Consider the following 57,671-nt stretch of genomic DNA (forward strand, 5'->3'; position numbering starts at 1 on the left):
GGAAGATGTTGAAGCATTTATTACTGCAAATCGAGGGAAAGCGCAATCGACAACGCCAGAGGCTAAAACAGAAACGCAATCCAGTATAAATACACCAGCTGTAGCTTCCGGCGCGCGTGAAGAACGTCGTGTTCCAATGACTAGGTTGCGAGCTAAGATTGCAGAACGCTTAGTTCAAGCACAACATAACGCTGCGATGTTAACAACTTTTAATGAAGTTAATTTAAAAGCTGTGATGGATCTGCGCAATCAATATAAGGATTCTTTTGAGAAAAAGCATGGAGTTCGTTTAGGTTTCATGTCTTTCTTTACTAAAGCTGTAGTTGAAGCACTAAAGCGTTTTCCAGCTGTTAATGCCTCTATTGACGGTCATGATATTGTTTATCATGGCTATTATGATATTGGTGTTGCCGTATCTACAGAGAGAGGATTAGTTGTTCCTGTTATTAGAAACGCTGATCAATTATCCATGGCAGAAATTGAAAAAGAGATAATTGATACAGCAACCCGCGCTCGTCAAGGTAAATTAGGTATGGAAGAAATGCAGGGTGGTACTTTCACTATTACTAATGGCGGGGTATTTGGTTCTTTATTAGCAACACCTATTATTAATCCACCTCAAACAGGTATCTTGGGTATGCATAAGATTGAAGATAGGCCTATTGTTGAAAAAGGTGAAATTGTTATTCGGCCAATGATGTATATCGCTTTATCTTATGATCATCGTCTAATCGATGGTAGAGAGTCTGTGCAGTTCTTGGTGAATGTAAAAGAATTACTAGAAGATCCTGCTCGTTTACTGCTAAACGTTTAATTCTATTTATAAAGGTATACCTTAACTAGGTTAATCTTAGGTATACCTTTATCCATCCTACAGTACCTATGTCCGTATCTATAAATCCATGGTAAAATTCTGCCACTTTTAATTTAAAGACGATAGAAACAGTAGGGTTAGTAATAATGAATTTACATGAATATCAAGCTAAGCAATTATTCGCCAGTTATGGCTTACCTACACCTAAAGGACATGTTGCTTATAATGTTGAAGATGCAATCCAAGCCGCGTCATTACTTTCTACACCAAAATGGGTAGCCAAAGCGCAGGTTCATGCTGGTGGTCGTGGTAAGGCTGGGGGTGTAAAATTAGTCTCTACTAAGGATGAATTAGCAGCCTATGTTAAATCATTACTAGGTACTCGCTTAGTTACTTATCAAACCGATGCTAAAGGTCAGCCTGTTAATGCTGTTTTAATTGAAGAAACCTGTGATATAGGTCAAGAACTCTATTTAAGTGCGGTAGTAGATAGAGCTAGTCAACGGGTTGTTATTATGGCATCGACTGAAGGCGGAGTTGAAATTGAAAAAGTCGCCCATGAAACCCCTGAAAAAATTTTTAAAATTATCGTTGATCCGCTCGTTGGTGTTATGCCCTATCAATGTCGTGATCTAGGTTTTAAACTTGGCTTGGATAATGATCAAATTAAGCAGTTCACTCAATTAATGCTAGGCCTGGGTAAGATGTTTGTAGAGTGTGATTTAAGCTTACTTGAAATTAATCCATTGGTAATAACTAAAACAGGCCAGCTTATTTGTTTAGATGGCAAAATCAATGTTGATAGTAACGCTTTATATCGACAACCTAAATTAAAAAATATGCGTGATCCATCACAAGAAGATGAACGTGAAAACAGAGCAACCGATTGGGAGCTAAATTATATTCCTCTTGATGGTGAAATTGGTTGTATGGTCAATGGCGCAGGCTTAGCTATGGCTACTATGGATGTTATTAAATTACATGGTGGTGAGCCAGCAAATTTTTTAGACGTAGGTGGTGGCGCTACCAAAGAGCGAGTTACCGAAGCATTTAAAATTATTTTATCTGATGAAAAAGTAAAAGGCATATTAGTTAATATTTTTGGTGGGATCGTTCGTTGCGATTTAATTGCTGACGGTATACTTGCTGCTGTTAAAGAAGTCGATGTTAAAATTCCAGTAGTTGTACGTCTTGAAGGGAATAATGCAGCACTTGGAGCAGATATCCTAAATAAGAGCGACTTAAACGTCATTGCTGCTAATAGTTTAACTGACGCAGCGAAGAAAATTGTAGCGGCAGTTGCAAATTAATAATTAATTAAGTGTATGAAATACGGGTTTAGAACCTATTAAATAATTTTGAGGCAAGCAATGAGTGTATTAGTAAATAAAGATACAAAAGTAATTTGTCAGGGTTTTACGGGTAAACAAGGAACCTTTCACTCTGAACAAGCAATCGAATATGGTACAAAGATGGTAGGTGGCGTGACGCCAGGCAAAGGTGGCCAGCAACATCTTGGTTTACCGGTTTTTAATACAGTTTGCGAAGCAGTAGAAGCAACTGGCGCCGATGCATCAGTTATCTATGTGCCTGCTGCTTTCTGCAAAGATTCTATTTTAGAAGCAGCTGACGCTGGTATTAAGTTAATTGTGTGTATTACAGAAGGCGTTCCTGTTTTAGATATGTTACAAGTAAAAGTTTATTTAGAAAATAATACAGACTCTCGCTTAATAGGTCCAAATTGCCCTGGTATCATAACCCCAGGTGAATGTAAAATAGGAATTATGCCAGGCTCTATTCACTTACCAGGTAAAGTAGGTATTGTGTCTCGTTCTGGCACATTAACTTATGAAGCAGTTAAACAAACAACTGATAAGGGTTTTGGTCAAAGTACATGTATTGGTATTGGCGGTGACCCCATTCCAGGTACGAGTTTCATTGATGCTTTAGCGTTATTCGAGCAAGATCCTCAAACAGAAGCAATTATTATGGTAGGTGAAATTGGTGGCTCTGCTGAAGAAGAGGCTGCAGAGTTCATTAAATCAAATGTAACAAAACCGGTTGTTTCTTATATTGCTGGTGTAACAGCCCCCCCAGGTAAGCGTATGGGTCATGCGGGCGCTATTATTTCTGGCGGTAAGGGGACTGCTGCTGAAAAATTTGCGGCCCTTGAGGCAGCAGGCGTTGTTACAGTGCGTTCACCTGCAGATTTAGGTGATGCAATTGGTAAAGCAGCTGGCTGGAAGTAGCCGTTCAGGCCTTATTTGCGGAACCGCATTATTGCCAATGTCATTCCCGCGCAGGCGGGAATCCATGTGGAATTTAGCTCAGTGCTAATTAATGAATGGATCCCCGCCTGCGCGGGCATGAGAGGATAATTCGGTTGTAATTAGCTCTGCAATTTATTCAAGCAACAATGCCGCGCGGAGCCGCCGTAATTGATGCATCTTGCGAGAAAATCCGGTGGGTTCACTAAAATTTAGTATATCCCTGAACAATTATTCTAATCTTTTTTCAATTGCTTTTTACGTAATAACTCATCAAATAATTTTTTTTGTTCGCCAGATAATTCACTTCGACGTAATTGCATCATTTCATCAATAGGGCCTTGAACGCAATCTGCAGTTAATCTATCAAGAATTAATGTACCATCAAGATGATCAATCTCGTGCTGTAAAACCCGCGCATAAAAACCTTCTTCAATAGTCTCATGCTGAATTCCATTTTCATCAAAGTAAGTTAATTTAATCTTTTTATAGCGTGGCACTTTTCCAGATTTACTAGTAACAGAATAACACGCTTCAAAGTCAGCAAACTTTTCATTTTCAATAGGTATATAAGTGGGATTAAATAAGACGTGGAGAGGATAGGGCTTTACTTCATTACGTAATAATGCAGCATTAGAAGGAATATAGATTGCAATGATACGCTTTGATTGATTAATCTGGGGAGCAGCCAAACCTACACCTTCTAGAGCAAGCAATTTCTCTTTCATGGTATTAACCAGTTCTAAAACATCTACCGTTAGTGGAAATTGTACAGGCTCAGCAGGGTTGGTTAACATTTTTTTATTAGCCACTTGTTCAATGGTAATAATATCGCTGGGAAAAGCAGACGTTGCCATAAATAATCCTAATAATATTAAAAAAACAGAGAAATGTATTTTAATGCGCTTATTTTTCTTCATAAACAGAGTAATTATCTATTAAGAAACTATGTTGCCAAAACCGAGACGGGAATACCTTCTGTAAATTTTATATCATTAGGTGATTCTTGCTCGTCCAAATTAAATTTAAAGGGTAAGTTATAGCGCTGTTGTTCACGTGCTGATTCGGTAAAAAAGCCATAACGAGGCATATGTTTAGGTTTATCAGACGCAGCATCATTAATTTGTTCAAAGCACTTTTGAGAGGTTGGTTTATAAAGATGTAACGCTTGAAGTAGAGAAAGAAAGCAATTAACAAGCCAGTTAAAACTAATACGTTCGAATCGTCTGTAAGTTAGCATAGACGCTCGAAAGACGCCAGTATCAACGTGTTTTTGGATTTTTATAAAGCGCTCTTCGACGCTTTCATCTGGGCGCGTTTTTTGGGCAAGATCATGCAGAATATTAATTTGTTCTTTTTTAATAGTTATGGTTCTTTTATCTTCAAAAATAGACAATCCTTGATTATAAGCCTCGTTTGATTTTCTTAAATAAAGTTGAAAATCAGTAATAGCTGTTAATACATAATCTAGCTTTGCATATTTATCTAAATTCTCTTTCTTAAATTCTTGGGCCCGTTCAAGTAACTTAACCTTAATGGCAAGTTTAATATCTGTCTCGTTATAAACTTGTTTAATAAGCTCCGCTTGAAACTCTTTATTTGATAAGTATTTTTTTAATGCGTTGTTATATTCGCCATTTAAATTAATTAGATCCGTTTGTTGATTAATAACAATTGCCACTCTTTTTTTAATTTCTCTTTGAATATAATCTTGTTTAACTTTTTCATTTAGCTTATCTTGGACAACCGCTAATTTTTCTATATATTCTTCTTTTTTCTTAGCTGTTTCCTCAGTAATCTTATAAGTAGAGTAAACACCTTTATAATAATTGAAAACGGATTTCATTATAGGCAATTGTTTAATTAATATTTGCCAGAGGCCGCCAGTGTTTAGTTGTAGAATTTCAGTATCAGTGAGTGATGGTGAAAGATTATAGTTAAGTTGTTTTTGAGCCGTTAAATTTTTTGTTATTGCTTTATAAGAGTCAATGATTTGTTGCTTTAATTGAATAATTTGTTGGGTTTTATCTTCAGTATTTTGATTAGAAAGAGGTTTATTAAGTCTATTACCTTGTTCACTCAAGCCATGTAATGGCGTCTTATCATTTAAATTATTATAGGTATTAATTAATTTAATTAACTTAGCAAGGCGGCTCATATCTATACAGTCTTTTAGATTATCTAAAAGAAGCTCACTATCTTTTAAAGTATTAGAATTGATTTGCTCTTTAAGGAAGGTTTTAATAGCGAGACTACCTTCTAAAATTTTATCTCTTGTAATATTAATTATAAATGGATGAGTAGGCGGAATAGGACCAGTTGTAAAATTATTGTATGTATTTATAGACTGAGCTAAGTCACTTAAAATCTTAAAATTTTTATTAAAATCATTCTCAGTAATTTTGCTTTGTGCTTCAGCACCTACTTTTTTACAGGCTTCTTTACGTTTAATGAAAGGTGTTACATCTGTTATTAGATCAAAATAGTTGTCTGACGTAAAGCCTAAAGGCTCAACAAGACCTCTATAAAATTCATCTAAAATTTCTTGCATAGGGCCTGATAGTAAGCCTGGTTTTAAGCCTAATCTATCTTCCCACCTATCTGCTTCAATAAGGATATCAGTGAAGTACACTGTATTTATTTCTCTAATATTATCCACTACTGATTGATGCGTCGTAGTAGTAAATTCAGCTAGCTTTTGCTTTAGCTCTTTAAACAAGCCATACATGGTAGGCGTTTCTAACAAAAGTTTAAAATGAGAGTTAGATTTAGCAATAATACGCTCAATTTTAAGCGTAATTTCTTTCGTATGTTCTTGCGTTTCCTTTAATTCTTCAGGAGAAATATTTTGCTGTTTAGAAAGTGCTTTTATATGTGACGGTATTAGCATGAATGCTTGTAATGTATACCAAATAGAATTTTGCTTTACTTGACCTTTAACGTTAGTAACGGATTCTGGGTCAACCGTATAAGGTTCACTTTGAGTAAGAAATACCTGCTGTATTTTACTTGCTTTTTCTATAATATCTTCGGCTAGTAAGCGTAAGTAAGGATCTTCATAAAGGCTTTTAGCTGCTTTATAAATTTCGTCAATATGATTGTAAGCTTCAACTATGTGTTTAACATAAATACTTTGATAACTTTTATCATTTAATTCTTCAAGTTGTAAACAAATCTGCTCTAAATGGTATAAGCTGTTATAGATTTGTTTAATACTTAATACTTGTTTGCTTTGAGCCCATAAACCATCTTGCATTTCTACCTCTGGAAAAGGAACGCCAGAGGCTGCTGCTTTAAGCTCGACACGTAATGGGTCTGTAAATAATTCAGTTAAGTTAAAAATTGCCTGCCTAAATTCAGACACTGCCTTAGAGTAATTAGTATGTTTAATTAAATAGTGGGCTCTGTTACCATAGGTGTAATTAGGTTGCAGTACTTTTTTCTTTGTTTCTTCTTTAAGTTTCTTACTAGAAAGCTCTTGATATACTTCAATACGTTTTGTACAAAATGTCATAGCATCATTTAGCGTGCTATTAAATAAAGGAGTAAGGTAATGAAAATTCCTTTTATCAACGCCTATTATAACTTCAGCTGGCTGGCCTATGCTACTAGTTAAATTTGCGGTAATTAATTTGTCCAGATGGCGTATATTAAATCTTTTATCCGTTAAAAAGATTCTTAAAAAATAAGGTTGAAATTCTGCATACCAACGGCTAAGTTCCTTTTTGTTTTCTTTTTCAATTAAGCTCTTACCATCATTTAAGGTATTTAAAAATAGGTTAAATTTTTCTTTAGCAGCAATGATTTTTGATTTTTCTGTTTGATAATATTCTAGTAAATTTAATGTTTGCTCAGCTGTAAGGGCCTCAGGCTCTGTAATAACTGTCGCGCAGCCTTCTTCCTGTAAGCCACATTCAATTCCTACTGTAGATTCTAAATTAATTGCTGTTATTTCATTAAAATTTAATAATTCTAATACAGATGTTCTTTTTTTAGTGGCGTTTGCGCTAAGCACCGTTTGTGGAGATTGCTGGCCTGCGTTATTAGCTTCTACAGGAGATACACTTAACTGAGACGCGGGTTCTGATGAGAATACAACAGGTTTTGCGGAGTTAATGTCCTTATCTGATAATTCAATAGGATAAAGGACTAGGTCAGCATGGTCTTGAATACTATTTATTAATTGTTTATTAAATTCAATATGAAACTTATAAGTAGCAACATCACTATTTACTGAATTACAAAGATTAGTTTTTAAGCTGATAATTTTTTCTAAATGATCAGTAGTATGGCCTCGCAACTGAAAATATAAATTACGGGCTTGATCGTAACGACCTCCTGAATTGGTTTGTAGGCCACGTAAAATTTCATTATGGAAGTCTACATCCACTTTTTCAAAATAAGACTGAATATAAACATAATGACTGCTTAATTCTTTTTTAATCTTTTCAGGTAAATCAATTATTCGCCTATATCCTTTATGAGTTTCTAGAATATTGAAAAAGGCATTAAACGCATTTTGAATTTCTTGAGCTTTAAATAATTGTTTCTCCGCAGAATTAATTCTTTGTTGGATTTTATCAATACGAAAATTAATAAATTTCTGATCTTCTAAAGTTAATAATTCTTTACCTTTAACCGCAAAATCAACTGGCTTAGATGCATACTGAATTATTTTTTGATAAAAAGGTATAACTACCTGCATAAGCGGTGTTGATAATGTACCTGGTGTAAGCAACGCTTCATCTTCAACTTTATCAACTATCGCAAACAGTTCAACTAATAGATCATATTTTAAAGTACTTAAATTATCCCGGATAACATCTTGAGTGGCTTCACTCATATGACCCATTTGCTCAAGTGTCGATAAAGCAAGTGTGGTGACATGCTGAATGATATGTAAATAACTAATTCCTCTAAAGGTAAAAAGAAATGTACTACTTTGAATATCATTAATAGCTTGTAGCAACTTTATCGCATTGTCTTCTAATTCATTAATTTTTTGCTTATCTAAAGTTGGTTCTAAATCTGTAATTTGATTAGTATATTTATGAATATATTCAGTAAGCTGCTGAATATATCTAGGAAGTACGGCACTAAATTGCGCTAAAAAATTATAATCTATATTGCCTGTAGAGGGCTGCATTTGATCGATTGCAATACCAGCAATATTACCAGCAGTATAGCTAATAGGGTAAGTTTCTACGATTTCAGCAATTTTTGTTGAGGCTTTATCACCATAAGCTGTGGCATATTTTTGCACTTGGGCCAGTAGCTTTAATATAAGTGCTATTTCTTGGCTAAATACTTGCTGAGTCTGTAAATCAAGATGAGTTAAAAGGTAGCACGCCATATAGCCATGCTCTATAGTATGGTAATAGAGTGTACCAGTATCCGATAATCGGTTTTTACCATCACGAAGGTTAACACTTTCCAAATCCCGAAAAGCTAATTCGGCATGATAAAGTGCATTAATAACTTCTTTAAGTTGTACAACTTGCCTTGGCTGGGAAGCAAAATCGGTAAAAGGAATGGGTGGATCACTTTCTTTATCCTGATGACCAGAGTGTTTAGTAATTAAAGATAATTGTGCAAGTGATAAAGAATGAATAATTTCTTTATTAGTCTGGTTAATTTTTACAGAATCTAATTCAAAATTGGCTTTTAATGCTTCATAATCTTTCAGCGCGATAGGTATTGCTTGGATTGATGGGGAAAGTGTGCGGTTAAAATAGTAAAGTCTGTTATCAGCAGTGAGAATATAAGCTTTATGGGTGTACTGATCAAAATCGGTAACTTGAGGAGCTATGGGCATAAAAAATAAACGACAATTAGCAATATGCTCATGGCGAGAATATTTACTAACTATATCCAGCTGTTCCTGTGATAAAGCATTTGTAACTATTTTAACTGGTTGCTCTGCGTCTACAGATTTAATAGCTAATGTATCTTTTAATGCATTATAATTTTCATTTGAAATAGGAATTTCAATAAGAGAGTCTTGCTGTGCTCTATTAAAATAATAGAGTTTATTATCGTTAGTAAGAATATAAGCTACGTTAATTTGAGGGTTAATGCCTTCCTTTGTAGGAGTAGAAGGCATGAGCATTAAGCGACAACCAGCTATATCACTAAAAAAATTTTGGGCTTGACTAGCAAAGTGCTCACTTTCTAAAAAATCTATAATTTTTTCGCGTATAGTACGAAGAATAATAGAAATTTGGTGTTTTTTAAAAGATTCAATTATCTGTATATAGTACTCTAGCATTAGATAACCTAAATTATATTGTTATTGGTATAAATCCCTAATCTAAAGTCTCCGTTAACGTATAACTGTTAAGTTAAATCCTATCATCTAGTTAGAATGTACTCTTTATAAGAATCCCTCTATGCATTTAATTTAATAACCTTATTGGCACATAATTTACGCTAATTTAATAAAATATTTTCATTTATTAGAAAGCATATAAAAGAAACAATCTGATAATGCGGGACAGTTTAATCGATTCTTAGCATGGGTACAAGACAAATTTTGCACAAACATGGAGTTAGTTAGCTCTCTTTGTATATTTTTAGGTTGAATAAATAGAAAAAAATCGCTTTGCAGCCATTGGTTATCGTTAAGTTTTACCTTTATACTACAAATAAGGTTTTTCCAATTTGTACAAAAAAATGAATAATTGGCCCACTATAGCAGATATTCGACGAGAATATGGCAACTTAAGTTTAGATGAAAATACCATTGCACAAAATCCTTTTGATTTATTTGTGCTTTGGTTTAATGAAATTCTTACAGTTGAGAAAAGCGATCCGAATGCAATGGTTTTATCTACAGTAGATGAAAAAGGACATCCTGATTCGCGAGTTGTTCTGTTGAAAGGGTTTGAAGATGAAACATTTATTTTTTACACCAACTATGAAAGTAATAAAGCTCGTCAATTAGAGCAAATGCCCTATGCGGCACTTAATTTTTATTGGCCACAGATGGCGCGACAAGTTAGGATACGAGGTAGGGTAAAGAAAACCACAGCGCAACAATCAGATTCTTACTTTGCTACCCGCCCTTTAGAGAGCAAATTAAGTGCTGTGGTTTCACCGCAAAGTCAGCAACTTAAGAGTAGACAAGAATTAGAAGAAGATTATAAACATTTAGAATTAGAGCATAAATATAAACCAATTATAGAGCGACCCGATTATTGGGGAGGCTATCATTTAATCCCTGACCAAATAGAATTTTGGCAAGGGCGTGATAAAAGGTTGCATGATCGTCTAAAATATTATAAAAAAAATGATAAATGGATTTATCAGCGTTTAGCACCTTAATGTATTGGATTTAGCATAATTGTCAAAAAATTGTAAAGTTATGTGTCGTAGAAATTTCTAAAATGCAATAGGCGTAAAATAGAACCTAGAAGTAAGTAGTAAATAATTAAGCTTTAGCTTTATAAACACTAACTACTTAGAGAATTGAACGCTTGAGAGGATATTGACATGGAAAATTTAAATTCTTTGCTACCATATATAAAGTTGCGTTTTAATATTGACCACCCAGATTTAGAAGAGTGTTATGCTTACGGATATGAGTGTGCTAAAGCTGAAATCCCTGAAGAAGAGAATCCATATTCAATAGATACGGCTGAATATGAGCAATGGCAAGAAGGGTGGTGGGCTGGATTTTATGGAGAGGAGCCGCTCTTTAGTTTTGGTGAGAACGAAATTAAAGAAGAAAGTCAAGAACCTATTTCAGTAGGAAGTGCTGCTAATGATCAAACTTATCATCCTTTATATACCGGATTTATAACCAGTATCCTTAGATTAAGCGGTGCTTTAGCAGCAACAGCTGTAGTGGGCTATCAAGTTATTGATTTAGTTGCTTAATCTTATTAATCATTTTATTGCTGCGCTTTTTGCGCAGCAATCTTAGTTTTTTATTTATGTTTAATCTGGATCCCGTACAAATGCTTCGCATTTCACGAGATAACGTTCGTTTAGCGATACAAAAGAGCCTTTGTCTCTTTCATGTCGAACTCACGTTACTTAAATATCTTTAAAACCATACTCCTCATTCTTGCAATCTCAGCCGGATTAAATTCCTTATAAATATTGCTTCCAATATTTAAACAAACAGTTACTTGCTCGCCTATTCCTTTTAATAAATCGACCCCGGAGAGCTTAAGGATATTAATTGCATGACTTATATCTTTTGCCCATGCGTCAAAATGATGCATTTCAGTAAAAACAGGTAAAAAATAATGATTATTTTCTTCAAGATAGAGTACTTCTGGCTTATCCGGCTCTGAGTTCTTATCAATAGGTATAATGAAGTTAGCTTTGATAAATTCAAGATAAGCTTTATTGGCTTCATTTGGGCTGCCAGACAGCGCTAACGCTTGCTTAATTGCTTTTTCTAAATGATTCATTGATAACAGACTTATTAATTATAAAATTGGCATTTTAACGACTAAAAGTGCAATTAAAAATGATTATTTATTAATAAACCTTAAAGTGTGAACTAAAGCCCAACGATTATATCTTTATGCTTGTATGGTTGAATAGGTTGAAATATACCTTGCTCACAGTATAATGTAGTATTAATATTGCAGTTTTTTTGAGCAGTATGCTATTTTAAAAAGTATTTTGATGTTGGCAATAGGCATATTTTAGTTAAGTTACCGCAAAGCGTTTTGCTCTACATAAAGGATGATGTCTTCTTATGCCTAGCCAGAAATACCTTTATAAATTTAATATATTAGAGCATTCTAATATGATAACTTGATAATTATTAATATAGTGAAATTATGAATAGGATAGAAGTGTCTCTAGTTACAAAAACAAACCGTATAGGCCAATTAGGCTTTGCTTGGATTGTTTGGGGCTTAGCAGCCGCCTTTTATTTTTCTGATTATCTTGCCCGCGTAGCGCCAGGTGTAATGCATCGGAGTTTACAAATTGATTTTGGTATCAATGAAGTTGGTTTCGGTATTTTAACGGCGTCCTTTTATGTTCCCTATATTATTATGCAAATTCCCGTAGGACTGACGGTAGACAGATTAAGTATCCGCGGCATACTAACTGTTATGTCATTAATTACGGCTCTAGGATGTGGCGTCTTTGGTTTAGCAGATGGTCTATTAATGGCCTCTGTTGGTCGGATGTTAATTGGTTTTAGTGCCGCATTTGCTTTCATTAGTGCATTACGTCTAGCAACGTCCTGGTTTCCTCCAGCTATGTTAGGTTTGCTTGCAGGATTAACACAGGCATTAGGAATGTTGGGAGCCGCCGCAGGTGAAGCGCCAGTATCTTTTTTAGTTGCCAATGTAGGTTGGCGGCATAGTATGCTAATTATTGCATTTTTGTTTATTGCTCTAGCTGGATTATTGTATCAATTTGTACAAGATAAACCTGGGACAAAAAGAAGAGAAATAAAACAAGAGCAACGTTTAAGTATTTTAGATAGCTTACGTATTATTTTATCTCATCGTCAGACTTGGTTAAATGCATTTTATGCAGGGTTTCTGTTTGGACCTACTGCTGTTATTGGTGAATCTATAGGTCCTGCTTACCTTCAATTTGGCCGCGGTTTAGAGGCACATTCAGCGGCTTTTGCAACCGGATTAATTTTTATTGGTTGGGGTATTAGTGGCCCTATTTCTGGTTGGTTATCAGATAGAATTGGCCGCCGTAAGCCATTAATGATTATTTCGGCTTTATTTGGTGTAGTTTTAACAACTTTATTTGTTTTTTATCCTCATCTTAATACACCGATGGCTTATATTTTATTCTTTGCTTTTGGATTAACAAATACTGGCGTGGCTATCGCTTACGCAGTGTCTACAGAATTACATGATCGCAAGGTAGTTGGTACTTCAATTGCTTTTACGAATATGATTTCTATTTTTGTTGGCGCTTTAATGCAACCTTTAGTCGGGTGGTTAGTAGATTTAGTCTCTGGCGCTAGAGGTTATAATGTAGAGAAATTACTTCTTTCTGATTTTCAGGCAGGGTTGCAAATTCTACCTTTATGCTCACTGATTGCCTTAATTTTAGCGTTTACTGTAAAAGAAACCTATTGTAAGCCAGTTTATAAAGCACAATAAAATAATCCTTTAGTTAATGTGTTTAACTAGGGAAGCCGTAGCTTATACTTTCTAATAAAGAGTAAGCTTGGCTTCTATAGCAACATAACTTGTTTTTAACCTAACATAGTCAGTTAGTATAACTTTTATCTATAATTATTAATTAATATTATTATAATTTATAAAACTTATGTCTATCTCTATTAAGAAAATCACTTCGCCAACTGAGTTAAAAGAATGCTTAGCTATTCGTAGAAAAGTATTTGTTGAAGGCCAGAAAGTGCCTCTGAATGAAGAGCTTGATGGAAAAGATAATGAAAGTGCCCACTACCTTTTAACTATAAACCGGATTCCAGCTGGTGTTGCGAGGGTTCGCTATTTAAATAATACTGCTAAAATTGAGCGAGTTGCAGTCTTACCAGATTATCAAGGCCAAGGTTTAGGTAAACAACTTATGCAAGTTATTATTGCGGATCTCCAACAAGATAAAAAGATTACTAGCGCAAAATTAGGTGCCCAAAGCCATGCTATTTCATTTTATGAAAAGCTTGGTTTTAAAGTATATGGTAATGAATATATGGATGCAGGTATACCGCATAAAGATATGATGCTTAATTTAAATTCAAAATAAATCTAAGTAATATTCTCAACTGGCGCTGGTTTACTAAATTTATATTGTAAGTATAAAAGAATAAAACCAAACACAGGAATGAAAATATCTGACCAAAAAATTACTCCAGCATTTCCAGGCGCAAAATTATGAGTAGTAATCATATCATATATATGTACACTTGCTGCTCCCCATAAAAATAGAGCTGGGGCAATAATGGTGGCGGCTCGAAATCCTAAATGAGACCAGAAACTTAGCACACCTATAACGCCGAATCCTAAACTTGCAAAACCTACTTCATTTTGAAACGGGCTATTCTCCCATCCAATAAATCGTGCTACCATCTCACCAAAGAATACATGCATAACAAAATTATATAGGAAGCTAAAGCCAATATTAAAAAGTAAAAAATGAGAAAAAATTATTCTGATGACTCGAGCTTTATTGAGATGTTTTCGTTTCATGATTAATGAAATTAGAGCAGAAATTAAACTTAAAATAAAAAGAGTTAAGGTAAAATTAGTTAATAAGAAGGTAATTAATTCTCGCATATTATCCCTTTCCTGTGCTTTAAAATTAATATAATCTAATATAGAAATATAACAAAATTTAGATAATATATTGAAATTTCTTAATTTTAACCAGGTTACTATCCCTTAAATAAAATCGCTAGTTGATAGTAGAATTTAATAGACATAAGCTTATTCAATTAAATTATCTATAGAAATTAAATTGTTCTATTTATTTTGGTAGTTTAACAATAAGTTTTATTAGAACTTATAAAATATTCTTATTTTATAGCTTGCCTAAATTATAATAATCTTGGTAAGTTTAATAATTACAATCGTTTAATTAAGCAAGTTATAAAAATAATTAGTAGATTTTAAGGTAATAACAGCTCGTACTTTAATTGGCATGATATTTCTTGTTACACTCATTTAGATAAACTGCTAAAAGTAAGAATTCAATCCGGAGATAATAATGAGAAAATTAGTAGTATTAGTGGTTGTTCTAGCGATATTAGTCCTTGGTGGCTATTATGCTATGGGCGCTGTTACTGAGAGAACGATAAAGCGTAATATTGCAACCGTTAATAGGACTAATGGCGTCAATGCTCAAATTGTAAAATATCATCGAGGGTGGTTTACTTCAAATGCTCTTTTAAATTGGCAGATTACGGTTCCTGAGCGGCAAGTGAAAGATGCTAATGGCCAAGTTCAAACAATTCCTGCACAAAACCTTACCCTCAATATGCCCTTAAAGATTTATCATGGGCCTATTATTTTTGCTAATAAAACAGTGAAATTTGGTATGGGTTACGGTAGTACGGATATTTTATTACCTGTTGAATATCAGCAGCAGTTTAACAACTACTTTATGAATGGCTCCACTCAGCCCAAATTAAATTTAAGCTTGTTTGTGACTTATCTAAATAATAGTCAAATTGAAATGGCTGTTCCTAGCTTTAAATTAATTACTCGTCAAGATCAAACAGAATTTGATTGGATGGGGATGAATGGTACGGTTCATGTTACTTCTAATGCAGATAAAATTAATGGTGATTTTAACGTCAATGGCATGCAGGTTAAAAAAGGTGATAAAGCTGCTGTTTTAAGTGAAGTTACTAGTGAATATAATCTACATAATACTGAGGTAGGTATTTATTTAGGCACAGCTAGTGTGACTTTTCCTTCTTTTGTTATTAATGACAAAGGGCAACGCTTATTTGAACTAAATGACTTAGATATGCATTCGAGCAGTGATATTGAAGATGGACTATTTAGTTCACACTTTAAATCATCTATTGATAAGATTGTTGCTAATGGTAAGAAATTTGGCCCTGGTAATTTAGAAATGGCTATTCGAAACCTTGATGCTAACGCATTGGGACGAATTAATCAGCAGGCTAAACATATTCAGCAAAGTTCTACAGATTTAGAAAAGCAGCAAGCGGTCTTCGCTATATTACCTGAGATACCCAAGCTATTAAGCCGCGGAGCAGAATTTGAAATTTCAGAGTTAAATTTTGTTATGCCTGAAGGTACTATAGAAGGAAATGCACAAATTTCTCTACCACAAGGTGAACATAATAATCCGCTAGAGCTAATGCAGAGAGTTCAAGGTAAAGGTAGATTAAAAGTGCCAGCTGAAATAGTTAGAAGAGTTTTGACTGAAGCAAATCGTCAAAAACTATCAGCTCAGCAGAATGCGGCAACACAACAGCAAAATGTAAATTCTCAAACTACAAATGTTACAACAGAACAGCAGCCAACAGACAATAATACACAAATACAGACAACAACTACTACAAATCAATCTGTTCAGCAAACTACTGCAACTGCCCAGACTGCACCGCAGGTTGATATAGTTCAACAATCAGCTGCCATGACTAATAATCAAATAGCTTCATTAATTCAATCAGGCGTATTGGTTGTGAATGGAAATTATTATGTTATAGAAGTAGCTTTACAGCAGGGACAGCTACAGGTAAATGGTAAACCATTTAATTCTGCAATGCTTAAATTTTAAATTATAACACCAGCCTTATTGAAATTGGCCAAACTGACTAGTTATTTGAATTGATTGATTTTAAACAAATATATGCCTTTTACTTGTCAGGAATTATCCAATTCGATAAGATGCTGCATTTTAAGGAGGAGTTAATAAGAATGACAACAATCAGTAATGAAGTCGGAGATAATACTGCATCATCATCGTTAGCAGCTAGTGTAACTCAGTCTGTGCAGAAATATTTCGCCGAGCTGAAGGGAACTGATCCTGTTGATCTTTATCAGTTTGTTTTAGAAGAGATTGAAACCCCATTATTTCGCGCTGTTATGGAGCATTGTAAATACAATCAATCTCGTGCAGCTGTTATGCTTGGCATAAGTCGTGGTACTTTAAGAACAAAACTACGACGTTATTTTGATGATAAATATGTTGGAACGCGTGATTAATCTTTTCGCTCAGTTCGCATTGCAGGAGTGTTGTTAGTTAATAATCAACTTCGCTCCTTGCCCAATTTATTTTATATCGTTAGATTCAATCCTTATAATCTTTATTCTTATGTAACGTTCGTTCAACATAAAAGAGACGAAGGCTCTTTTGTCGTTAAATGGACGTTATCCCTTTATTCAAGAATCATATCAAAATACTTATATTGTTAAAGCATATATCCATATAATAGGTAGTATTTATGAGTTTGAGAAAAGAAACCTTTTACATAAAAAAACCAAAGTCTTTATGCTATCGAAACAATGAACTTTGTTAAATGAGTATTTATGTATTACCTAAAGCAAGAGTAGGTTAATTTACCCGCTAATAAGCGAGTAAATTAAAGAGATTTGGCACTAAAGAGAAATTATTCAGCAAACATAGAACTTACAGATTCCTCAACATTCACTCGCTTAATTGCCTGAGCTAACATTTCTGCTAAGCTAACCACACGAATTTTGCGACATTGTTTTGCTTGATCTGAAAGAGGAATTGTATCTGTAACAACAACTTCATCAAGTTCGGAATGAATAATATTGTTCAAGGCTGGTCCGGAAAGAACAGGATGCGTAATATAAGCTCGGACACTCATGGCACCATGACGTTTAAGCTGCTGCGCAGCAGAGCATAAAGTTCCTGCTGTATCCACAATATCATCGATAATAAGGCAATTTCTACCTGCTGGCTCACCAATAATATGCATAACTTCAGATTTGTTAGGGCCAGTGCGCCTTTTATCAATAATGGATAGCTCAGCGTCATTTAAACGTTTGGCCATCGCTCGGGCTCGTACAACGCCTCCTACGTCAGGTGAAACTACCATTAGTTGAGATAAATTTTGCTGCTTAACATCTTCAAGTAAGATAGGAGTAGAGTAAACGTTATCAACAGGCATATAAAAAAAGCCTTGTATTTGATCTGCGTGTAAGTCAACTGTCAAAACTCTACATATGCCAACAGAAGCCATCATATCAGCAACAACTTTCGCAGTAATTGGTACACGTGCTGAACGAACTCTTCTATCCTGTCTAGCATAACCAAAATAGGGAACTACTGCTGTTATTCTTCCAGCTGATGAACGCCTTAAAGCGTCTGACATCGTTAATAATTCCATTAAATTATCATTAGCGGGAGCACAGGTTGATTGCACGACAAAAACATCTTTGCCGCGAACATTTTCTAATATTTCAACCATAGTCTCGCCATCACTAAATTTGCCAACTAAAGCTTGGCCGAGAGGCACTTGTAAATGGTTTGCTATTTTGAAAGCAAGATCCGGATTAGCATTACCAGTAAAGATCATCATTGTAGACATGTGTGAAGCCTTTGATTCAGTTAATCAGTCACTTAAACACATAGCAGAAGACAGCCAAAAAGATATAATTATTATTTGAGCGATTGAGCAACGCATCCTTTCCAGATATCTTCTGCCGTCTGTTTACTTGAACCGACATGTTGCGCCTTCAATTGTATTTTTTCTTTGTTGAAGTTAATAAACCTAAACTCTTACAAGTAGGACTTCAACAAGAAGTGGCTGGGGTGCTAGGATTCGAACCTAGGTATGCAGGGATCAAAACCCTGTGCCTTACCGCTTGGCTACACCCCAAAAAGCTGTAGATTCCATATCTTCCATGAATATATTACACCAAACGCTGCAATACGGGGGGTATTTTGCAGATAAATTAGTTTAATGTCAACGCTAAGTTTTGAAAATAACTTAATAATTAACGTGAGTTCGATATAAAAGAGCCAAAGGCTCTTTTATATCGCTAAACGAACGTTATCCCGTAAAATGCGTAGCATTTATACGGGATCCAGATTAAACATAAATAAATTCGACATAAAATATATTTGTTATATTTTATATCGAATTTACGTGAATTAGACTGTTTGATGTAAATGGATAAAATTCATAAAAATTTAAGCAGTAAACTCTATTGATATTTATGGGTTAGAAAATGCTAAAAATCTACTCTTAGCCTACCTTAGTTTACCCATGGTAGGCTAAGAATTTATATTATTAATAAACTACTAAATGCTCCAACGATTAATAACTAATTTAATAAAGACACCATTGCCTTGTAAACGGATATGAGACGGTAATACTGCTTTACCAACACTTTGGTAACCTAAGTATTGAATTGTATAACTTCCTTGACGAAGTAGTATTAAACGATTCCCCGCGTCTCGTTTAGCTGATTGGACGGCGCCAGGAGCAGGCAAGCCACGGACCCAATAATATAAATTATTTACAGGTAAGCGAATGCCCGTTTGTTGTAATAACAGTTGCTCAGCATTTGAAGAAGTTGCTCTTTTTGATCCATCTTGTAAAACTATTGTACCGCCACGTTTAGCAATCATGATAGTACCACTACCTAGCGGGCCAAAAAGACGAATCTGATAGCTGCCAGCGCCCCGTTGATACCAATTAATAGAAGCTGTTGCAGACTTTCTTGCACTTCGAACGGCTAGTGCGCCAGATAGATTCCATGAAGAAGGTACCCCTCTTGCAGCTTGAGTAATCTGTTTTCCCGTTATTTGCGTTTTGTCTGCTTTAGGATTGGCATCAACTAATTTATTGGATAAATTTTTACCATTAAGATTATTTTTAGTTTGCGCAAGATTAGCGTTTGTATCTTGTGAATCTAATTCAAGTTGAGATTGTTGCCTAGCATTTTTAATAATTGTCCTTTCTTGTTGAGGCGCGGGCATATTATATTGAGGTGGTATGGATTCAAAATTTGTAGGTGGCCTGGTAGAAACGCACGCTGTTAAGAAAGATAATGTAAGAAGGCTGGCATATTTAAGTGATTTCATAGTTATTCCTTTATTCTTTATTAATCCATCAATCATCACATTTAGCTAATATTTTTTAATAAACTTATTTGATATTAATAGACTAAATATTTTTACTTTGCACTAATTTAATTAGAAGTAATTTTTGCTTCTTGCCTAATTTTAATAAAAAAAATGTAAAACTAGTAAGCTTAAGGTTATGTTTGTAAATTGTTATTTATCAAAAAATTTTAATATCAGATGATGCACTTGCTGGATTGATTATTTTAGGATAGCCGCCATTGGTGGTAAGCAAAATAATCACGGCTAATCTTTGCTAATATTGAGCTTAAAAAATAACATCCATTGCTAGAAAGATAAATTTATAAATTAAATTTAGGAAAATGAATTTAGGTAATTCTTCTATAATTTATATTACTGTTAATGTTAGATAAGTGCTTCATAAGAAGGAATTTAATATGTATAAACTAGACGCTGCGCGCTTTGGATCGGCAAGTTTATTTACGACCCTGATCATTCTTACTAACATTATTCCTCCTTTAGCCATTGACGAATACACGCCTTCAATGCCTTTTATGGTAAGTGATTTAAATACCTCTGTAGCGCAAGTACAATTATCAATAATTTATTACTTATTGGCCTTTTCAATTTCTCAATTAGTCTGCGGCGTATTATCGGATTATTTTGGAAGAAGAATTGTTCTTTTACTCTCTATGCCTCTATTTTTTTTAGGCAGTTTATTTTGTATCTTTACTCATAATATAGGGCTACTCATATTAGGCAGGATTCTGCAAGGATTAGGCGTGGGAGGTATCGCCTTAACGGGTCCTGCTTTAATGGCTGATTGCTTTGACGGACCAGAGTTAACAAAAGTAAGCAGTTATTATAGTTTAATTTATTCCTTTATTCCTATTACAGCCCCTGTTCTAGGGGGGCTCATTCAAGATTACTTTAATTGGCGAGCTAATTTTTTATTCATGTTTATACTATCCATTTTTATTTATTTTATTTTCTACTTTAAGTTACCTGAGACAAATCCTAGAGTCCCTTCAAAAAAATTAGATTTAGGAAATGTTTTAAAAAGTTACCTAATTATATTAACACATCGCAGCTATATGGTTTCCGTTATTGGCTTGATTTTAACCTGGTCACTCTTTGTGGTCTTTAGCATAATGGCACCTTTTATTATTGAGATAAGCCTAGGTTACTCTGCATCTGTATATGGTGCTTTTGCGATTCTAGTTGGTTTAGGTTTCTTTGTTGGTAATAGTATTAATAGCTTACTTATAAAGAAATATTCAGAAAATTTCCTTTTACGCGTTAGCTTATTATCTATGTTAATCTTTTCAATTATTTTATTGAGCTTACAATTACAAAATTATATCAATATTTATACCATTATGATTCCGGTCTTTTTTATTATGACTGCCGCAGGTATTAGCTTTCCTCATCTTTATGCAAGTGCAGTAGGGGCCTTGCCTGAATATGCTGGAAAAGCAGGCTCGCTAATAGGCTCTTTAATTCTAATAGGAGCCGTTATTATTAATACTATAATTACTGATTTACGAGCCCACTCTTCTATTGATATGGCAGCTGTGTACTTAATCTTAAGTGCAATAAATTTATTGCTTTGTTTTATACCTCATACAAAGAAATAACTATTTAAGCTAGGGAATCAATGAAAGATTGCTTTCCAGAGCAATGATTATCTTTTATAAAGCATGTTTAGCCTAGCGTTTCAGAATAGGTCATAAAGAGTTAAGTTCGTACGTTAAGTTATATTTAATCTAATCTTAAGGTGGTATTTTGTAGCCTCCATATAGGCTTTAGCTTTTTAAAGCGGCTTGAACACAAGCATTCTTTAAAACTATGTAATTGCTCTTTTTGATAGGCATAACAATATTAATGAGAATAGTCTTTTTCAAAACAATACGTTAGACTGATATTATTTATATTTAAAACTTAATTCATGAAACAGCGTGCTATCTATCCGGGAACTTTTGATCCTATCACTAATGGACATATTGATATTATAAAAAGAGCGGCCCAAATTTTTCCAGAAATTATAGTTGGTGTTGCAAGTAATGATACTAAAAATCCTTTTTTTCCTATAGAGACTCGTATTAATTTGACTAAGCAAGCTCTACAAGAAATTCCTGGTGTTAAAGTAATTGGCTTTGATACGCTATTAATTGATTTTGTAAAGGAACAACAGGGAAATATTATTTTGCGCGGATTAAGGGCTGTGAATGATTTTGAGTATGAATTTCAGCTTGCTGGTATGAATCGAAAGTTAAATGCAGATATTGAAACTGTATTTTTAACGCCTTCCGAAGATTTAATGTTTATTTCATCAACATTAGTAAGGGAGATAGCGAGATTAAAAGGAGATGTATCTCAATTTGTACCATCAAATGTTGTAAAAGCTTTCAAGGAAAAATTAAGCAAGGGACATGAATAAACAACAATTTTTGCTATGTTTTGCTATAGGGATTAGTAGTATTCATTTGGGGCAAGCAGGTGATTTAATTTTTGAAAAACCACCAGGTTATGCTGTAGCAAGTGCCCATCCGTTAGCTACCAATGCAGGTTTAAAAATTCTTTCTGCAGGGGGGAATGCATTTGATGCTGCAGTTGCTGTAAGTGCCGCATTAGCAGTAGTTGAACCTTATCATTCCGGCTTAGGTGGCGGTGGTTTTTGGCTACTGTATGATGCTAAAACTAAAAAGAATATTATGATTGATGGCCGTGAAGTAGCTCCCTTAGCGGCACATGAAAATATGTTTCTTGATAAAAAGGGTGAAATTATACCCAGATTATCGCTTGATGGTGGCTTAGCTGCTGCTATTCCTGGAGAGCCTGCGGCGCTCGCCTACATTGCAAAGCATTATGGTCGCCTACCTTTATCGCAAACTTTAGCGCCGGCCATACGTTTTGCAGAGCAAGGGTTTGCAGTAGATGCACAATTAAATCATTTTTCTCAAATGGCTGATAGAATGCAGGTTATGCTACGCTTTCCAGCAACAGCATCCATATTTTTACATAATAACCAGCCTTATAAAATTGGTGAAATTATTAAGCAGCCAGATTTAGCTAGAACATTAAAAATATTAGCTGAAAAAGGACATGACGGCTTTTACTGTGGAGATATTGCGGAAAAGTTGGTTGCTGGTGTACGTGCTGCTGGTGGTATTTGGACCTTAGATGATCTTGCTAATTACAAGATTAAAATAAGAGAACCGCTCCAAAGCGCTTATCATAATATGCTTATCATTACAGCGCCTCCACCTTCAGCCGGCGGTGTAATATTACTTACAATATTAAATATTCTTGAGGGCTTGCCATTACACTCATTTAATAAAGTCCAATTTGTTCATTATTTAATAGAAACCATGCGGCTTGCTTATTGGCAAAGTAATCAAACAATTGCTGATCCGGAATTTACTCAAATTGATTTAGATAAATTATTATCATCTAAAAATGCTAAACAATTACGATCTTTAATTCCTGTAGATAAGGCGTTACCTAGTTCAAAACTTGGTTTAAATCAAAATGTAAATGAAAATCATACTAATACAACCCATATTAGCATCATTGATACCGAAGGAAACCGTGTTTCAGCGACCTTAACCATAAATTATATTTTTGGCTCAAGTGTGACTGCTGCAGGCACAGGTGTTTTATTAAACGATGAAATGGATGACTTTTCAGCTAAAGAAGGAATTAGAAATCAGTTTGGGTTAGTCGGTCATCCAGTAAATAGTATTGCGCCAGGAAAACGGCCGATGTCTAATATGTCACCTACATTTTTAGAGATGCCTGGACGTACAGCTATTCTAGGAACGCCAGGCGGTAGCCGAATACCAACGATGGTTTTACTCAGCACACTATCATTTTTTAATTATAAAGGTGCTATTAGTATGGTTTCTGGTATGCGTTTTCATCACCAATATCTACCAGACTGGTTGCAATTTGAACCTGAAACTTTTTCACCTGCTCTTCAAACCCAACTTAAAGCAATGGGTTATCAGCTAATGGCTTTAAAACAATATTATGGTGATATGCAAGCAATAAGCTGGGATAAACAGATGAATATACTTACTGCTGCCTCTGACCCCCGTGGAATAGGTTTAGCAGTTGCTATTAATAAAGATCAGGGTGGTTATGGATTAACCTATTAAGATGTAGGATGTTAATTAGACATTTATGAAGAACCTTCTACTAATTCCTTAATTGCTTGATGAACAGTATTTATTAATTCATCTTTATTTTCTAAAGTATATTGTGCAGTATCAATAGGTTTGCCAATATGAATTTCAGCCTTTTGATTTAAGTTAAAGCGCATGGTCTTTGGCGGCAAAATATTATAGGCTCCTCGAATACCGATAGGAATAATCGTTGCTTTTGCCTCAATTGCTGTAATAAATGCACCTTTTTTAAAAGAAGCTAATTCACCTGTTTTAGAGCGAGTGCCTTCTGGCGCAATCCACATAATAATGCCACTTTCCATTAATTGACGTGCAAATGCCAAATCTCGAACTGCTTGATGTCTATTTTTTCGATCAATAAATGGGAATTCGGCTGCTGCCATGCCTTTACCCATAATAGGGATCTTAGAAAGTTCTCTTTTAGCTAACATACGAATTGAGTGGTTAGGGAAAGCCTTAAAACTAATTGGGATATCATAAAGGCTAGTATGATTGCACATAATTATAGTAGCCTTTCCTGGCTGGGGCTCCACATGGTATGGATTAAATACTTCAAGTTTGACGCCAATTAAATTAAGTAATTTAGTTGACCATTTCATAATAGTACTATCGACCCAAGGTCGATTAATGTTACCGAGAAGTTGTCTATAGACGGCATGACCACAAATTTTTGCCGTATATAGAGCAGAGAGTAAAGCGATCCATTGAGTACGAAATTTACTTATTCTCATATATGTTACTTATTGTTTTATTTAACCTAAGTTATTAACCACAATTACTTTCATCAGAGTAATAAGCCAGGTTATTTATTAATTTCTAAATTTTATACCTTTATAAATTAATTTTTATAAGGGTGGCACAACCAGGTCAGCCGACCTTTCAGTAGCTGATAATACTGCATGTGTCATAACTTGCAAAATCAATTCTGTTTCAATGGCTGACATTTAGGGCAATAAGTTGACGTACGGCCGGCTATTTTTAAACTTTCAAGGATGGTCTTACATTCAAAACAGGTTTGCCCTTTACGACCATATACCTTTAATTGGTTAATGAAATATCCGGGATTACCTAGAGAGTAAAAATCACGCAACGTAGTACCGCCACAATCAATGGCTTCTTGTAATACTCGTTTAGCATAGTCAACTAATTTAGTTAATTGTTCGATTGTTAAGTTACCTGCAGACTCAAATGGATGAATACCCGCTAAAAAGAGGCTCTCTGTGGCATAAATATTGCCAATGCCAACTACAATTTGATTGTCCATTAAAAATGATTTAATACTTTGTTTCTTTCCTTGGCAACGTTTAAATAGATAATTTGCATTAAAATTATCTGTTAAGGGCTCAGGACCTAAATGATTTAACAGCTTATGGTTAGCTGGGTCGCTGGTTAAATAGAGCCAAAGACCAAAACGTCGTGGATCCTGATAGCGTATGATTAATCCATTTTGGAGGGTAAGCTCAATATGATCATGTTTTTCAAGTGGCATTGATTCATTAACTAAGCGCAAATGACCTGACATGCCTAAATGGATAAGTATGTAACCTTTGGAAAGTTTAAGGATTAAATATTTAGCCCGCCTATCTACTGCTTCAATCTTTTGACCTGGACAAACGTCAGATAATGCAACTGATACAGGTAGGCGTAACTGGGAGTTTCTAATTATAACTCGTGTAATAATTTGATTAGTTAAATAAGGACTAATAGCTAAACGAGTTGTCTCAACTTCAGGTAATTCAGGCATTATTTATGATCATTATGTTCTATAATACGGCCCTCCGACTTGGGAATGGTCTTCTTAGGAAAAATAAAATTTTTAACTACTGAAACAAGCCAAAGGATACCACCAATCAGAATTCCCCACATTAAAACATAAGAAAACATGATAAGTAACCCTATTAACACGGCGATAACCATACCAATAATAAGGAAGGGAATAATTGTTTGAAACAGGTAATTTAATCTTTTATTCATAAAATTTCCAATAATAAGTCTCATTCTGTGTTACTATTATAATAGTAATCATTTGAAATTAACGCTTACTGTACAAAATTCTAACTATAAAGTTTAACAGTAGTTGCTTCTATTTGTATCTAACAGCATAATACTGAAACTATTTGGCATCACATCTTTGCGAGGAGCAGTTTATGATGTTTGGATTATTAAATCTTTCTTTTTGGGGCTATGTTATAGCCACACTGATTTTAACACAAATTACAATCGCTGGAGTTACCCTTTATCTTCATCGTTGTCAAACACATAGAGCAATAACGTTGCATCCTATTGTGAGTCATTTCTTTCGTTTTTGGCTATGGTTAACGACAGGTATGATTACAGCAGAATGGGTAGCCATTCACCGTAAACATCATGCGACTACTGATGTTGAAGGTGATCCGCATAGTCCTAAGGTCTTAGGTATCAAAAAAGTCTTTTGGGAAGGCGCAGAGCTTTATAGAAACGCAGCGAAAGATAAGGCTATGATTGAGAAATATTCTCATGGTACGCCAAATGACTGGATTGAGCGTAATCTATATAGCCGTTTTTCATCCAAAGGTATTTTGCTAATGTTTATCATTAACTTATTACTTTTTGGTTTTCCTGGCATTACTATTTGGGCTCTCCAGATGCTTTGGATTCCTGTTCATGCTGCAGGAGTGGTTAACGGCATAGGTCATCATTGGGGGTATCGAAATTTCGAATGTCCTGATGCGGCAACCAATATTTTCCCATGGGGATTTTGGATAGGTGGAGAGGAGCTACATAATAATCATCATACTTTTGCCTCATCTGCTAAATTCTCAGTAAAATGGTGGGAGTTTGATATCGGCTGGATGTATATTCGCTGCTTATCCTGGTTAGGATTGGCTAAAGTTAAAAAATTACCGCCAAAGCTAGCGACTGACGAAGGAAAGCTTCATGTCGATTTAGACACCGTTAGAGCTGTGATCAGTAATCGCTTTCAAATTATGTCTTTTTATTATAAACGTGTAGTTTTACCGACACTAAAAATTGAAAAGCGTTTAGCTAAAGATGATAAAGCGAAGAAAAAATTATTCCAACGAGCTGGCCGATTATTGCGCTTGCAAGATAGTTTATTATCCCCACACGCTAAGACTAAACTGCAAACTTTATTAGCGCAGCGAGAGCGTTTGCAAATTGTTTATTTTTATCGCCAATCCCTACAAAATATCTGGCTAAAAACAGCGACTTCACAAAAGGAACTAGTAGAAGCGTTACAACAATGGTGCAAACAAGCTGAAGAATCAGGTTTAGAAGTTCTACATCAATTTGCTCAGCAAATCAAAAATTTTGTACCGAAACAAATTAAAATTTAATAGGTTATAGTATATTCAAGGGCATTAATTGTGTAATTACTGCCCTTGAATAATTCGTATTAGCAATTGCTCTCTATTTAATTTAGGTATCAATTTGCATTAATTCAAATATAAAGAAGTAATTTTTATGCGGAGTTTATGCTAACTGCTTTCTAAATTAGCATTAGGCAAAAAATAGCTCTAAATAAGATGATTTTACAGCTTAACCTATTAACTCTATTTTATATTTTTGTTTAGTTAGAAGCTGCAAAATTTTATAGATCACCTCAAATGTTACAAGGAATAGTGAGTCTTTTTACATAAATTTATTAAATAAATGCTCAAGAGCAATCTAGTTAATTCAAAATACTAGGCAAATTGCTTAAAGCCATAATTGCTTTTTAGTATGGTTAAAATGATTGAGTTTTCTAATAAGTATTTAATAGGAAACAAGAAATTTTAAGTAAATTTGGCCTTTATTTTGCATCTAATACTTATTTAAAGTATAGGAATATAAGATGATTTGCTTTGTATTCGGGCATAAAGTAAAAACTAATTACTTTATAAGTAACCACTAACTTGCAAGAGGTCTTTTTCTATGGATCGGAAAATAGCTGTCGTTACTGGGGGTACAGGCGGTATTGGCTCAGCAATTTGTCAGCGATTGGCAAAAGATTACCAAGTTATTGCCTGTTATTTTAAAAATGGTAAGCATGAAGAAGCAAAGCAGTGGCAAAAAGCTCAGCAGGAAGCAGGGTTTAATATTGATATTGTGTATGCTGATATCTGTAAATTCTCAGATTGCGAAAAATTAACGGCACTTATTATAGAGCGTTATGGACGTATTGATACGTTAGTCAATAATGCTGGTATTACGGCAGATAGCAGCCTTAAAAGAATGACGCCTGAACAATGGCAACTTGTAGTAGATTCCAATTTAACAAGTGTTTTTAATATGACCCGTAATATCATTCCCCACATGATTGATAAAAATTATGGACGTATTATAAATATTTCTTCGATTAATGGCCGTAAGGGGCAATTTGGGCAATGTAATTATGCAGCTACAAAAGCTGCTCTTTTTGGTTTTAGTAAAAGTTTAGCTTTAGAAGTAGCAAGTAAAGGTATTACAGTTAATACTATTTCACCTGGCTATATAGAAACAAACATGCTTACTAGCATGAAAGAAGATATTCTAAACAATATTATTGCTAATATTCCTGTAGGCCGACTAGGAAAGCCAAGTGAAATTGCAGAAGCTGTTGCTTTTTTTGCGTCCCCTGAATCCAGTTTTATTACTGGTGCAAATTTAGATATAAATGGCGGTCAATATATGTAAAATAAATCAGTTACGTTAAATATGTATAAGGTTAAAAAAATGCAAAATGAACAAGTAATACTAATTACTGGAGGTACAGGCGATATTGGTACAGCCATTGCAAAGCAATTAGCTCCAAACTTTGGCCATGTGGTAGCGCTCGATGTAGTGGCAGATAACAAAGGTGATGTCTGGCAACAGGAATTAAATAAGCAAGGCTATAAACATTTGCATTTTCGACATATGGACGTAACTGATTTTAATGAGTGCGAAAGAGTTATTAAAGGACTGATTGCTGAATTTGGTCAAGTCGATGTACTTATTAATAATGCAGGTATTACGCGTGATGCAGTTTTCCATAAAATGACTAAACAGCAATGGGATGAAGTGTTACGCGTTAACTTAGATGGTATGTTTAATGTTACTCGGCAAGTGGTGGAAGCCATGCGGGCTCGAAAAAGTGGCCGCATTGTTAATATATCTTCAGTCAATGCCCAGAAAGGTCAATTTTCCCAAGCTAATTATTCGGCTTCGAAGGCTGGTATTTATGGGTTTACAAAAAGCTTAGCGCAGGAATTAATGGCCTGTAATATTACTGTCAATAGCATTTCGCCTGGGTATGTAAATACACGTTTGATGAAAGGTATTAGACCAGATATTTTAGAGGCAATTATTGATTTAATCCCCGCTAAGCGTTTAGCAGAGCCTGAAGAGGTAGCTTGGGCAGTGGAGTTTTTAATTCATGAGAAAAGCCGCTATATTACTGGCGCAAATTTAAGTATCAATGGTGGTTTACATATGTATTAAAGTTAAATAAGAATTAATTGGGGACAAATGGTGAGATTAATAAAAAAATATAAAAACCGTCGCCTTTATGATACTGAGAGAAGCCAATACATTACCGTTGAAGAATTACAGGGTTATGTTGTTCAAGGTATCGCCTTTCGAGTAGAAGATAGCAGCACTAATAAAGATATAACGAGTGCTACTTTATTACAGATCCTCGTAGAAATGGAAAATACGACCAGTCAATTTCTATCTGCAGATATGTTAAGGCATTTAATTGTATTAGCTAGTCATCCAATGAGCCAAGCATATAAAAATATTTTAGAACAGCTATTTGCCTCATTTGACTCGTCGATCAAAAAAAGTCCTTATTTACAGGACTATCAGCAAACAGCGCAGCTTTGGCAGCAGCAGGTTGGTGAGATGTTTAATCAATGGCAATCTTTATTTAAGGTTAAGTAGATTGCTAAATAATGATAAAAAATTAATTAATACTGAATAATGAAAGTGGCCTTCTTGGCAATTTTATTAGTATTTATTCAATCATAAAAATATTGCTTCAATTAATTGACAATAGATGTTAGAGGGGCTAATCTAATATTGTGCAGTGCAACATAAAGGAGGTTTAATTATGAACCAAGCATATTTAGAACGCTGGACAGATCTAGCTAGAAAAGCGCAAGAACCTTTGCAAGCTATCGCCGAATTAAATGCAAAAACATTACAAAATTTTAAGTATTTAAAGCCCGAAGAGCTCGCAAAAATTAAAAAACCGGAAGAATTTGTAGAAAAGCAAATTAATCTTGCTGTTGAAAATGGCCATAAAGCTTTAGATTATATGCAAAAGTCTTTTGAAATTTTTGAAAAAGCCATGCTATCTGTTGTTGAGGAAGCAAAAAAGGCTGACGGTAAAAGATAATAATTAATTTTATTCTGCTATCGCAAACTTACTATTTGCGATAGCTTGAATAAAATATAGATCAATAAGTGCTTCTTAAGAAAGTGATTATATTTAAAATTAATTATTATTTACTTTAGTAGCCTAGCTAAGATCTTCTATATTGTTATTACTACATGCCATAGGATTTGCATTAGAAATGAGCTTGATTACTTTTTCTAAGCCAAGTTTACGTAGAAGTGCAATATTATTAAGCGGTATTTCTTCGGTATCTCCATAAAAAGCAATAGCTTGCTCTATGCTTTCTTCCCTTAAAATATGCACCATTGGATAAGGTGAGCGATTAGTATAGTTAGTGACGTCTTGGCTTTCAGCGTCAGCAAAATAATAGTTAGGGTGGAAGGTGGCTAACTGATAAATACCTGCATATTGCTTTTTTATAAGTTTTTTTTCAGCAAGCGCGGTAAAATCTAAATAAGTTAAAAAATCTTTAAATAAAACTGGAAAGATAACAATAGTCGTTTCAATAGTTTTATTACTTTCTAAATTAATCATTTCATTGCGTAAATCAGCTAATGCAAGTTGTTCAGTTAGAGCGAGGCTGACGCTAAAGCGAATAGTATTATGATCAATAACATACTTAGCAAAAGGACAAAGTTTTAGAGGGATGATAAAGGAGGTAATCCAGTTCTTAGTTTGTTGGATAATTAAATCTGCCTGAACCATATTATTAGTTAAACCTTTAATCGACAAATACAAATAAAATATCTTTATAGACGGCAGTCTATACTAAAAATAGCGAACTATTAAGAAGGAATCATTATGAATAAGCTAATAGTAAGCGTATTTAGTGTTTTATTAAGCTCATTGATGATATCAGCTTATAGTGCTAGCCAGATATTACCAACTAATCAAAATGAGTCTGATGCTATTAATCAACGGTTTTTGCCTTCTCCTTTTCCAGTCTATGTCATACCTAATGCAGGCGTGATAAATCATCCATATCCAGGGGCGACAAAAGTTTTAATTCCTACTGATAATAGTTATACTGGCATGCCTGGGTGTTATATAGCTTGTTACTCACATAATCCGGGTGTCTATGCGGTTTCACCTTCTATTTCAGTTATGGGCCAAATTCGTGTTCAAGGCAGTTATACCAACCGCATCTGTCAACCACAAGGTTACCAGAATCAAGATATTAGTGCTGAGCAAATCTTTAAGGACTTATGCAGTAATAAAATTGCTGCCTGCCGCTCAGCATCATGTTGGGCAGGAGGCGATACTGGTGGTTGGTTTGGTATTCAAAAGTAATAGATCATCCCTGTGCACCGAAAGGCTGGATTTGGCATATTTTCAACGAAAATAATCCTTCAAAGCCTATTTCCAAACTGTGCTCAAATCCAACCTTTCACCAAAATTCAGGTTAACCACCTGATCTATTAAATTCAATAGCCTTTTTTCAACTAACCTTATCTCCTTATTGCTAGTTTAGAAAGAAGTCTAATCAATAATCTTTATACTACTCTGTCGTTTCCTTTTCTTTTTCAACCTCGGGACGTGAAGTCGTTTGAAAGACATACTTACCTGGCGCAGCCATTAAAGGCTTATGGGGAAGCTCAGAAAATTTAGGAGCAGGTTTTAGAGGACCAGATTTTTTCTTTAGCCATTTAAACCAAGTAGGCCACCATGAGCCTGTATATTTAGTTGCCTTATTAAACCATTCATCGGCAGTTAGATCAGTGGCAGGATTTACATAATAATCATATTTGTTAGCGCAAGGCGGATTGATAATACCTGCAATATGGCCAGAACCGCCTAAAAGAAATTGTTTTTCACCTTTCATGGCTTGAAAACCAACATAAGTTGTATGCCAAGGCGCAATATGATCTTTTTTGGTGGAGATGAAAAAAGTTGGTATATCAATTTTGTTAACATCCAAAGGGGTATGATTTAATTTAATTTTCCCCGGTTTAATTAAATTATTATGTAAATACATCCAGCGTAAATATTGAGAATGCATTTTTGCAGGCATATTAGTGGCATCAGCGTTCCAGTAAAGAATATCAAAAGGAACAGGATTTTGACCTTGTAGGTAATTTTTTATAAAAAAGGACCATACTAAATCGTTTGCTCGCAGTGAATTAAAGGTACTTGCCATAAAGCGTCCATCTAAATATCCTTTTAATTTCATTTGCTCTTCTAAGTATCTGATTTGATGCTCATCAATAAAAACAGAGATATCACCTGGATCACTAAAATCAATCATGGATGCTAGAAAGGTAGCACTTCTAATCGATTTTTTATTATGTGCTTTAAAATAGGCAAGGAGGCAGGCCAGTAGCGTTCCTCCTATACAAAAACCTAAGGTATTGACCTTTTTTAATTGTAATTGTTCTTTAATCACTTCAATAGCAGTCATTGGCCCTTCGCTTAAGTAGCTATACAAGCCTTTCTTTGCATAAGTAGCGTCAGGATTAACCCAAGAGATAACAAAGACGGTGATACCCTGTTTAACAAGCCAGCCAATAAATGAATTATGCTCACTTAAATCAAGTATATAGTATTTATTTATCCAAGGCGGGATCATCATTAAGGGAATAGTATACGTTTTCTCAGTACCTGGGGTGTACTGGATTAATTCCATCATTTCATTGCGAAAAATTACTTTTCCAGGCGTAGTTGCTAGGTTTTTACCAATTTTAAATGCATCCATATCAGTCATTTTAATAATTAAACGAGCTGATCCAGATTCCATATCGGTTAATAAATTTTGTAATCCACGTAGTAAATTTTTTCCATGACTTTGAATCGTTTCTGCCATTAATTGTGGATTAGTATGAATAAAGTTAGCTGGTGATAAAGCATCTAAATATTGCCGGCTAAAGAATTGCACTCGTTTAGCCAAATGCTTGTCGCCATAATCGAGCCTTTCAAGTAAGGCATTAAAATGTTCACTGGCTAATAAATATTGTTGGCTTAATAAATTAAAAAAAGGGTTATTAACCCATTCATCACCACTGAACCGTTTATCTTCAATTGGCATGGATTTCCCTTCCAACCAACAAGAAAATTGATCTTGAGCAAGGCTCATAGCATCTTGCCAATAAGCAATTTGATATTGCCAAATTTTTTCTGGATTTTTAAAGAATGTTGCTATGAGTGCTTGAAAATCTTTTGTTAAATCTATAAAACGATTAATCCATAGCGGAAGCTGTGGTGGTTGGTTACGAAAACTTTCTAACATATGAAGGCTTTTTTCAGCAACTGATTGCATCAGTTGACTTAATTCAGTATCGGCGGTCATCCTATCTCCTAAGCAATACGAATACTTTTTATTCTCACGTGATTTAAGGTAAATTGGCAAGTAACTTCATTTAAGAATGGACAAAAGAATTGCGTAAGGCAACAATTAATAAAATTACAGGTTATTTAATCTTAATTGTAGTCGTTACTTTCCTATCTAGCGGCTTTTATTTTTGGGAGCAGTATTTATTAACCCATTTTTTAGGTGGCTTTCAAGAGCCAAATATGCCTATTATGCACTCTTCGCCAGGATTTCATTTCTTTTTTAAAGCTTGGCCTATTTGGATTTTTCCTCTCATTATTAATAGTTTAATTATAATTTTACTTGGAAGAAAATATTATCAAGTTTTTCAAAAACGCATCTCGAAATTAAAGCAAGAAAATTTAAGATTACAAAATGAAATTAAAGAATTAAAGTTTAAGTTAATTAAATTGAATGATAAGGTAAATAAATCCATATGCAAAGTCGATCAGGAAAAACACAAAGCGCTGCAAATTGCTTATGATAATTTGGCATATGATTATAAACAAAGCACTGATTTTATAGAAAAATTGTTAGATAAGATAAATCAACATGATTTAAAATAGTAAGTATAAATAAGACTAGATAGTGCAGTATTTTATCTTCTCCTCTTAAAAGCCTTAAGGTACAATTTTATAACCTTTTTCTATCTTATTACTGATGCATCTAAAACAATTAAAATTAGCTGGATTTAAGTCATTTGTTGATCCAATATCTATTCCTTTCCCTAGCCATTTAGTAGCTGTTGTTGGCCCAAATGGTTGTGGTAAGTCAAATATTATCGATGCAGTTAGATGGGTATTAGGAGAGAGCTCAGCTAAAACCTTACGAGGCGAATCTTTAACAGATGTTATTTTTAATGGTTCAACTAATCGTAAAGCGGTAGGACAAGCATCGGTTGAATTAATTTTTGATAATTCGTTAGGTAGGCTTGGCGGCCAATATGGTAATTATCAAGAAATTGCTATTAAAAGATTAGTAACTCGTGCAGGTGAGTCTTTTTATTTTTTAAATGGAACTCGCTGTAGACGACGTGATATTACCGATCTTTTTTTAGGTACAGGCGCAAGCGCTCGTGGATATTCCATTATTGGTCAAGGAACCGTGTCAAGGTTAGTTGAAGCGCAGCCTGAAGAATTACGTGCTCATTTAGAAGAAGCAGCTGGCATTTCTAAATATAAAGAGCGACGACGTGAAACTGTTGTGCGTATAAATCATACTCGGGAAAATTTAGCTAGAGTAAGCGATATCCGAGATGAACTTGCTAAACAATTACAACGGCTTGAACGCCAAGCAAAAGCGGCTGCACATTATCAAGAATTAAAGGATTTAGAACGAACTTACAAAGCAGAAATAGTAGCGCTTAAATGGCAGGACTTAAGTGCTCAAGCATCAAACTTAGAAAACCAAATTAATCAGTTTACTTTAGACTATGAGCAATATCAGGCGAGTATTACACAAACATATAACGAAAATACTTCTTTAAAAATAAAAACAGAGCAAGCGCAGGATGTAATTGAAACACAACAAGCTCACTTTTATCAATTAACAACTGAGATTGCTCGTTTAGAAGAACAATTGCAACAGCAGAAACAAGAGCATCAGCGCTTACTGATTAGTAGGCAAACTATTTATACAGAACAGCAGGAGTTAACTAATCAATTAAACCATGAACAAGAATTATTAAAGGATTATCAAAATAGGATTAATCAAATTGAGTTTAATTTAAAGACTGCGAAACAGCAATTAATGCAAAAGCAGCAACTATATCAAGTTGCACAACAAGAGCAATTTGAGTGGCAAGCAAAAACTAAAGAAATACAAAGCAATTTAGCTCGTATTGAACAAGAGTTACAAGTTCAACAAGTGCATTATCAACATATAATTCAGGAACAGCAAAATGTGCAAATCTATTTTGATAAAAACACAGACTTGTTGTATTCACTTACTCAAGAGTTAAATGCGATTAATCTAACGCGAGAACAAACCAATTTAATACACTTAGAAAATAAAAAGACAGAGCAAGAAACTAATTATCAAAAGCTATCTAATCACTTAGGTGAGATACGTCAGCAATTAATACAAACAGAGACAGAGCTATATCATGCTCAAGATCAAATGCATCAGTTAACAGCAAAGCATGCATCAGTTGTTGCTATTTTAGCTACTATTAAAAAGCAAAGCTATAGTTCAATAACAGATCATCCACGCCTTTTTGAAAATCTAGTAGTTGATAAAGAGTGGCAATATGCTTTCGAACTAGTTTTAAAAGACTATTTACAAGCAACCATTGTCACCTCACTGCAGCCTATTTTAGCTAAATTAAATGAGCTAACAGATAACGCGCAAAGCTTTACTGCACCGTATTTTACTTCGCAGAAATCAACAACTTACCCATGCTTGGCTGATAAAATAAGCGGCCCTGTCCCTTATTTTTTACCTAATTTACATAAAATCTTTGCAGCTTCAAGCATTATAGACGCTTGTAATTGGTGGCCTCAAATTGATGAGGATGAATCAATCATAACAAAAGAGGGCTGCTGGCTTGCAAAAGGATGGATTCGCATTAATGGAAAAACTACCACAGATACCTTTAGCGTATTAGCTAAGCAAGAGGAGTTAAGTTATTTAAATAGGGAGCTTAAACAAGCTCAAATGAATTTAGAACGATTAAAACAAAAGCGTGACGAGCTTCATTTATTTTTAGAAGAGCAGCAGGAGAAAGTATTTGCCTCTAAAGAAGAATTAAATATTATTTTTGATGAAATTAGATCAGAAAAAGCAAAAATTGACTCTCTTCAATTAAAGCTTGAGCAGCTTGATACTAAGAGGAAAGAGCTATTAAAAGATAATGAACAACTAGAACAACGATTATTAGATTTAGCTGACCAACGATTTACTATAGAGCAAGCAATTGCAGCTGCTCTTCCTGTAAAGCAGCAATTTTTAGCTGAGCAGGAACAATTTAATAGAGACAAGCAAAACTTTGATGACACCTTCTTAGCTAAAGAAAAAAACCTAAACGAAGCACGTAATTTGATGCATCAATTAGAGATAGAAAATGAGCGTAATCAATTAACTTATCAACAGATAATTGCTAATGTTGCTGTTAAACAAGACAAGTTAATCTTATTAAAGGAACGTTTAAAGGAAGATGATAACCAGCTTGCTACACTTCTAGAATCCAATTTTTCTTGCGAAAAAAAGTTAGAAATGAAGCTAGGAGAGCATAAAAGGGTAGAACAATCCTTACAAATCATACGTGAAGAGCTTAATGATGATAAAGCAAAATTTATGGCTCAAGAAGCTAAAATTAAAGCAGATGAAAAGCAAATTAAAATTTTACAAGAAAAAATTCAACAACTGCAGTTACAACTACAGACATTTCGAGTACAAATCGGTAACCTATTAGATGTATTAAAAGAACAAGGGTTTCAAGTGCAAGCCCTTATTCAGGCAATAGCACCCGAAATAACTATTAAAGTGCGTGAACAGCATATCGAAGAAGTTATTGAAAAAATAAATCGCCTAGGTGCTATTAACCTTGCAGCTATTGAAGAATATACCAATGAGATGCAAAGAAAACAGTATTTAGATGAGCAGTATAATGATTTAACTAATGCCTTAGCGATGCTTGAGGCTGCAATTGAAAAGTTAGATAAAGAAACAAAATGGCGCTTTCAACAAACATTTAATGAAGTTAACGCTACGTTCCAATCTCTATTTCCACGTCTTTTCGGTGGAGGACAAGCGGCCTTGGAGTTAACTAGCGATAATTTATTAGAAGCAGGCGTCTTAATTACGGCGCAGCCACCAGGAAAGCGCAATAATACAATTTATCTGTTATCTGGAGGGGAGAAAGCAATGGTAGCAGTGGCGCTAATATTTGCTATTTTTCAATTAAATCCTTCTCCTTTTTGTATGTTAGATGAAGTAGATGCGCCTTTAGATGATGTAAATATTGAACGATTTTGTAATTTAGTAAGGGAAATGTCTCAGGTAGTGCAATTTTTATTTATAACTCATAACAAGATAGCGATGGAATTAGCTGATCATTTAATTGGTGTAACTATGCGTGAGCCAGGCGTCTCTCGAATCGTTTCTGTTGATGTTGAGCAGGCTTTAGCAATAACTGAGATTTAATAAATTTTTAATCTTAATACGCTAAAAAGTATTAGTAATATACCTTTAGTTCCAAGAGGTATAAATGTAGCGGACAGTGAATAGGAGTCAATATGCAGGCAAACTTAAGTCTAGTACTCAATGTAATATTACTTATTGGCGTGGTCATTGCAATAGGACGTTTAATGAAGACCAAACGTCAAGCCAATCGCTTATCAAGCTATCAACCTCCTTTAGGTAAAGTAGAAAATAAGTCGTTTGACGATATTATTTCTGTACGCAAAGTTAATTCTAACTTATTAAATGAAGAAGATTTAGCTGATGTACAAATTAGTGCTAGTGAAAATGATGATAAAAAACCTATGCTAAGAGGTGAAGTTATAAATAAGAAATCAGCTTATGACACTAATAACGAAGCAGGTCCCTCAGTTATGATGTTTTTATTGGCTAAAGAAAATCGGCAACTTGCAGGGTATGAATTATTACAAACTGTGTTAGCCGCTGGTTTGAGGTTTGGCGAAGGTCACTTGTTTCATAGACATCAATATTCAAACGGTCAAGGCCCAATTTTATGCAGCCTTGCCGCTGCAACACCAACAGGTGTTTTCGATTTGCAAAATATTGGGGGATTTTCGGTAAGAGGTTTGTGCTTATTCATGCATTCTTCAGGTAATCCTACTATTGATAAGGAACGCTTTACGATTATGTTGGATACAGCTAAGCAGTTAAGTGATGAATTAGATACACTTTTACTTGATGAAAAAAAGCGGCCTTTAACTGCAGAAAGTTTAAAACATTATTATCAGTTGCTACATATTGCGGATATATCAGATATAAAAGAATTTAAGGAAAAAGAAATTGTCTAAATTGATATTACTTTTAATTAAGAGGAAAATAATTTAAAGCACTAGCCGCTTTTCCTTAATAATTTATATTGCATTTTACTAGCATTGGTGTGTAAGGTTAATAAACACTACACTTATTTTAATACCTTCCTTAATAATACTATGAATATTACAACTTTAATCCAGCAATTAGGATGTCAGTATAGTCAGCCTCTTTTTGTAACAGGTATCTCTATTGATAGTCGAAAAATTTTACCGGGTCATTTCTTTATTGCGTTGCAGGGTGAACAATTTGATGGTCATGAGTTTATTGCTGAGGCGCAAGCTAAAGGTGCTTCTGCAGTTTTATGTGAGAGGCAAGTTAATGGCATTAGTATTCCTCAATTTGTTGTTAAAAATACCCTACAAGCAATGACCGCCATGGCTAAATTGCATCGTAAATCAATAACCTGTCCCATTATTGCTTTAACAGGTAGTAATGGTAAGACTTCTGTAAAAGAGATGATAGCTAGTATTTTACCTAAGCCTGCTCATGCAACACCAGGTAATTTGAATAATCATATTGGTGTACCTTTAAGTGTTTTACAGCTAAAACCCGAACATCGCTATGCTGTTTTTGAATTAGGGGCTAATCATATAGGCGAAATTGCTCATACAGTGCAAATAGTACAACCACAAGTGACTTTAATTAATAATATTGCGCCAGCTCATATCGAAGGTTTTGGCTCAATTGAGGGTGTTGCTCGAGCTAAGGGTGAAATTTATGCTGGCCTTGCAGATAAGGGCACGGCTATAGTGAATGACGACGATGATTATGCCCACTTTTGGGATAATTTATTAGCTGATAAACAAACTATTCGTTTTTCATTAACAAAACAAACAGATGTTTATGCGAAAAATTTTTCGCTAAATGAAGCAGGTTTTGCTTCATTTACGCTAGTCACTAAGTTAGCTGAGCGTGATATCACACTACAGGTTCCGGGTGAGCATATGGCACGCAATGCACTAGCTGCCGCTTCTTGCTGTCTTGCTGTAGGTATTTCTGTAGAAGAAATAACGCAGGGACTGCAAAACTTTAAAGGTGTATCCGGACGGTTAACTTATTTACAAGGTAAAAATGAATCCTTAGTTATTGATGATACTTATAATGCAAATTTACGTTCTGTATTAACTGCTGTTGATGTATTAGCAAAGCGTCAAGGCCGTCGTATTTTAGTGCTAGGTGATTTAGGTGAATTAGGTACATGGACCCAGCAGCATCATGAAGAAATTGGTTATGCTGCACGGCGTAAAGGAATAGATTTATTATTAACATGCGGTAAACATAGTGTTTTTTCTAGTAAAGCATTTGGGAGTAGTGCTCGCCATTATGCTTCGCAAGAAGAGTTAACAAAAGATTTATTGTCTTGGCTTGATAAAGATACAACTGTGCTAGTGAAAGGATCTCGCTCTGCCAGTATGGAAAAAATAGTGCATGAACTAGTGGGTTAATACTTTAGGCATGTGTTATGCTTGCCCATTTTTGTACGATCAATAGCTGATCAACTTAAATATTTTAATTTTCGCAAGAGGAAAAGATATGCTTTATTGGTTAACGCAGTTAATACAAGGACAGTATCATGCGTTTCGAGTTTTTCAATACCTAACATTTCGGTCCATTTTAGCTGCTTTAACTGCACTCTTAGTTGGTCTTTTTTGTGGTCCTTTTATGATTAAGTGGCTTAGAAATTTACAGCTTGGTCAGGTCGTGCGTGAGGATGGCCCGCAGACTCATTTAACAAAAGCAGGTACTCCAACTATGGGCGGCGTACTTATCCTTGTTGCAATCTCAGTAAGCTGCTTACTTTGGGGTGACTTAGAGGAGCCTTCATTATGGTTAGTATTACTAACGACTCTTGGATTTGGTATTGTCGGTTGGGTTGACGATTATCGCAAAGTCGTACGTAAAAATAGCAAAGGTTTACCAGGGCGTTGGAAGTATTTATGGCAATCCGTTATTGCAATAATTGCTATTGTGATTCTTTATTTTAGCTCTAGTATGCCCTTGCAGACTCAGCTTAGTATTCCTTTTTTTAAAAACTGGTTAGTTGATCTCGGATTATTTTTTCCGGTTTTAGCTTATTTCGTCATTGTAGGTAGTAGTAATGCAGTTAATCTAACAGATGGTTTGGATGGTTTAGCAATTGTACCTATAGTAATGGTGGCAGGAGCTTTAGGTATATTTGCCTATGCAAGTAGTAATAACGTTTATGCACATTATTTAGGAATTCCTTATTTAGCTAATATTGGTGAACTTACTATTTTCTGTTCAGCAATTGTTGGTGCTGGTTTAGGTTTTCTTTGGTATAACACGTACCCAGCCCAAGTTTTTATGGGAGATGTTGGCTCCCTTGCCTTAGGTTCTGCTTTAGGCATCATTGCTGTTATGGTTAGGCAAGAATTAGTGTTGTTAATCATGGGTGGTTTATTTGTGATTGAAACATTATCTGTAATCTTGCAAGTCGGCTACTTTAAATATACGGGTGGAAAAAGATTATTTCGAATGGCTCCTCTTCATCATCATTTTGAACTTAAAGGCTGGACGGAGCCTAAGGTTATAGTACGCTTTTGGATTATGACAGTCGTTTTTGTCTTATGTGGTTTAGCAACTTTAAAATTACGTTAGGTGAACAATGACACAATCCATTTATCTAGTTGTAGGCCTAGGTAAAACAGGCCATTCTATTGCGAACTATTTACAACGCCGCAATTTACCTTTTATCTTCTATGACACCCGGAAAGAAGTAAATAATCTGCCTGAGTTTACACAACAATTTCCTGGTGTTGAGATTTTTCTTAGTGATTTACCTCCAAGTATTTATCCTCAAATAAAAGAGATTATTGCAAGCCCAGGTGTGGCGCTTGATATTCCAGTTTTTACAGAAGCTCGAAATAGGGGTATTCCTATTATTGGTGATATAGAATGTTTTGCTCGGGAAGTTAATGCGCCTGTTATCGCTATAACGGGCACTAATGGTAAATCCACTGTAACAACACTAGTAGGTGAAATAACTAAAGCAGCCGGATTAAACGTTGCTGTAGCTGGCAATATAGGATTACCAGTACTTGATCTGCTTGATGATAAGCAGCAATATGATTTATGGGTACTTGAGTTATCTAGTTTTCAATTAGATTTAACATATTCACTAGCACCCCTCGCTGCAACAATATTAAATATTTCTCCAGATCATTTAGATAGGCATTTTAGTCTTGAAGCCTATCGCCAAGCAAAGCAACGAATATATCTAAAGGCTCAATTTTTAATTTACAATCGAGATGATGAACAAACCTATCCAGCTTCTGATATAAAAAATATTAACACTAATTTAGTTAATTTTGGCCTAGACAAGGCTACGACAGGAAATTGGGGTATAATTTATAAAGATAATACTTATTTTTTAGCTAATGGTAATTTACCATTTCTGGCTGTCGATTTATTGCGCTTAGAAGGTAAACATAATTGGCAAAATGCTTTGGCTGCCTGCGCTTTATCTTTTGCCGCTGGGATAAATATGGAAGTAATGTCTTCTGTTTTAAAAACCTTTTCAGGCCTTTCTCACCGCTGCCAAAAGGTAAGGACATTAAATGGCGTTGATTGGGTAAATGATTCAAAAGGTACTAATATTGGAGCAACTATTTCCGCCATTTTAGGAATTGGTGGTGCTATACAGGGGAAAATAGTTTTAATTGCAGGAGGCTTAGGTAAGGGTGCTGATTTTAGTGAATTAAAAATACCTGTAATGAAATTTGTTCGTGCAGTGGTTCTTATAGGTAAAGATGCCGCTAAAATCGAGCAAGCGCTTGAAGGTGTTGTTCCTTCATTTCATGCTAAAAGCCTAGAACAAGCCATCAGTATTGCTTCTAAACAGGCTCAATCTGGGGACGTAGTCTTATTATCTCCTGCTTGTGCCAGCCAAGATATGTTTCGTGATTTTAATCATCGTGGTGAAGTATTTACGAGTTTAGTAGAGGAATTATGATTATGCAGCCACGTCATTACACTCAGCGAGGTAAGCCAACGCATAAGCCATTATCTCTTTACGACAAGTGGTTAATGAGCGCGGTACTTGGATTAATTATTATTGGCCTTATGATGGTTGCCTCAAGTTCTGTTATGGTTTCAACTAAATACTATCATAACCCTTTTCATTTCCTCATTCGCCAGTTTGTATTTCTTTTTGCAGGCTTTTTTATTGCTTTGGTTATTATGCGCATAGATAGTAGCGTTTGGGAAAGAAGTAGTATGCCGTTACTCTTTATCTGCTTGATGATGTTAGTTGCTGTTTTAATTCCGGGTATTGGTCATACAGTAAATGGAAGTCGTAGATGGTTATCATTGGGTCCTATTGGTATTCAAGTTTCTGAACTCACTAAACTAATCATGATTTTTTATGTGGCGGGTTATTTAGTTAGACAGCAGAAAACCGTGGAAAAATCTATTTTTGGTTTTATTAAACCGATGATCATTTTAAGTTTAATTGCTTTTTTGCTTTTACTCGAACCGGACTTTGGTGCGACAGTAGTCATTGCTGGAACTGTTATGGCTATGTTATTTTTAGCAGGCGTAAAATTGCGTTATTATTTAGGTTTGCTTATAGTTGTAGTTTGTTGCTTAGCTATGTTGGCTGTTTCGTCTCCTTATCGGGTTGCTCGTTTAACAGCTTTTCTTGATCCATGGGCAGATCAATTTAATAGCGGATATCAATTAACTCAATCTTTAATCGCTTTCGGACGAGGTGGCTGGTTTGGTGTAGGATTGGGCGATAGCGTACAAAAATTATTTTATTTACCTGAGGCTCATACTGATTTTCTATTTGCTGTGCTGGCTGAAGAGTTAGGTCTCTTTGGAGCTCTTTTGGTCTTAGTTCTCTATAGTATATTGGTATTTAGAGGTTTATCAATTGGTTATACCGCCTATAGTCAGGAGAGATTCTTTGCTGCTTTCACGGCTTACGGTTTGACTTTTTGGCTAGGTTTACAAGCAGCTATTAATATGGGCGTAAATTCAGGGTTGCTACCAACAAAGGGATTAACACTGCCAATGTTAAGTTATGGAGGCGCTAGTGTGGTAGTTAATTGTATGGTCATTGCTTTATTATTACGTATTGATCATGAGAATCGTTGGCAATCACTAGGATTGCGATCGCCGACTTCATAAAAGGGGAATGTTGTGGAAAGCTTAGGACATTTTTTCTCGCCAAGGATGAGGCGTGTAAAGCAAATTCATTTTGTTGGTATTGGTGGTGCAGGCATGTGTGGTATCGCCGAAGTTTTACATAATGATGGGTATCAAATTACAGGCTCTGATCTGAATGAAAATCGTACTGTTCAACATTTACAAGCATTAGGTATTAAAATCTTTATTGGCCACCAAGCTCAAAATGTTGAGAATGCTGATGTTATTGTGCGATCAACAGCTATTGAGGCTGATAATCCAGAAATCTGTGCTGCTTATGAGCAACATATTCCAGTTATTCCACGTGCAGCTATGCTCGCTGAGTTAATGCGCTTTCGTTATGGAATTGCTATTGCAGGAACTCATGGTAAGACAACAACAACAAGTTTAGTGAGTAGTTTATTGTGTGAAGGAGGTTATGATCCTAGCTTCATTATTGGTGGTAAATTAAATAGCTGTGGTACGAATGCCAAATTAGGAAAATCAGCTTATTTAGTCGCTGAAGCAGATGAAAGCGATGCTTCGTTTCTGCAATTAAAACCTATGATGGCAGTAGTAACCAATATTGATGCTGATCATATGGGGACATATAATAATAATTTTGATAACTTACGAAATACTTTTATTGAATTTTTGCATCATTTACCTTTTTATGGTTTGGCAGTGGTTTGCCTTGAAGATGAAGAAGTAAGAAATATACTGCCAGCAATTGAGCGGCCTACCTTAACTTATGGCTTTTGTGAAGAGGCCGATTATCGAGCTTTAAACTGGACACAAAACGGTCTTTTAAGTGAGTTTACTGTGCAAAGGCCAAAATCCTTTCAACCTTTAGCAATTAAATTTCAATGGCCTGGGCGCCATAATGTTTTAAATGCGCTAGCAGCAATTGCTATAGCAACAGAGCTAGGAGTTGATGATAATGCTATTGTGCAAGGCTTGCTAAAATTTCAAGGTGTTGGTCGTCGCTTTCAAATACTAGGAGAGAGACAATTTGAAAAAGGCAAAGCCATTATTGTAGATGATTATGGTCATCATCCAAAAGAGATTCTTTCTACTCTTGAAACCTTTCGTCAGGTTTGGCCTAACAAACGCTTAATACATGTTTTTCAACCTCATCGTTATACACGCACTCAGGCTTTATTTGAGCAGTTTATCAATGCTTTAAGCTTTGCAGATCAATTATTATTATTAGATATTTATTCAGCTGGTGAAACATCGATTCCGGAAATTACAAGTCAGGCTTTACTGCAGCAAATACATTTAACTCGTCCAAATGCTAAGCTTGTTAACGAAGGGAATCTTAGGCAGACATTAGACGAATTAATTACAGCAGATGATGTCATTTTGATGCAAGGAGCAGGAAGTGTAGGGCAGTTAGCTATCAATTTAATGCAAACTTCACGAGAAACAGCATGAACAATATTAATCTAGTTTCTGAAGATAAAGTGGATTATCAAGGTAAATTGCTATTTAATGAATCATTAGCTTCGTATACAACTTGGCGTGTAGGTGGTATAGCAAAGCAATTATATAAACCTATTAACATAAATGATTTAGCTTTATTTTTACAGCAGTTGCCCGCAGATGAGCCTATTGTTTGGCTAGGTTTAGGTAGTAATTCCTTAATTAGAGATAGTGGTTTTGCTGGTACCGTTATACTAACTCAAGGCTGTTTAAAAGAAATACAAATAGTTGATGATAATTTAATTCGTGTTGAAGCAGGCGTTTCTTGTGCGACGATGGCAAGGTTTTGTGCACGCAATAATTTTTCCGGCGGTGAATTTTGGGCTGGTATCCCAGGAACTATGGGTGGTGCTTTGCGCATGAATGCTGGTTGTTTTGGTAGTGAAACATGGGAATCAGTTGTAGAAGTAGAAACTATAAATCGCCAGGGCATAAAGCGTAAACGTAAACCAGAAGAATTTTCTGTTTCTTATCGACATGTTAATGGTTTAGATGAGGAAGAGTGGTTTACCGCTGCGACTTGTAAATTAGTACCCGGAGAAAAAGAACGTTCTCTCCAGCTTATTAAAGAATTGTTAACACATCGAGCAAATACTCAACCGACAAATGAATATAATTGTGGCTCAGTATTTAGAAATCCGCCAGGCAATTATGCAGCAAAACTTATTGAATCTTGTGGTCTTAAAGGCAGAAAACTCGGTGGCGCAACGGTGTCAATAAAGCATGCAAATTTTATTATTAATCAAGAGGGGCAAGCAACAGCGCAGGATATTGAATCTTTAATTAACTTAATTCGTGATACTGTTAATCAACAAACCTCAATTGAACTTATCCGAGAAGTACATATCATTGGAGACCATTAATGTCGAAACTTCTTAATCTAGCTCTTTTATATGGCGGTAAATCAGGTGAGCATGAAATCTCTTTAATTTCTGCCGCATCGGTACTGGCTGAGCTTGATAGCAGTAAATATAATATTATCCCTATAGGAATGGATAAAGAAGGACGTTTTTACTTAAATAATTATCAAGATTTATTAGCATTTAAAGAAAGCCTGCCTGTTATAACGCCTCACTCTAAACCAATTCCAAATTTCCTTATGGATGGTCGCCCAGCGATTGATGTTGATGTCGTTTTCCCAGTTGTGCATGGGCCTTTATACGAAGATGGATGTTTGCAAGGTTTATTGGAACTTGCTGGTATTGCCTATGTTGGTTGCGATGTATTAACTTCAGCAATTGGCATGGATAAAGATATGACGAGACGGATTTTAAGTACCTACCCTAATATCCATTATGCTCGCTATCAAGTATTGTCTTGGTATACTAACGATGCTGAGAGGCAAAGTTTTTGTGAAAAAGTGAGCAATGAATTAGGATGGCCTTTATTTGTTAAGCCCTGCTCACTTGGGTCAAGCGTAGGTACTCATAAAGTAAATAACTTAGATCAACTAACTTCAGCAGTTGCAGATGCATTACGCTATGATGAAGAAATTATTGTTGAAGAATATATTAAGGGGCGTGAAATTGAGCTTGCTGTGCTCGAAAATGAAAAACCTAATAGCGTACCTAAAGTTAGTATTGCTGGTGAAATTAAAGTTTATCATCCAGATGGTTTTTATTCTTACACAGCTAAATATTTAGAGAGTCATCAAACAGAATTAGCGGTGCCTGCAAATTTAAATGCAGAAATTTTAAGTCAATTACAGACAATAGCAGCAGATATTTTTACCTACTTAAAATGTAAGGGAATGGCTCGTATTGATTTTTTTGTTGATGAAGAAACAGGTAAAATTTATTTTAATGAAGTAAATACATTACCTGGTTTTACGTCAATTAGTATGTATCCTAAATTATGGCAAGCAAGTGGTTTAACTTATCCTGCCTTATTAGATCAACTAATTAATTTAGCAATGATACATCAGAATTGTCGAAAAAATTTAATAACTAATTATCAATAAGCCGTTGAATTTTATTACTTTTCGATAAGTAATAATCCTTAAAAATAATAATAGGCAAGGTAAAAAATGGGTGCATATAAGGGGCAATTACGTTATGTAAGTTTACTAACTTTTTTGATTCTTTGTGCCCTTTGTCTTATGGCTCGCTTAATTTATTTATTTCTTGCTGACCCACAACGTTTTCCAATTAACACTGTTAAAATTGCAGCTGCTTATAATCATATTTCTCATAAACAACTCGAGTCTACTTTAGAAAAATTTAGTGACGCTAGCTTTTTTTCATTGCCTGTTGGCCCCTTACATACAGCCTTATCGTCGCTGGCTTGGGTTAAGAGTGTTCAGATAGAGAGGGTATGGCCAGACACTTTAAAAATTAAATTAATTGAAAAAAAACCTATTGCAGTTTGGAACAATATGATGATGACTGCAGAAGGTGAAATTTTTGATGGTGGAAGCGAAATAATAGGCACTTCGTTGCCACAATTAAAAGGACCTAAGAATCAGCATCAACAAGTCTTACAAGTTTATAAAAAAATGAGTAAGATATTAAATAATTATGAATTAAATGCAACAGTATTAGAGTGGCGTAATAATGGTGCTTGGGAGCTTACGCTCTCTAATGGGATTCAGTTGCGATTGGGTAAACGCGATCTTGAAACAAGAATAAACCGATTCTGTAAGGCATATCCTGCCGTTTTTGCAGGCGTTTTATCAGATAAGCCAGAACAAATGGCGAGCGTTGATTTACGTTATCCGCGTGGTATGGCGGTGCAATGGAGAAAATGACGGAAAGATAATGGCTAAAAAATCAGAAAGAAATATCATCACCGGTTTAGATATCGGTACCTCCAAAGTTGTTGCTTTAATAGGTGAAGTAACACAAGATGGTGTTATTGAAATTATCGGTATAGGTCGTCATCCCTCCCGTGGGTTAAAACGAGGCGTCGTTGTCGATATTGAAGCAACAGTTAACTCAATTCAACGGGCTGTACAAGAAGCCGAGCTTATGGCAGGTTGTGAAGTACGTACGGTTTATGCTGGTATCGCCGGTAGTCACATACGCAGCTTAAATTCGCATGGAATTGTTGCTATACGTGATCATGAAGTTTCTTTAGCTGATGTTGAGCGCGTTATTGAAGCAGCGAAGGCAGTTGTGATTCCAGCTGACCAGAAAATATTACATATCCTTCCCCAAGAATTTATTATTGATAATCAAGGCAGTATACGTGAGCCTGCTGGTATGGCAGGTGTACGTCTGGAAGCGCGAGTTCACATTGTGACTGGTGCAGTAAGTGCTGCGCAAAATATTGCTAAATGTGTAAGACGCTGCGGCTTAGATGTAAATGATATTATTCTTGAGCAGTTAGCTTCAAGTCATGCCGTATTGACAGAAGATGAAAAAGAGCTTGGTGTGTGCTTGATTGATATTGGTGGCGGTACGACCGATATTGCTGTGTTTGCAGGAGGCGCAATTCAACATACTGCCGTAATTCCTATTGCAGGTGATCAGGTAACAAATGATATTGCTATGGCCTTGCGTACACCAACCAAAGCAGCGGAAGCCATTAAAGTAAAACATGCTTGCGCTATGCCCGAATTAGCAAGTGATAATGAAATGATTGAGGTTATGAGTGTAAATGAGCGTCCAGGACGTAAAATATCTGCTAAATCGCTTGCTGAAGTTGTTTCTGCCCGTTATGAAGAATTATTTTACCTTGTCAGAAATGAATTAATTCGTAGTGGTTTTGAAGATAGAATTGCTGCAGGTATGGTCATGACTGGTGGTGGTGCCAGTGTACAAGGTGGCATGGAGCTGGCTGAAATGTGCTTTGCAATGCCTGTTCGTCATGGTTGTGCACATCATATAGCTGGTTTGGCTGAAGCGACCACAAATCCTGCTTTATCAACAGGGGTGGGGTTACTATTACATGGTTATAAGCAGCAATATGAAGGTGGCTATAATACGCCTATTTTAAATGATACAAGTAAAAGTGTATGGTCGCGAATGCGTGATTGGTTTCAAGGTAATTTTTAACTTAATTCTTGTAACTACAGTACAAATTAAAGAATTAAGTTTAACAAATAGATAGAATTTAGAGGAGAGGCAGTAATGTTTGAATTGACGCAATGCCAGGAAAACAGTGCCATTATAAAAGTAGTAGGCGTAGGCGGTGGCGGTGGGAACGCACTTGAACACATGGTCAGCGAAAATATTGATGGCGTAGAGTTTATCTGCGCAAATACAGATGCACAAGCCTTAAAAAATTCAAGTGCTAAAATTCATATTCAATTAGGTGAAGAATTAACTAAAGGATTGGGCGCCGGCGCTAACCCTAAAATTGGCCGTGAAGCAGCCGAAGAAGATAAAGAGAGAATTCGAGAGGTGCTTGAAGGCGCAGATATGGTATTTATTACAGCTGGTATGGGAGGCGGTACTGGTACAGGAGCGGCGCCTGTGTTCGCTGAAGTTGCTAAAGAGCTTGATATCTTGACTGTAGCTGTAGTTACTAAACCATTTTCGTTTGAAGGAAAACAACGCGCTCTTGCTGCAGAAGATGGCATTCGACGCTTAGCAGAGCATGTTGATTCTCTAATTACTATACCTAATAATAAATTATTAAGTGTTTTAGGTAAAAACATTACCCTCTTAAATGCTTTTAAAGCCGCTAATAATGTGTTACTTGGTGCTGTTAAAGGGATAGCTGATTTAATTACACGCCCTGGTTTAATCAATGTCGATTTCGCTGACGTACGCACCGTCATGTCTGAAATGGGAATGGCTATGATGGGAACTGGTAGTGCGACTGGCGAGCAACGTGCTCGGCAAGCGGCCGAAGCAGCCATTGCATCTCCCTTATTAGAAGACGTTAATTTTTCTGGTGCTAAAGGTATATTAGTTAATATTACCGCTGGATTGAATATGTCTATAGGTGAATTTGAAGAAGTAGGTGACGTTGTTAAAGAATTTATTTCTGATGACGCTACAGTTGTAGTAGGGACTGTTATTGATCCTGATATGACAGATGAAATGCGTGTTACAGTGATTGTGACAGGGTTAGGTGGTAATGAGCGAGGAAGGGCGCAAGTAGGCAATTCTAAGGCAAGGATGAATGAATCAACGAGAATGGATGGTTCATTAGATTATCATCAATTAGATAGGCCTGCAGTGATGCGTAAACAAGCGTCAATTACATCAACACCTGCCAAAAAAGCGACTGAGGCTACTGTGCAAGATGTTGATTATTTAGATATTCCGGCTTTTTTACGTCGGCAAGAGGAAAGGATTGATTAAAGTTGCGGTATGAGCCGCGCTTTAAAATTAAGAAATTAGACTAGTTAAAAAATTTTTGCTATTCTGGAACTGTCTGTTGCCTAAAATAGGTTATCAATAAGGTGATCGCCGAATGATGAAACAAAGAACTCCTAAGAAAATGGTTCAACTGACAGGCATTGGTTTACATTCAGGTGATACTGCCGAGCTTAAAATAAGACCTGCTCCTATTAATTCCGGTATTGTTTTTAGACGTGTTGATTTAGATCCAGTTGTTGAAATTCCAGCCTGTTATAAAAATGTTAGTGATACTATGTTATGTACATCACTACATTACAATAATGCAAGAGTGGCTACTGTTGAACACTTACTTTCAGCTTTAGCTGGCCTAGGTATTGACAATGCTTATATTGATGTCAATGGCCCTGAAATTCCTATTATGGATGGAAGTTCAGCTCCTTTTGTATTTTTACTTCAAGCAGCTGGTATTCGTGAACAAAGTGCTGCAAAACGCTTTATCCGCATTCTAAAACCTATTAAGGTTGAAGACAAAGGTAAATTCGTACAATTTATTCCCTATAATGGTTATAAAATTTCATTTACCATTGATTTTAATCATCCTGTATTTACAGATAAACCCCAAATAGCCAATTTTGATTTTTCAACAACTTCTTACGTGAAAGAAGTATGTCGCGCTAGAACCTTTGGATTTTTATCTGATTATGAAAAATTACGCGAAGGTAATTTAGCAAAGGGTGGAAGTTTAGATAATGCGATTGTCGTTGATAAATACCGTATTTTAAATGAAGACGGTTTACGTTTCGAAAGTGAGTTTGTTGCTCATAAAGTGTTAGATGCAATTGGGGATTTATATCTTTTAGGCTGTGGCTTAATTGGTGCTTTTGAAGGCTATAAGTCAGGTCATGAATTAAATAATCGCTTATTACGTGAATTAATGGTTCGTGAAGATGCCTGGGAATATACTTATTTTGATGCAGAAACCTATCAGCCATCTTTTGGATTTAATGGGATTGCTCTTGAGGCATAAGTTAGAAACAGTAAGCTAATCAAACTCACTGTTTAACCACTAAAATAAATTAGACCTCTCGGCGGCTAACCTTGTCTCCTTGCCATCAGTTTGGAAAGGGGGCTTTTATCAAATTAATAGTAGTAAATCTCAATCACCTGTTAAGAGTATTCTACAGCTAGATTATAATTTCTATTCTGCTAAATGTAGTAATGCTTGTTTTAAGGGTTTATAAGTACATAAATCGCCTACTTCTCGAATAATATTACGGGCTTGAAGTGACAGTTGCTGTTCCTTTGCTAGCCGCTTAGTTTCCTTTGTATTATCAACAGAGATAAGTTGAATTTTAATATTCATAAGTTGATAGAGGCCTGCTTCCTTTCTTAATTTATCACGCAAAGTAGGTAAATAATAACGAAGTTCAGTTGCCCAAGTTGCATTAGTAAGGTTAATAAGCAAAGAGCCTTTATTAAAACTACCTATTTGGCAAAATTCCTGTAAATGACTTGGTAAAAGAGGCTTTAATAAAGAGTTAAGTTTATCTAACTGAATAACTTGCTGACAAATATCAGCTAATTGCTTGTTTAGACAACGGTTAATAGGGCGCATAAGTACCTTTTAATTACATGAAAGCAAATAATCGTTAACGTAATTGAATTATATATTTAATATAATATTTCTAAGCAAATTTTAATTAATAGATTTCTTTGAAAACTGCCCTTGACGGCCAATCTCATCTGAAAAAAGCCTTCAAAACCTGTACCCATGTAGATGGGGATGCTTATGTACTTACTGTACATGCGCTTTTTCGACTGACTTTGTCTCCTCAGTAGCAGTTTCCGTAGAAGTCTAATTTTAGATTTTACAAATTAAATGAAAGTCTTGATATTTAGTAGTAAATTTAAAATATCTAAATTATCATACCTTAATTGACGTGCGTTCGATATAAAAGAGATAAAGTCTCTTGTATGTTACTAAAGGAATCAGGATTTAAGAAAATCGCCAAAGTCGGGGCTAAAAATGTTTTTAATGAAGGAGGTTAGATAGTAATCTAACGGACTGAATTAAACTATTTTAAACTAAAGAGATTAAGGTTGCTCCTGAGTCCTGGGAATTTTATTCCGTAAAATGCATAATAGCGACTACTGCATGGATTAAGATAAAACAAGAGAGATTAATAATGGCGGAGATGGCGGATAAGAACGTCGTATACATAGCAAAACTTCATTGGCTTCTATTTTTTTGGCCCTTTGTATTAACTGGGTTTGGGTTATTTTTAGGCATACAAGTAGAACAACTTAAAGAAGTAGCTTTAGTACTCGTAATTATTGGTGTAATTTGGCTATTTATTACTTGGGTTCATTACCACTTTTCTTCCTTAACTATTAAAAAGAAACAAGTTATCTTGCGTACTGGTCTTATAGTTAGGCAAACAATAGATATTCCTTTAACTAAAATTGAAAGTATTGATATTCGTCAAACGTTATTAGGTAGTATTTTTCGCTATGGTGCCCTTACTATTATAGGTACAGGTGGCACAAAACATTTTATTAATTTTTTACAGAGGCCATTAACTTGCCGCCGCTATATTGAGCAATTAATGAATGATTAGTGAACATTGGTCATATAATTTTCTAAAGCAAAATATTTCTTCTATTTCCTCTTTACAGGGTGGAATGCAACATTATCTTGATTTAATTGAGCTAGTTGATTCAAGTAAATGGGTGTGTAAAAAATTTGCCAATCAAACCTGGTTAGGCGAGATTACTTATCAACAAATATGGATATCAGAAAACATAGCTAATTTAGTGGCGGATGAATTGAGTTTAACTTATAAAGCATTATGCCCTGAAAATAATTCTCCTATTTTAAAACTTAAAGAAGGCTATGGCATTATTCGTCCATTTTGTGTAGGAAAAACAAGTGCGACTGTAACAGTTAGCCAAGCGCAGCTTTTGGGTCAAGTATTAGCTCATATTCATTCACTAAATATCAGTAATATTAATGCCTTACCTTTTCCCACAATAAAGTGGCCGCAAGAATTTAATTGTCCACCATGGCTACAGGCAGTTATTCATGAGTGCAATGAAATATCACCTACTGATACATGGATCGTTAGTCATCGTGATATTCATGCTTCAAATCTTGTCTGGCAAACGCCAGAGACGGTGCACCTTATAGATTGGGAAAGTGCTGGGTTAATTCATCCTGGCATAGAATTAATAGGGCTTGCATGTAATTGTGCAGGGGTAACAAGAGGCTATTTCCTAGATCATTTATTTGTGGCTGTATTGCAAGGTTATCGTCAAGTCAAGGCAGTTATTCCCATAATTCCAGATGGATATTGGGTTTTAATCTGGCAAAGTTGGCTCTTATGGTATTTATATGTCATCCAAAAAAACTTTAAGCAGGAAATTCTAGCTACAGAAGCAATTTTACATTTGTTGAAAGTAAAACAACCTATTTTACAAACAATTTATAGGCAACAGCTGAAATAGGTATAGTTACTTTAGGTTAACCGAACAGTTAAAGCCATTAATAATATAAGATAGGGTAAGCTATAATTAAGCAAAGCCTTTTTATCTTATATTCTATGGCTAGTATGAAATTTATTATTGCGGTAGTTATTTTATTAAGTAGTAGTTATACCTTTGCTTTACGGTGTGGTACTTCATTAGTTTATGAAGGCGACAGCAAATACTTAGTACTAAAAAAATGTGGTGAGCCATTAGCAAAAGATGTTTATTCAGATCCTAATCTTTTAATTAATCAATTTAATGTGCCTTATGGCATTGCTTCAGATATTTATGAAGTATGGACCTATCAACCATCACCTAATGACTTTATTTATGAGGTTTTATTTCAAAGTGGTCATGTAGTAATGATAAATGCTAATCGAGCTATTTAAGTAATAGATCACATAATGACATCCTACCCTTAACTATCCCTTTATTAGCAATTACTAATTTTATTATTTTAAAGTGCGGTTTCCGATGTGGAATAACTACAGCCTTCTTTAGGACAAATAATTTGTCGCCCGCTGCGTTTGGTCTCTTTAACTGTGAGCAAGGGCCAATGGCATTGGGGGCAGGGTTTATTAATAGGCTCATTCCATAAGGCATAATTACATTTCGGATAATTGCCGCATGAAAAGAATATTTTTCCTTTGCGGGATTTACGCTGAAGTATTTTTGCTGAATGACATTGTGGGCATTCAACGCCCGTATCAGCTGGTTTTTCTAATGGCTCCATATGTTTACATTCAGGATAGTTACTACAGCCGATAAAACGTCCATAGCGGCCTGATTTAATATGAAGCGGGTTTGAACATTCTGGGCATACTCGTCCTTCAACAACAACCGGTTCATTTTTTTCACCTTCATTATTGAGTGCTTGCGTGTAATCACATTCTGGAAAACCCGTACAACCAATAAAACGACCTCGTTTACCAAGTCGAATAGATAAAGGCTTATTACATTTTGGACACGTCTCGTCTAGCGTCTCAGTTGTGACATCTTTGCGCTGAATATTTTCGTCAATGACATGAATTTGTTGATTAAAGGGTTGCCAAAATTCTTTTAAAACTGGAATCCATTCTTTTTCACCTCGAGAAATAGCGTCTAACGTATCTTCAAGATGAGCGGTGAATTGATAGTCGACATAGCGTGTAAAATGACCTGTAAGAAAGCGATTAACAATTCGACCTACGTCAGTAGGTACAAAACGTTTCTTTTCTACGATAACATACTCGCGTTGCTGTAAGGTATGAATGATAGTGGCATATGTCGAAGGTCTACCAATATCATATTCCTCTAATGCTTTGACAAGTGAGGCTTCCGAATAACGAGGTGGTGGCTCGGTAAAATGTTGATTAGCTGCAATATCTTGTAATATAACTTTTTCGCCTATTTTTAAATTAGGTAATATAACAGCTTGTTGCTCATCGTCGTTTATGTCATCTAAGCTTTCTTCATAAACAGAAAGAAAACCAGGAAAGGCAATGGTAGAACCATTGGCACGAAAGATATTTTCTTCACTACCACAGGCTAAATCAACAGCAACAGTATCAATTAAAGCATCTTCCATCTGACAAGCAACGCTACGCCGCCAAATCAAATTATATAATTTATATTGATCAGGCGTTAAAGCTTGTTCAACTGTTTCAGGTGTTCGTAAAATAGACGTGGGGCGAATTGCTTCGTGAGCTTCTTGAGCATTTTTAGATTTTGTTTTATAAATACGCGGGCTTGGTGGACAATTATTACTGCCATAACGTTTTTCTATATATTCCCTAATCTCTGTAATTGCTTCTTGAGATAAATTAACTGAATCAGTACGCATGTAAGAGATTAAACCAACGGTGCCTGTGCCGATATCAATTCCTTCATAAAGCTGTTGAGCAACCATCATTGTTTTACGAGCGGTAAAGCCTAATTTACGTGCTGCTTCCTGCTGCAAAGTAGATGTTATAAAGGGCGATGCTGGTTTACGCTTTCGTTGTTTTTTCTCAACATTGGTAACTAATAGCTCGCCTTGTGCTAATTGAAAGAGCTTATTGCGAATCTGCTCTGCTTGTTCTGCGCCTTGAATAGTAAATTGTTGTAATTTTTGTTTTTCATAATGAGTGAGTTTGGCTAAAAAGTTTGAATCCTTATATTGGCACTTAGCCAAAATTTTCCAATATTCTTGCGGAACAAATTTTTCAATTTCTTCCTCACGCTCAACAATTAAACGTAAAGCTGGGCTTTGAACTCGACCTGCAGACAATCCACGTCTAATTTTTTTCCACAATAAAGGTGAAAGATTAAAACCGACTAAATAATCTAGGGCTCGCCTTGCTTGCTGTGCATTAACTAAGTCCATTGATATATCGCGTGGATTATTAATTGCTTCTTGGATTGCTGCTTTAGTAATTTCATTAAAAAAAATTCGATGAACTTCTTTATCCTTTAATAAATTACGTTCACGCATAAGTTCAAAAATGTGCCAAGAAATAGCTTCACCCTCGCGATCAGGGTCCGTTGCCAGTAATAAAGATTGGGAGTTTTTTAAGGTTTTAGCAATAGAATCAATATGTCTTATATTTTTCTCTACAGGTGTGTAAGACATATTAAAATTTTTATCAGGATCTACTGAGCCTTTGCGAGGTGCCAAATCACGAACATGGCCGTATGAAGCTAATACTTCATAATCCTTTCCTAGATATTTTTGAATCGTTTTAGCCTTGGCAGGCGATTCAACAATTACCAAATGTTTGCTCATAGTTAACCTTTGTTATGATTCCTATATATTACTCATACCTAACTGCGAGTAAATATACTGCTATATACTGATTATTTTATAGACTAAAATTTAATTTTATTCTTCTAATGTTCTAAAAGATAACTTATAGAATTTAATGCAAGGACAATCCATCTTCCTTCTGATATAGCACAAGATCAAGGAAAGCAAGTTGAGAATCATCTAAGTTTTCTGCCAAAAAATTGCGAATAGCCCATTTAGTCTCTTCTAAGGTTACAAACCTTGATTCAGAAGTAACGAGTTGATTAATCACGAGTTCTAAAGTTTCTGGCGCTATTACACCCCACAACAACATACGCGTTAAAAATTGATAACTTGCTTTAGTAAATTTAATTTTCTCATTTACTGTAAAAATACGCATTGATGTATCACGTGCGGCTCTTACAATTAGTGCTGTATTATCGGCCGTTTCAACATCATCCTCATTTGCTAAGTCATCTTCAGGGATATTAGCTTGAGTTTTTGTTAATTTAGATAAGCTCTTTTCAAAAAAATTCATCAATAGTTCTAATAAATTATCTTTCATTTCAACACCTTATATAGCCACCAGGCACCGCTTTAATAATACCTTGTAATTCTAATTCTGCTAAGTCACAGATGACTTTTTCAATACTTAATCCGCTTCGTTGCGTGATTTGGTCTATGGTTGCTGTTTCAAAACCTAAGCACTTTACTAGGTTTTTATGATTTGTAGCAAGATTAATTGAGGGTTCTTTATTTTCTGAAGAAACACTTTTAATGCCTAATTCACTTAGAATATCATTAATTGATGTAACTAGTTTTGCCCCTTGTTGTAGTAAATGGTGACAACCTCTCGCTTGTGGGTTATTAATAGAGCCTGGAATCGCCATAACTTCTCGATTTTGCTCTAAAGCTAAACGCGCTGTAATCAGTGAACCGCTCTTGATTGCAGCTTCTACGACCAGTGTGGCCAAAGATAAGCCGCTTATTATACGATTTCTACGAGGGAAATGTCTAGCTGTTGGTTGACTTTTTAATGGGAATTCAGAAATTAATAAGCCATGAGTAGCAATTTCTTGGGCAAGTTTTATATGGCTTT

At 35.2% G+C, this 57,671-nt stretch carries 50 protein-coding genes and 1 tRNA gene (2 of these 51 only partly in view); 35 read left to right on the plus strand and 16 right to left on the minus strand.

What is annotated here, in order from left to right:
* From odhB to sucD, 3 genes are all read left to right on the plus strand, one after another.
* On the plus strand, window positions 1-814 hold the 3' portion of the coding sequence (gene odhB, locus E1P04_RS09300; protein WP_131782635.1) for a 2-oxoglutarate dehydrogenase complex dihydrolipoyllysine-residue succinyltransferase. The gene continues 422 nt to the left of window position 1, outside the view; 814 of the gene's 1,236 nt are visible here — the last part of the coding sequence; its start codon lies off the left edge, out of view; it ends in the stop codon at window positions 812-814.
* A 146-nt stretch (window positions 815-960) separates the two neighbouring features.
* Complete coding sequence (gene sucC / locus E1P04_RS09305; protein ID WP_131782636.1) at window positions 961-2,124, plus strand: ADP-forming succinate--CoA ligase subunit beta; 1,164 nt, start codon at window positions 961-963, stop codon at window positions 2,122-2,124.
* Window positions 2,125-2,184: 60 nt separating this feature from the next.
* Window positions 2,185-3,063 carry a succinate--CoA ligase subunit alpha gene (sucD, locus tag E1P04_RS09310; RefSeq protein WP_131782637.1) on the plus strand — a complete coding sequence of 293 codons (879 nt, stop codon included), beginning with the start codon at window positions 2,185-2,187 and terminating at the stop codon, window positions 3,061-3,063.
* Window positions 3,064-3,317: 254 nt separating this feature from the next.
* On the opposite strand, the gene E1P04_RS09315 is transcribed toward sucD, so the two are convergent.
* Both E1P04_RS09315 and E1P04_RS09320 read right to left on the minus strand, forming a co-directional pair.
* Window positions 3,318-3,938, minus strand: a complete 621-nt coding sequence (locus E1P04_RS09315) for a peptide deformylase (RefSeq protein ID WP_131782638.1) — start codon at window positions 3,936-3,938, stop codon at window positions 3,318-3,320.
* Between the two features lie 89 nt (window positions 3,939-4,027).
* Window positions 4,028-9,349 carry a hypothetical protein gene (locus E1P04_RS09320; protein WP_131782639.1) on the minus strand — a complete coding sequence of 1,774 codons (5,322 nt, stop codon included), beginning with the start codon at window positions 9,347-9,349 and terminating at the stop codon, window positions 4,028-4,030.
* 404 nt (window positions 9,350-9,753) lie between these two features.
* On the opposite strand from E1P04_RS09320, the gene pdxH reads away from it, so the two are divergent.
* Window positions 9,754-10,404: a pyridoxamine 5'-phosphate oxidase gene (gene pdxH, locus E1P04_RS09325; protein WP_131782640.1), complete on the plus strand. Its 651-nt coding sequence runs from the start codon at window positions 9,754-9,756 to the stop codon at window positions 10,402-10,404.
* 168 nt (window positions 10,405-10,572) lie between these two features.
* A complete protein-coding gene (locus E1P04_RS09330) occupies window positions 10,573-10,959 on the plus strand; it encodes a transmission trait enhancer LetE (RefSeq protein ID WP_131782641.1) in 387 nt (128 codons plus the stop codon).
* A 155-nt stretch (window positions 10,960-11,114) separates the two neighbouring features.
* Here the strand turns inward: E1P04_RS09330 and E1P04_RS09335 are convergent, their stop codons facing one another.
* Entirely contained in the window at window positions 11,115-11,501 is a 387-nt protein-coding gene (locus E1P04_RS09335; protein WP_131782642.1) for an SseB family protein, read from the minus strand.
* Between the two features lie 378 nt (window positions 11,502-11,879).
* Between E1P04_RS09335 and E1P04_RS09340 the strand changes: the two genes are divergently transcribed.
* Window positions 11,880-13,178 carry an MFS transporter gene (locus E1P04_RS09340; protein ID WP_131782643.1) on the plus strand — a complete coding sequence of 433 codons (1,299 nt, stop codon included), beginning with the start codon at window positions 11,880-11,882 and terminating at the stop codon, window positions 13,176-13,178.
* Window positions 13,179-13,347: 169 nt separating this feature from the next.
* Complete coding sequence (locus E1P04_RS09345) at window positions 13,348-13,788, plus strand: GNAT family N-acetyltransferase (RefSeq protein WP_131782644.1); 441 nt, start codon at window positions 13,348-13,350, stop codon at window positions 13,786-13,788.
* 2 nt (window positions 13,789-13,790) lie between these two features.
* Here the strand turns inward: E1P04_RS09345 and E1P04_RS09350 are convergent, their stop codons facing one another.
* Window positions 13,791-14,318, minus strand: a complete 528-nt coding sequence (locus E1P04_RS09350; RefSeq protein ID WP_131782645.1) for a DUF6790 family protein — start codon at window positions 14,316-14,318, stop codon at window positions 13,791-13,793.
* A gap of 430 nt (window positions 14,319-14,748) precedes the next feature.
* On the opposite strand from E1P04_RS09350, the gene E1P04_RS09355 reads away from it, so the two are divergent.
* Both E1P04_RS09355 and E1P04_RS09360 read left to right on the plus strand, forming a co-directional pair.
* Entirely contained in the window at window positions 14,749-16,296 is a 1,548-nt protein-coding gene (locus tag E1P04_RS09355) for a YdgA family protein (protein ID WP_131782646.1), read from the plus strand.
* A 140-nt stretch (window positions 16,297-16,436) separates the two neighbouring features.
* Window positions 16,437-16,724 (plus strand): helix-turn-helix domain-containing protein, encoded by a 288-nt coding sequence (locus E1P04_RS09360; RefSeq protein ID WP_115332234.1) that lies wholly within the window; start codon window positions 16,437-16,439, stop codon window positions 16,722-16,724.
* A gap of 404 nt (window positions 16,725-17,128) precedes the next feature.
* Here E1P04_RS09360 and E1P04_RS09365 read toward each other — a convergent pair whose 3' ends face one another.
* From E1P04_RS09365 to lolB, 3 genes are all read right to left on the minus strand, one after another.
* Window positions 17,129-18,076, minus strand: a complete 948-nt coding sequence (locus tag E1P04_RS09365; protein WP_115332233.1) for a ribose-phosphate pyrophosphokinase — start codon at window positions 18,074-18,076, stop codon at window positions 17,129-17,131.
* A 216-nt stretch (window positions 18,077-18,292) separates the two neighbouring features.
* A tRNA-Gln gene (locus E1P04_RS09370) sits at window positions 18,293-18,367 on the minus strand.
* Window positions 18,368-18,792: 425 nt separating this feature from the next.
* Window positions 18,793-19,578 carry a lipoprotein insertase outer membrane protein LolB gene (gene lolB / locus E1P04_RS09375; protein WP_242604420.1) on the minus strand — a complete coding sequence of 262 codons (786 nt, stop codon included), beginning with the start codon at window positions 19,576-19,578 and terminating at the stop codon, window positions 18,793-18,795.
* 437 nt (window positions 19,579-20,015) lie between these two features.
* Between lolB and E1P04_RS09380 the strand changes: the two genes are divergently transcribed.
* The 3 genes from E1P04_RS09380 (at window position 20,016) to ggt (ending at window position 23,738) form a co-directional block, all read left to right on the plus strand.
* Window positions 20,016-21,215 (plus strand): multidrug effflux MFS transporter, encoded by a 1,200-nt coding sequence (locus E1P04_RS09380; protein WP_131782647.1) that lies wholly within the window; start codon window positions 20,016-20,018, stop codon window positions 21,213-21,215.
* Window positions 21,216-21,526: 311 nt separating this feature from the next.
* On the plus strand, window positions 21,527-22,018 hold the full coding sequence (coaD, locus tag E1P04_RS09385; protein ID WP_131782648.1) for a pantetheine-phosphate adenylyltransferase: 492 nt from the start codon (window positions 21,527-21,529) through the stop codon (window positions 22,016-22,018).
* Window positions 22,011-23,738: a gamma-glutamyltransferase gene (gene ggt / locus E1P04_RS09390; RefSeq protein ID WP_131782649.1), complete on the plus strand. Its 1,728-nt coding sequence runs from the start codon at window positions 22,011-22,013 to the stop codon at window positions 23,736-23,738. Before coaD ends, ggt begins: the two co-directional genes overlap by 8 nt.
* 23 nt (window positions 23,739-23,761) lie before the next feature.
* Here the strand turns inward: ggt and E1P04_RS09395 are convergent, their stop codons facing one another.
* From E1P04_RS09395 to E1P04_RS09405, 3 genes are all read right to left on the minus strand, one after another.
* Window positions 23,762-24,364 carry a lysophospholipid acyltransferase family protein gene (locus tag E1P04_RS09395; protein WP_427853243.1) on the minus strand — a complete coding sequence of 201 codons (603 nt, stop codon included), beginning with the start codon at window positions 24,362-24,364 and terminating at the stop codon, window positions 23,762-23,764.
* A 320-nt stretch (window positions 24,365-24,684) separates the two neighbouring features.
* Entirely contained in the window at window positions 24,685-25,509 is an 825-nt protein-coding gene (gene mutM, locus E1P04_RS09400; RefSeq protein ID WP_131782651.1) for a bifunctional DNA-formamidopyrimidine glycosylase/DNA-(apurinic or apyrimidinic site) lyase, read from the minus strand.
* The gene (locus tag E1P04_RS09405; RefSeq protein WP_131782652.1) at window positions 25,509-25,739 is read right to left on the minus strand and encodes a hypothetical protein; all 231 of its coding nucleotides are present in this window, start codon (window positions 25,737-25,739) and stop codon (window positions 25,509-25,511) included. The genes mutM and E1P04_RS09405 overlap by 1 nt, the downstream gene beginning before the upstream one ends.
* Window positions 25,740-25,912: 173 nt before the next feature.
* Between E1P04_RS09405 and E1P04_RS09410 the strand changes: the two genes are divergently transcribed.
* The 5 genes from E1P04_RS09410 to E1P04_RS09430 all read left to right on the plus strand — a co-directional run bounded on the left by E1P04_RS09410 (window position 25,913) and on the right by E1P04_RS09430 (window position 30,102).
* Window positions 25,913-27,100 (plus strand): DesA family fatty acid desaturase, encoded by a 1,188-nt coding sequence (locus tag E1P04_RS09410; RefSeq protein WP_131782653.1) that lies wholly within the window; start codon window positions 25,913-25,915, stop codon window positions 27,098-27,100.
* Between the two features lie 577 nt (window positions 27,101-27,677).
* On the plus strand, window positions 27,678-28,418 hold the full coding sequence (gene phbB, locus E1P04_RS09415) for an acetoacetyl-CoA reductase (RefSeq protein ID WP_131782654.1): 741 nt from the start codon (window positions 27,678-27,680) through the stop codon (window positions 28,416-28,418).
* A 39-nt stretch (window positions 28,419-28,457) separates the two neighbouring features.
* Window positions 28,458-29,204, plus strand: coding sequence for an acetoacetyl-CoA reductase (gene phbB, locus E1P04_RS09420; protein ID WP_131782655.1), 747 nt, complete (start codon window positions 28,458-28,460; stop codon window positions 29,202-29,204).
* 27 nt (window positions 29,205-29,231) lie between these two features.
* Entirely contained in the window at window positions 29,232-29,645 is a 414-nt protein-coding gene (locus E1P04_RS09425; protein ID WP_131782656.1) for a polyhydroxyalkanoate synthesis regulator DNA-binding domain-containing protein, read from the plus strand.
* A gap of 169 nt (window positions 29,646-29,814) precedes the next feature.
* Window positions 29,815-30,102 (plus strand): phasin family protein, encoded by a 288-nt coding sequence (locus tag E1P04_RS09430; protein ID WP_131782657.1) that lies wholly within the window; start codon window positions 29,815-29,817, stop codon window positions 30,100-30,102.
* A 123-nt stretch (window positions 30,103-30,225) separates the two neighbouring features.
* Here the strand turns inward: E1P04_RS09430 and E1P04_RS09435 are convergent, their stop codons facing one another.
* On the minus strand, window positions 30,226-30,807 hold the full coding sequence (locus E1P04_RS09435) for a DUF1415 domain-containing protein (RefSeq protein ID WP_131782658.1): 582 nt from the start codon (window positions 30,805-30,807) through the stop codon (window positions 30,226-30,228).
* 96 nt (window positions 30,808-30,903) lie between these two features.
* Between E1P04_RS09435 and E1P04_RS09440 the strand changes: the two genes are divergently transcribed.
* Window positions 30,904-31,392, plus strand: a complete 489-nt coding sequence (locus tag E1P04_RS09440) for a hypothetical protein (protein WP_131782659.1) — start codon at window positions 30,904-30,906, stop codon at window positions 31,390-31,392.
* 208 nt (window positions 31,393-31,600) lie between these two features.
* Here the strand turns inward: E1P04_RS09440 and E1P04_RS09445 are convergent, their stop codons facing one another.
* Window positions 31,601-33,385, minus strand: a complete 1,785-nt coding sequence (locus E1P04_RS09445) for a PHA/PHB synthase family protein (protein ID WP_131782660.1) — start codon at window positions 33,383-33,385, stop codon at window positions 31,601-31,603.
* Between the two features lie 89 nt (window positions 33,386-33,474).
* Between E1P04_RS09445 and E1P04_RS09450 the strand changes: the two genes are divergently transcribed.
* The 14 genes from E1P04_RS09450 (at window position 33,475) to lpxC (ending at window position 51,331) form a co-directional block, all read left to right on the plus strand.
* Window positions 33,475-33,972, plus strand: a complete 498-nt coding sequence (locus tag E1P04_RS09450; RefSeq protein WP_131782661.1) for a hypothetical protein — start codon at window positions 33,475-33,477, stop codon at window positions 33,970-33,972.
* Between the two features lie 94 nt (window positions 33,973-34,066).
* Complete coding sequence (gene smc / locus E1P04_RS09455) at window positions 34,067-37,549, plus strand: chromosome segregation protein SMC (protein ID WP_131782662.1); 3,483 nt, start codon at window positions 34,067-34,069, stop codon at window positions 37,547-37,549.
* Between the two features lie 92 nt (window positions 37,550-37,641).
* A complete protein-coding gene (locus E1P04_RS09460) occupies window positions 37,642-38,394 on the plus strand; it encodes a cell division protein ZipA C-terminal FtsZ-binding domain-containing protein (RefSeq protein ID WP_131782663.1) in 753 nt (250 codons plus the stop codon).
* Between the two features lie 141 nt (window positions 38,395-38,535).
* Entirely contained in the window at window positions 38,536-39,864 is a 1,329-nt protein-coding gene (locus tag E1P04_RS09465; protein ID WP_131782664.1) for a UDP-N-acetylmuramoyl-tripeptide--D-alanyl-D-alanine ligase, read from the plus strand.
* 88 nt (window positions 39,865-39,952) lie between these two features.
* Window positions 39,953-41,038 carry a phospho-N-acetylmuramoyl-pentapeptide-transferase gene (gene mraY, locus E1P04_RS09470; RefSeq protein WP_131782665.1) on the plus strand — a complete coding sequence of 362 codons (1,086 nt, stop codon included), beginning with the start codon at window positions 39,953-39,955 and terminating at the stop codon, window positions 41,036-41,038.
* 7 nt (window positions 41,039-41,045) lie between these two features.
* A complete protein-coding gene (murD, locus tag E1P04_RS09475) occupies window positions 41,046-42,392 on the plus strand; it encodes a UDP-N-acetylmuramoyl-L-alanine--D-glutamate ligase (RefSeq protein ID WP_131782666.1) in 1,347 nt (448 codons plus the stop codon).
* Between the two features lie 2 nt (window positions 42,393-42,394).
* Window positions 42,395-43,570: a putative lipid II flippase FtsW gene (gene ftsW, locus E1P04_RS09480; RefSeq protein WP_165482725.1), complete on the plus strand. Its 1,176-nt coding sequence runs from the start codon at window positions 42,395-42,397 to the stop codon at window positions 43,568-43,570.
* Between the two features lie 12 nt (window positions 43,571-43,582).
* The gene (gene murC, locus E1P04_RS09485; protein WP_427853209.1) at window positions 43,583-45,004 is read left to right on the plus strand and encodes a UDP-N-acetylmuramate--L-alanine ligase; all 1,422 of its coding nucleotides are present in this window, start codon (window positions 43,583-43,585) and stop codon (window positions 45,002-45,004) included.
* Entirely contained in the window at window positions 45,001-45,915 is a 915-nt protein-coding gene (murB, locus tag E1P04_RS09490) for a UDP-N-acetylmuramate dehydrogenase (RefSeq protein WP_131782668.1), read from the plus strand. Before murC ends, murB begins: the two co-directional genes overlap by 4 nt.
* Window positions 45,915-47,012 carry a D-alanine--D-alanine ligase family protein gene (locus tag E1P04_RS09495; RefSeq protein WP_131782669.1) on the plus strand — a complete coding sequence of 366 codons (1,098 nt, stop codon included), beginning with the start codon at window positions 45,915-45,917 and terminating at the stop codon, window positions 47,010-47,012. Before murB ends, E1P04_RS09495 begins: the two co-directional genes overlap by 1 nt.
* Before the next feature lie 66 nt (window positions 47,013-47,078).
* Window positions 47,079-47,798: a cell division protein FtsQ/DivIB gene (locus tag E1P04_RS09500; protein WP_131782670.1), complete on the plus strand. Its 720-nt coding sequence runs from the start codon at window positions 47,079-47,081 to the stop codon at window positions 47,796-47,798.
* A 10-nt stretch (window positions 47,799-47,808) separates the two neighbouring features.
* Entirely contained in the window at window positions 47,809-49,047 is a 1,239-nt protein-coding gene (gene ftsA, locus E1P04_RS09505) for a cell division protein FtsA (protein WP_131782671.1), read from the plus strand.
* A gap of 75 nt (window positions 49,048-49,122) precedes the next feature.
* Entirely contained in the window at window positions 49,123-50,304 is a 1,182-nt protein-coding gene (ftsZ, locus tag E1P04_RS09510; RefSeq protein WP_131782672.1) for a cell division protein FtsZ, read from the plus strand.
* A gap of 112 nt (window positions 50,305-50,416) precedes the next feature.
* Window positions 50,417-51,331 (plus strand): UDP-3-O-acyl-N-acetylglucosamine deacetylase, encoded by a 915-nt coding sequence (gene lpxC, locus E1P04_RS09515; RefSeq protein ID WP_131782673.1) that lies wholly within the window; start codon window positions 50,417-50,419, stop codon window positions 51,329-51,331.
* Between the two features lie 171 nt (window positions 51,332-51,502).
* On the opposite strand, the gene E1P04_RS09520 is transcribed toward lpxC, so the two are convergent.
* A complete protein-coding gene (locus E1P04_RS09520; protein ID WP_131782674.1) occupies window positions 51,503-51,919 on the minus strand; it encodes a DciA family protein in 417 nt (138 codons plus the stop codon).
* Window positions 51,920-52,490: 571 nt separating this feature from the next.
* Between E1P04_RS09520 and E1P04_RS09525 the strand changes: the two genes are divergently transcribed.
* The 3 genes from E1P04_RS09525 (at window position 52,491) to E1P04_RS09535 (ending at window position 54,218) form a co-directional block, all read left to right on the plus strand.
* Window positions 52,491-52,922, plus strand: coding sequence for a PH domain-containing protein (locus E1P04_RS09525; RefSeq protein ID WP_131782675.1), 432 nt, complete (start codon window positions 52,491-52,493; stop codon window positions 52,920-52,922).
* Window positions 52,915-53,808, plus strand: coding sequence for a phosphotransferase (locus E1P04_RS09530; RefSeq protein WP_131782676.1), 894 nt, complete (start codon window positions 52,915-52,917; stop codon window positions 53,806-53,808). The genes E1P04_RS09525 and E1P04_RS09530 overlap by 8 nt, the downstream gene beginning before the upstream one ends.
* Before the next feature lie 104 nt (window positions 53,809-53,912).
* Window positions 53,913-54,218, plus strand: coding sequence for a DUF2845 domain-containing protein (locus E1P04_RS09535; protein ID WP_165482726.1), 306 nt, complete (start codon window positions 53,913-53,915; stop codon window positions 54,216-54,218).
* A gap of 68 nt (window positions 54,219-54,286) precedes the next feature.
* Here E1P04_RS09535 and topA read toward each other — a convergent pair whose 3' ends face one another.
* The 3 genes from topA to dprA form a co-directional block, all read right to left on the minus strand.
* A complete protein-coding gene (gene topA / locus E1P04_RS09540) occupies window positions 54,287-56,572 on the minus strand; it encodes a type I DNA topoisomerase (RefSeq protein WP_131782678.1) in 2,286 nt (761 codons plus the stop codon).
* Between the two features lie 133 nt (window positions 56,573-56,705).
* Entirely contained in the window at window positions 56,706-57,137 is a 432-nt protein-coding gene (locus tag E1P04_RS09545; protein ID WP_131782679.1) for a DUF494 family protein, read from the minus strand.
* A gap of 1 nt (window position 57,138) precedes the next feature.
* Window positions 57,139-57,671, minus strand: partial view of a DNA-processing protein DprA gene (gene dprA, locus E1P04_RS09550; protein WP_131782680.1) — the end only. It continues 538 nt past the right edge of the window; 533 of the gene's 1,071 nt are visible here — the last part of the coding sequence; the start codon falls outside the window, past its right edge; its stop codon occupies window positions 57,139-57,141.

Source organism: Legionella gresilensis (genome assembly GCF_900639865.1).
GTDB lineage: Bacteria > Pseudomonadota > Gammaproteobacteria > Legionellales > Legionellaceae > Legionella_C > Legionella_C gresilensis.

Bases quoted from the DNA above. Each gene is read 5' to 3' on its own strand.
- E1P04_RS09410 (WP_131782653.1), top strand. From the start codon at position 25,913: ATGATGTTTGGATTATTAAATCTTTCTTTTTGGGGCTATGTTATAGCC.
- E1P04_RS09395 (WP_427853243.1), bottom strand. From the start codon at position 24,364: ATGAAATGGTCAACTAAATTACTTAATTTAATTGGCGTCAAACTTGAA.
- E1P04_RS09535 (WP_165482726.1), top strand. From the start codon at position 53,913: ATGAAATTTATTATTGCGGTAGTTATTTTATTAAGTAGTAGTTATACC.
- E1P04_RS09440 (WP_131782659.1), top strand. From the start codon at position 30,904: ATGAATAAGCTAATAGTAAGCGTATTTAGTGTTTTATTAAGCTCATTG.
- pdxH (WP_131782640.1), top strand. From the start codon at position 9,754: ATGAATAATTGGCCCACTATAGCAGATATTCGACGAGAATATGGCAAC.
- E1P04_RS09315 (WP_131782638.1), bottom strand. From the start codon at position 3,938: ATGGCAACGTCTGCTTTTCCCAGCGATATTATTACCATTGAACAAGTG.
- mraY (WP_131782665.1), top strand. From the start codon at position 39,953: ATGCTTTATTGGTTAACGCAGTTAATACAAGGACAGTATCATGCGTTT.
- ggt (WP_131782649.1), top strand. From the start codon at position 22,011: ATGAATAAACAACAATTTTTGCTATGTTTTGCTATAGGGATTAGTAGT.
- E1P04_RS09495 (WP_131782669.1), top strand. From the start codon at position 45,915: ATGTCGAAACTTCTTAATCTAGCTCTTTTATATGGCGGTAAATCAGGT.
- E1P04_RS09500 (WP_131782670.1), top strand. From the start codon at position 47,079: ATGGGTGCATATAAGGGGCAATTACGTTATGTAAGTTTACTAACTTTT.
- topA (WP_131782678.1), bottom strand. From the start codon at position 56,572: ATGAGCAAACATTTGGTAATTGTTGAATCGCCTGCCAAGGCTAAAACG.
- E1P04_RS09355 (WP_131782646.1), top strand. From the start codon at position 14,749: ATGAGAAAATTAGTAGTATTAGTGGTTGTTCTAGCGATATTAGTCCTT.
- ftsW (WP_165482725.1), top strand. From the start codon at position 42,395: ATGCAGCCACGTCATTACACTCAGCGAGGTAAGCCAACGCATAAGCCA.
- sucC (WP_131782636.1), top strand. From the start codon at position 961: ATGAATTTACATGAATATCAAGCTAAGCAATTATTCGCCAGTTATGGC.
- E1P04_RS09345 (WP_131782644.1), top strand. From the start codon at position 13,348: ATGTCTATCTCTATTAAGAAAATCACTTCGCCAACTGAGTTAAAAGAA.
- ftsA (WP_131782671.1), top strand. From the start codon at position 47,809: ATGGCTAAAAAATCAGAAAGAAATATCATCACCGGTTTAGATATCGGT.
- E1P04_RS09445 (WP_131782660.1), bottom strand. From the start codon at position 33,385: ATGACCGCCGATACTGAATTAAGTCAACTGATGCAATCAGTTGCTGAA.
- smc (WP_131782662.1), top strand. From the start codon at position 34,067: ATGCATCTAAAACAATTAAAATTAGCTGGATTTAAGTCATTTGTTGAT.
- lolB (WP_242604420.1), bottom strand. From the start codon at position 19,578: ATGAAATCACTTAAATATGCCAGCCTTCTTACATTATCTTTCTTAACA.
- E1P04_RS09545 (WP_131782679.1), bottom strand. From the start codon at position 57,137: ATGAAAGATAATTTATTAGAACTATTGATGAATTTTTTTGAAAAGAGC.
- E1P04_RS09425 (WP_131782656.1), top strand. From the start codon at position 29,232: ATGGTGAGATTAATAAAAAAATATAAAAACCGTCGCCTTTATGATACT.
- phbB (WP_131782655.1), top strand. From the start codon at position 28,458: ATGCAAAATGAACAAGTAATACTAATTACTGGAGGTACAGGCGATATT.
- E1P04_RS09340 (WP_131782643.1), top strand. From the start codon at position 11,880: ATGAATAGGATAGAAGTGTCTCTAGTTACAAAAACAAACCGTATAGGC.
- sucD (WP_131782637.1), top strand. From the start codon at position 2,185: ATGAGTGTATTAGTAAATAAAGATACAAAAGTAATTTGTCAGGGTTTT.
- murB (WP_131782668.1), top strand. From the start codon at position 45,001: ATGAACAATATTAATCTAGTTTCTGAAGATAAAGTGGATTATCAAGGT.
- E1P04_RS09350 (WP_131782645.1), bottom strand. From the start codon at position 14,318: ATGCGAGAATTAATTACCTTCTTATTAACTAATTTTACCTTAACTCTT.
- mutM (WP_131782651.1), bottom strand. From the start codon at position 25,509: ATGCCTGAATTACCTGAAGTTGAGACAACTCGTTTAGCTATTAGTCCT.
- E1P04_RS09320 (WP_131782639.1), bottom strand. From the start codon at position 9,349: ATGCTAGAGTACTATATACAGATAATTGAATCTTTTAAAAAACACCAA.
- E1P04_RS09365 (WP_115332233.1), bottom strand. From the start codon at position 18,076: ATGTCTACAATGATGATCTTTACTGGTAATGCTAATCCGGATCTTGCT.
- phbB (WP_131782654.1), top strand. From the start codon at position 27,678: ATGGATCGGAAAATAGCTGTCGTTACTGGGGGTACAGGCGGTATTGGC.
- E1P04_RS09360 (WP_115332234.1), top strand. From the start codon at position 16,437: ATGACAACAATCAGTAATGAAGTCGGAGATAATACTGCATCATCATCG.
- E1P04_RS09380 (WP_131782647.1), top strand. From the start codon at position 20,016: ATGTATAAACTAGACGCTGCGCGCTTTGGATCGGCAAGTTTATTTACG.
- lpxC (WP_131782673.1), top strand. From the start codon at position 50,417: ATGATGAAACAAAGAACTCCTAAGAAAATGGTTCAACTGACAGGCATT.
- murD (WP_131782666.1), top strand. From the start codon at position 41,046: ATGACACAATCCATTTATCTAGTTGTAGGCCTAGGTAAAACAGGCCAT.
- E1P04_RS09465 (WP_131782664.1), top strand. From the start codon at position 38,536: ATGAATATTACAACTTTAATCCAGCAATTAGGATGTCAGTATAGTCAG.
- E1P04_RS09435 (WP_131782658.1), bottom strand. From the start codon at position 30,807: ATGGTTCAGGCAGATTTAATTATCCAACAAACTAAGAACTGGATTACC.
- E1P04_RS09430 (WP_131782657.1), top strand. From the start codon at position 29,815: ATGAACCAAGCATATTTAGAACGCTGGACAGATCTAGCTAGAAAAGCG.
- E1P04_RS09460 (WP_131782663.1), top strand. From the start codon at position 37,642: ATGCAGGCAAACTTAAGTCTAGTACTCAATGTAATATTACTTATTGGC.
- coaD (WP_131782648.1), top strand. From the start codon at position 21,527: ATGAAACAGCGTGCTATCTATCCGGGAACTTTTGATCCTATCACTAAT.
- E1P04_RS09520 (WP_131782674.1), bottom strand. From the start codon at position 51,919: ATGCGCCCTATTAACCGTTGTCTAAACAAGCAATTAGCTGATATTTGT.
- ftsZ (WP_131782672.1), top strand. From the start codon at position 49,123: ATGTTTGAATTGACGCAATGCCAGGAAAACAGTGCCATTATAAAAGTA.
- E1P04_RS09405 (WP_131782652.1), bottom strand. From the start codon at position 25,739: ATGAATAAAAGATTAAATTACCTGTTTCAAACAATTATTCCCTTCCTT.
- E1P04_RS09330 (WP_131782641.1), top strand. From the start codon at position 10,573: ATGGAAAATTTAAATTCTTTGCTACCATATATAAAGTTGCGTTTTAAT.
- E1P04_RS09525 (WP_131782675.1), top strand. From the start codon at position 52,491: ATGGCGGAGATGGCGGATAAGAACGTCGTATACATAGCAAAACTTCAT.
- E1P04_RS09335 (WP_131782642.1), bottom strand. From the start codon at position 11,501: ATGAATCATTTAGAAAAAGCAATTAAGCAAGCGTTAGCGCTGTCTGGC.
- E1P04_RS09530 (WP_131782676.1), top strand. From the start codon at position 52,915: ATGATTAGTGAACATTGGTCATATAATTTTCTAAAGCAAAATATTTCT.